Annotated in this window: 34 protein-coding genes (2 of these 34 cut by a window edge); 20 read left to right on the top strand and 14 right to left on the bottom strand. The window is 44.7% G+C overall.

Annotation, left to right across the window (positions count from 1 at the left end):
- Positions 1–231 carry the start of a class I SAM-dependent methyltransferase gene (locus DW033_RS09465; protein WP_036615536.1) on the bottom strand. Its footprint begins 603 nt before the window's first position, so 231 of the gene's 834 nt are visible here — the first part of the coding sequence; the start codon lies at positions 229–231; its stop codon lies off the left edge, out of view.
- A gap of 101 nt (positions 232–332) precedes the next feature.
- Here DW033_RS09465 and DW033_RS09460 point away from each other — a divergent pair, with 101 nt between their 5' ends.
- Positions 333–1,337, top strand: a complete 1,005-nt coding sequence (locus tag DW033_RS09460; RefSeq protein WP_005867345.1) for an AraC family transcriptional regulator — start codon at positions 333–335, stop codon at positions 1,335–1,337.
- Positions 1,338–1,353: 16 nt separating this feature from the next.
- Here the strand turns inward: DW033_RS09460 and DW033_RS09455 are convergent, their stop codons facing one another.
- Positions 1,354–3,642 carry an outer membrane beta-barrel protein gene (locus DW033_RS09455; protein WP_121961590.1) on the bottom strand — a complete coding sequence of 763 codons (2,289 nt, stop codon included), beginning with the start codon at positions 3,640–3,642 and terminating at the stop codon, positions 1,354–1,356.
- A 181-nt stretch (positions 3,643–3,823) separates the two neighbouring features.
- Between DW033_RS09455 and DW033_RS09450 the strand changes: the two genes are divergently transcribed.
- A complete protein-coding gene (locus DW033_RS09450) occupies positions 3,824–5,062 on the top strand; it encodes an MFS transporter (RefSeq protein ID WP_081024123.1) in 1,239 nt (412 codons plus the stop codon).
- A 63-nt stretch (positions 5,063–5,125) separates the two neighbouring features.
- On the opposite strand, the gene DW033_RS09445 is transcribed toward DW033_RS09450, so the two are convergent.
- Complete coding sequence (locus DW033_RS09445) at positions 5,126–6,022, bottom strand: PfkB family carbohydrate kinase (protein ID WP_005867349.1); 897 nt, start codon at positions 6,020–6,022, stop codon at positions 5,126–5,128.
- 672 nt (positions 6,023–6,694) lie between these two features.
- Here DW033_RS09445 and DW033_RS09440 point away from each other — a divergent pair.
- Positions 6,695–9,592 (top strand): DUF6383 domain-containing protein, encoded by a 2,898-nt coding sequence (locus DW033_RS09440; RefSeq protein WP_229040455.1) that lies wholly within the window; start codon positions 6,695–6,697, stop codon positions 9,590–9,592.
- A gap of 278 nt (positions 9,593–9,870) precedes the next feature.
- Positions 9,871–12,057, top strand: coding sequence for a DUF2339 domain-containing protein (locus DW033_RS09435; RefSeq protein ID WP_122382705.1), 2,187 nt, complete (start codon positions 9,871–9,873; stop codon positions 12,055–12,057).
- On the opposite strand, the gene murF is transcribed toward DW033_RS09435, so the two are convergent.
- Positions 12,052–13,335, bottom strand: coding sequence for a UDP-N-acetylmuramoyl-tripeptide--D-alanyl-D-alanine ligase (murF, locus tag DW033_RS09430; RefSeq protein WP_048927086.1), 1,284 nt, complete (start codon positions 13,333–13,335; stop codon positions 12,052–12,054). The two genes, DW033_RS09435 and murF, sit on opposite strands and share 6 nt — an antisense overlap.
- 129 nt (positions 13,336–13,464) lie before the next feature.
- Here murF and folP point away from each other — a divergent pair, with 129 nt between their 5' ends.
- The 11 genes from folP to rsgA all read left to right on the top strand — a co-directional run bounded on the left by folP (position 13,465) and on the right by rsgA (position 26,897).
- Entirely contained in the window at positions 13,465–14,304 is an 840-nt protein-coding gene (folP, locus tag DW033_RS09425) for a dihydropteroate synthase (RefSeq protein ID WP_048927087.1), read from the top strand.
- Positions 14,305–14,338: 34 nt separating this feature from the next.
- Entirely contained in the window at positions 14,339–15,124 is a 786-nt protein-coding gene (cdaA, locus tag DW033_RS09420) for a diadenylate cyclase CdaA (RefSeq protein ID WP_010182378.1), read from the top strand.
- A gap of 127 nt (positions 15,125–15,251) precedes the next feature.
- Complete coding sequence (gene pta / locus DW033_RS09415; RefSeq protein ID WP_048927088.1) at positions 15,252–16,265, top strand: phosphate acetyltransferase; 1,014 nt, start codon at positions 15,252–15,254, stop codon at positions 16,263–16,265.
- A 25-nt stretch (positions 16,266–16,290) separates the two neighbouring features.
- Positions 16,291–17,493, top strand: coding sequence for an acetate/propionate family kinase (locus tag DW033_RS09410; protein ID WP_036614670.1), 1,203 nt, complete (start codon positions 16,291–16,293; stop codon positions 17,491–17,493).
- Positions 17,494–17,650: 157 nt separating this feature from the next.
- Positions 17,651–18,361, top strand: coding sequence for a UMP kinase (gene pyrH / locus DW033_RS09405; protein WP_005867363.1), 711 nt, complete (start codon positions 17,651–17,653; stop codon positions 18,359–18,361).
- A 155-nt stretch (positions 18,362–18,516) separates the two neighbouring features.
- Positions 18,517–21,180, top strand: coding sequence for a substrate-binding domain-containing protein (locus DW033_RS09400; RefSeq protein WP_048927089.1), 2,664 nt, complete (start codon positions 18,517–18,519; stop codon positions 21,178–21,180).
- Between the two features lie 128 nt (positions 21,181–21,308).
- Positions 21,309–23,117 carry a DUF4980 domain-containing protein gene (locus DW033_RS09395; protein WP_057326150.1) on the top strand — a complete coding sequence of 603 codons (1,809 nt, stop codon included), beginning with the start codon at positions 21,309–21,311 and terminating at the stop codon, positions 23,115–23,117.
- Positions 23,118–23,135: 18 nt separating this feature from the next.
- Complete coding sequence (locus DW033_RS09390; RefSeq protein WP_044545429.1) at positions 23,136–24,008, top strand: carbohydrate kinase; 873 nt, start codon at positions 23,136–23,138, stop codon at positions 24,006–24,008.
- 3 nt (positions 24,009–24,011) lie between these two features.
- A complete protein-coding gene (locus tag DW033_RS09385) occupies positions 24,012–25,178 on the top strand; it encodes an MFS transporter (protein ID WP_044545430.1) in 1,167 nt (388 codons plus the stop codon).
- A gap of 127 nt (positions 25,179–25,305) precedes the next feature.
- The gene (gene frr, locus DW033_RS09380; RefSeq protein WP_005859749.1) at positions 25,306–25,869 is read left to right on the top strand and encodes a ribosome recycling factor; all 564 of its coding nucleotides are present in this window, start codon (positions 25,306–25,308) and stop codon (positions 25,867–25,869) included.
- Positions 25,870–25,964: 95 nt separating this feature from the next.
- Positions 25,965–26,897, top strand: coding sequence for a ribosome small subunit-dependent GTPase A (rsgA, locus tag DW033_RS09375; RefSeq protein ID WP_048927091.1), 933 nt, complete (start codon positions 25,965–25,967; stop codon positions 26,895–26,897).
- Between the two features lie 15 nt (positions 26,898–26,912).
- On the opposite strand, the gene dgt is transcribed toward rsgA, so the two are convergent.
- Entirely contained in the window at positions 26,913–28,238 is a 1,326-nt protein-coding gene (dgt, locus tag DW033_RS09370) for a dGTP triphosphohydrolase (RefSeq protein ID WP_048927223.1), read from the bottom strand.
- A 622-nt stretch (positions 28,239–28,860) separates the two neighbouring features.
- Between dgt and DW033_RS09365 the strand changes: the two genes are divergently transcribed.
- The 3 genes from DW033_RS09365 (at position 28,861) to DW033_RS09355 (ending at position 36,314) form a co-directional block, all read left to right on the top strand.
- The gene (locus tag DW033_RS09365) at positions 28,861–31,896 is read left to right on the top strand and encodes a SusC/RagA family TonB-linked outer membrane protein (RefSeq protein ID WP_048927092.1); all 3,036 of its coding nucleotides are present in this window, start codon (positions 28,861–28,863) and stop codon (positions 31,894–31,896) included.
- An 18-nt stretch (positions 31,897–31,914) separates the two neighbouring features.
- Positions 31,915–33,567: a SusD/RagB family nutrient-binding outer membrane lipoprotein gene (locus DW033_RS09360; RefSeq protein WP_009016813.1), complete on the top strand. Its 1,653-nt coding sequence runs from the start codon at positions 31,915–31,917 to the stop codon at positions 33,565–33,567.
- 113 nt (positions 33,568–33,680) lie between these two features.
- Entirely contained in the window at positions 33,681–36,314 is a 2,634-nt protein-coding gene (locus DW033_RS09355) for a glycoside hydrolase family 2 TIM barrel-domain containing protein (protein WP_009016814.1), read from the top strand.
- Here DW033_RS09355 and DW033_RS09350 read toward each other — a convergent pair.
- The 9 genes from DW033_RS09350 to DW033_RS09310 form a co-directional block, all read right to left on the bottom strand.
- The gene (locus tag DW033_RS09350) at positions 36,293–36,895 is read right to left on the bottom strand and encodes an L-threonylcarbamoyladenylate synthase (protein ID WP_005867379.1); all 603 of its coding nucleotides are present in this window, start codon (positions 36,893–36,895) and stop codon (positions 36,293–36,295) included. The two genes, DW033_RS09355 and DW033_RS09350, sit on opposite strands and share 22 nt — an antisense overlap.
- Position 36,896: 1 nt before the next feature.
- Entirely contained in the window at positions 36,897–37,754 is an 858-nt protein-coding gene (locus DW033_RS09345) for an enoyl-ACP reductase (RefSeq protein WP_005859732.1), read from the bottom strand.
- A 135-nt stretch (positions 37,755–37,889) separates the two neighbouring features.
- On the bottom strand, positions 37,890–40,355 hold the full coding sequence (locus DW033_RS09340; protein WP_009016815.1) for a bifunctional UDP-N-acetylmuramoyl-tripeptide:D-alanyl-D-alanine ligase/alanine racemase: 2,466 nt from the start codon (positions 40,353–40,355) through the stop codon (positions 37,890–37,892).
- A gap of 4 nt (positions 40,356–40,359) precedes the next feature.
- The gene (locus tag DW033_RS09335; protein ID WP_008779137.1) at positions 40,360–41,346 is read right to left on the bottom strand and encodes a GSCFA domain-containing protein; all 987 of its coding nucleotides are present in this window, start codon (positions 41,344–41,346) and stop codon (positions 40,360–40,362) included.
- A gap of 238 nt (positions 41,347–41,584) precedes the next feature.
- Positions 41,585–42,382: a basic secretory protein-like protein gene (locus DW033_RS09330; protein WP_009016816.1), complete on the bottom strand. Its 798-nt coding sequence runs from the start codon at positions 42,380–42,382 to the stop codon at positions 41,585–41,587.
- Positions 42,383–42,412: 30 nt separating this feature from the next.
- Positions 42,413–44,749, bottom strand: coding sequence for a GH92 family glycosyl hydrolase (locus DW033_RS09325; protein WP_009016817.1), 2,337 nt, complete (start codon positions 44,747–44,749; stop codon positions 42,413–42,415).
- A 181-nt stretch (positions 44,750–44,930) separates the two neighbouring features.
- Positions 44,931–46,526 (bottom strand): RagB/SusD family nutrient uptake outer membrane protein, encoded by a 1,596-nt coding sequence (locus DW033_RS09320; RefSeq protein ID WP_009016818.1) that lies wholly within the window; start codon positions 46,524–46,526, stop codon positions 44,931–44,933.
- Between the two features lie 29 nt (positions 46,527–46,555).
- On the bottom strand, positions 46,556–49,618 hold the full coding sequence (locus tag DW033_RS09315) for a TonB-dependent receptor (protein WP_009016819.1): 3,063 nt from the start codon (positions 49,616–49,618) through the stop codon (positions 46,556–46,558).
- A 202-nt stretch (positions 49,619–49,820) separates the two neighbouring features.
- Positions 49,821–53,861: a hybrid sensor histidine kinase/response regulator transcription factor gene (locus DW033_RS09310; protein ID WP_039848532.1), complete on the bottom strand. Its 4,041-nt coding sequence runs from the start codon at positions 53,859–53,861 to the stop codon at positions 49,821–49,823.
- 156 nt (positions 53,862–54,017) lie between these two features.
- Between DW033_RS09310 and DW033_RS09305 the strand changes: the two genes are divergently transcribed.
- Together DW033_RS09305 and pflB are read left to right on the top strand one after the other, a co-directional pair.
- Entirely contained in the window at positions 54,018–55,991 is a 1,974-nt protein-coding gene (locus DW033_RS09305; RefSeq protein ID WP_009016821.1) for a PAS domain-containing sensor histidine kinase, read from the top strand.
- Between the two features lie 170 nt (positions 55,992–56,161).
- Positions 56,162–57,671, top strand: the 5' portion of a protein-coding gene (pflB, locus tag DW033_RS09300) for a formate C-acetyltransferase (RefSeq protein WP_008772883.1). The gene runs 731 nt beyond the window's last position; 1,510 of the gene's 2,241 nt are visible here — the first part of the coding sequence; its start codon is at positions 56,162–56,164; its stop codon lies beyond the right edge, outside the window.

The following is a 57,671-nucleotide window of genomic DNA, read 5'->3' as shown; positions in this document are numbered from 1 at the left end:
GAATCGCTGGACCAAACGATCGAAATGACGTAGGCGGATAGCGGTTCCGGTAGTACTCATCGTGATTTTACCAAACTTGGCGAAATCATAATCTATTTTCTCAACAAGCTCACATGCCATCGGGTCTTTTAATATCGCATCTTTCCGGTGACTTTCGTGAGCGCGTGATAGTAAGGGAATAAACAAGGTCTCCGCGATGTTATCCTTTATCTCTGGTTTTATTTTATTCATAATATACCTATTTATAGGGATTGATTATCCGGTACAAAGATGGGATCTTTGCTTTTGGTTTATTTACGCAAGAAGGAAGTGTATTTTAATCAAACGGAAAAATGGTACACATAGAACTCTCATCTCGTGGAAGAGATACGATCGCTTTAGAAATGCCGGATATAAGTTATTTTTCTACCAATCGTTCAGGAGGGCTAGAAGAGAACTGTTGGGAGGCGGAGAACAAATTATTGACCTATCGTATCAGTGATTTCAGATGCAGGGATTTTAATGTGACAAGATACCAGATCTATTGCAAGGAGGATTGTTGCATGCGTTCCCTAAATGTCGGTAACTCGTTTATGGGACTTTCTGTTGTTCGTCAGGGGATCGTCGAATGCTTTTTGTCGGAGACACGGGATAAGCGGATTTGGCGGAAAGGGTATACGAATATGATCGTAAGTTCTGGTATCAAGGAAGAGCGGAATCTGTTCCGTAAAGGAGATACTTTTGGTATGACAAGTATTCTGGTGTCGCCGGATTTCTTCCAACATTTGTCGGAACGTTATACGGAGTACTTCGGGAGTGCTTATTTGCGATTCGGCAGGGGGGAGACTTTCTTTATCGCTCCCAAGAATCTCTCGATTCCAATCGCTTTATCTGTGGCGTTGAATGATCTTGAGGTCTCTCAGATGATGGGAAATGCCTCGCCAATGTATCTCGAAGCAAAAGTAACCGAGTGCTTGTCTTTATTTATGCGGGAGACGGAAGGTAAAGAACCGGTTAACGCAAAGATAGTAGGCTTTTCCGATCGGGATAAAATTTATCAGGCCCGGGATATTATATGTTCCGAATATTTGAACCCGCCTTCATTACATGATTTGGCTTTACGTGTCGGAACTAATGAATGTACTTTGAAAGCGGGGTTTAAAGAAGCGTTCCGGACGACCGTGTTTAACTATCTCTTTGATTATCGTATGAATATAGCGATTCACTATCTTTTGGATACCAATAAATCAATAGGGGAAGTTGCCGGCTTGGTCGGCTATGAACATCAAGCGCATTTTTGTACGGCCTTTAAGCGGAAGTTTAATGTCACCCCATCTGAATATAGGTTGAAAGCGTAGTATAGACCATTGGCTTTTATTTCCCGAATCGGGAACTATCCACCTCTTTATGCTCTTTTGCTTTAAAATCTCCGAATTTATAGATAAAGGATAAGGAGACTCGTCTGGAATCCGGGATCATACGCATATGTAAGTCTTGTGTTTTGTATTGGAGATTAAGATCTTTTGGGACCCATGAATTAAACATGTCATCCACTTTTAAAGAGATCTCCGCTTTGCCGTTGGGGGAGATCCATTTCAAGCCGGCGTCTACATTATACATACTGCTGATCGTCATTGGGCCTTGAATGTTGCGGGTAATATAAGAACCGGATACTTCCGCTTTGATAGTAGGCTTCGATGAGATGTTGAACGTATTATTTAATTCGGCATAGAATGCCAGATTATCTTTATTGAAGCTTATATCATGGTAATTATCACATTTCATCTTGTCATAATAACCATTTAACGTTAATCTGGAATCAAGCACGGAGCCGGCTTTGAATGGTATCATTACATTTAGGCCTAGCTTACTGGAATAGTCGAAATTCAGTGTCTTATAGATAAGAACTAGTCTCTCGGAGGATTGATAGGGGAGCTGGTTGAAATTATTGTCTATATAATTTGCGTATAGCGTGAAAATGTATTTGTTTTTTAGGATGTAGTTCAATTGGGCAGAGTAGAGTCTGGACGGCCTTAAATCCGGGTTACCTTGTATCTCGGTATATCCATTCAGATAAGACACCGTATTCTGCATCTCCCAATAGCTGGGATAGGTCTTGTCTGAAGAAACGGATAATTGCAGGATGTGGCTGGGGTGGGCTCGGTACGTGATTTCCATCATAGGGAATAAGCTCCAATAATCAATCTCCTTATGTTTGTAATACTCTCCGGTCAAAGAGGCGTTTACGGATAGGTTATCAGAGAAGCTTTTGGAAAAGCCGGTATATAAATCATATACATATTCATCCAGTTTACTGTAACTATTAGAGATGGACCAATCGTGTTCGCGCAGTGAATGATATACCTGAGAACTTTTGTCTGAGGCGAAGCTGAATTTTGTCCCATAGTTGAGCATCCAGCCTTTTCCTAATTTATGGTTCTGGTCCGCGTAGACGGAGAGCCTACGGATGTCTTGTTGTGATTTAGCGTTGAAGGCATCTTCTTTCCCTGCTTTCTTCTCTTGGTAATATTGTGTCGTATGATTGATGTAAGCGGTAAAATCAATCCCTACATTAAGGCCGAACCCGGAGGCATAGTCGAGCGCCAGATTATGCATCTGGATCGGTTTGTCGGATTTCTTTCTGTTTTCGGAATCCGAATAGGTTCCTACAGAAGAGGTGAAAGGATGAGTCCATTGCTGGATCTCTGAGGTATAGGCGAAGCTTAGTTTGTTCTTATCGTTCAAGAACCAATCATTGCCTAGGCGTATGGTATGGACTGGGAGCCGGGTATGTCCTCTGTCGAATTGCTCGATCTCGTAGGTCTTACCATCGAATAAATGGTGTGATAAGATATCCTCACCTGTCCGTTCCCTGTGGTAGCCGAAGGAGTACATGAGATCGGTAGAATATTTAGGCGTGTTGTAAACGAGAGTAGCGCCACTTTGGTAATTAGCGTAATGCCCTTGGTTGTATAGAGCATTGACTTGTCCTTGCAGTTTGGGAGTCTCGGAAATACCGTTATTAAGGACCAGATTAATCACGGCCCCGCGTACATGATATTGGGGTGGAGCGCTATACATGATCTCTGCTTCTTGAATACGTTCTTTGGGCATATTCTTAAGCAGATTCTCCAATTGGCTCTCACCCATATTGGTGGTCTTGCCATTGATGATAACCGTGACTCCATTTGTTCCGGCAAGTTGTATTTTCCCGCTTTGTTCCCGCACTCCCGGTAGTTCTAGGATCGCCTCGTAAGCGCTAACGGCCATCTTGTCTTTTAACAAATGCGGCATGCTGTAGGTTATTTTACCATCGACAACCTTGGCTAAGGGACGCTCTCCGGTAACAGATACTTCCGAAAGCGTCTGGCTTTTCTCGTTCAGTTGTATATTGCCTATCGTAAGTGAGTCATAAGTGCTTTGATACGTTTCATACAGCAGATGCTGGACGGTTAAGAGGAAAGGGGATATCTCCGCTTTGACACTAAAAGAGCCCAAAGAGTCCGTATAGGTGGAGTTTACATATACTGAATCGTTCGTTTGTATAATCACGACCGCTAGTTCGATAGGATGGTTATTTAAGTCCGTAACCCTTCCCGTAATAACTTGTGCCTGTGTGAATGTGGTAAATAATAATCCTAAAAAGATAATCCAGCTTCTCATATCATCCTCGATTTAGTCAACATTCCTGTGCATATTTCGCAAATATACTTTTCATTAGGGAATCTACCTAATAAATTCTACTTTTAGGACTTAGGGGATTAGGATATATTTGATAGCTTTGCGGAGGAATGGGGTTCGTGCCTCTTTCTCGAATAGATGATAACAATAAAAGTAAATGATAATGAATGAAAAAATGAATACTCCATTGGGTAGCGCTTTTCCCAAGGAACGGGTTCGTTATGCGATGCTTTCTTTCTTTTTAGCGCAAGGTCTTTGTTTCTCTAGTTGGGCTAGCCGTATTCCGGACGTGAAGGATTTCTTTGAGGTGAATTACGCTTTCTATTGGGGGTTGGTCTTGTTCCTGATCCCGGTAGGTAAGTTTGTGGCGATACCGTTAGCGGGTTATTTGGTGTCGAAGTTGGGAAGCCGTATTATGGCGCAGGCCAGTGTGTTGGGATATGCCTTGGCCTTATTTGCGATCGGTACGGCACATAATATTTATCTGCTGGGTGTCTATTTATTCTGTTTTGGGGTGTTCTGGAATCTTTGCGATATATCCTTGAATACGCAAGGGATTGGTATCGAGCGGCTCTATGGACGTACGATTATGGCCTCATTTCATGGAGGTTGGAGTCTGGCGGCCTGTTTAGGAGCTTTGATCGGGTTTATCATGATCGTATCCGGCGTCACTCCGTTCTGGCATTTTACGTTGATTGCATTATTGATTGGAGTGACTGTTTTGGTAAGCCGGAAGTATTTGCAGGAAGACGTGGCGGTTGAGTCACCGGAGGAAGAGAAGGAAGCGGAGAAGAAAGAAGCTCCGGCATTGTTGAGCTTTATCCGTAAGCCGGAAATACTGTTGATCCAGTTAGGTATCGTCGGACTGTTTGCCTTGGTGGTGGAAAGTGCGATGTTTGATTGGAGTGGACTTTACTTCGAATCGGTACTACAAGTTCCTAAATCCTTGCAGATCGGTTTCTTAGTGTTCATGGTGATGATGACGGTAGGCCGTTTTCTTACGAACTCCGCCTATAGTGTTTTAGGAAAGCAGAAGGTGTTGCAATTAGCGGGTTTCTTTATTTTTGCAGGTTTCTTTATCTCAGCCATGTTGGGTGGAATGTTCGAATCGATGACGGTTAAGGTGATCGTGAATTCCTTAGGCTTTATGTTGGTAGGCTTGGGCATCTCGTGTATGGTGCCTACTATTTATAGCTTAGTGGGCGCTAAATCGAGAACTCCGGTGGGAATTGCCTTGACGATCCTTTCCAGTATCAGCTTTATCGGCTCGTTGATCGCACCTTTGTTGATCGGAGCGATCTCGCAGGCTTTCAATATGAAATACGCTTATATCGTGGTCGGCTTGTTAGGGCTTTGTATCTTGCTAATGACTACATTCTGCAAAGCATTCAAGAATAATTAAAGATAGAGAATTGAGAATTGAAAATTAGGAGAGAGCGAATAATTTTCAATTCTCAATTTTCAACTACTCAGGCATTCGTTGTTCCGCTGTCTCTAAGCATCGCAACACATCTTCCTTAGTGCCGTTGAATGGGCCTATTCCTTCGATTTTCAATGTTGTCATAGCTGCCGCGAAACGTCCGGCTTCTTCTATGCTTGCGCCTTTGGCACGTTTATAGAGATATCCTGTCATATAAGTATCACCCGCTCCGGTAGCGTTTACTACTTCTTTCGGTATGTAAGCGGGGATTTTATGGAAAGTGGAACCGTCGTAAATGATAGATCCCATGCTTCCGAAAGTCAGCAATACCTCTTTCACGCCCCAATCGTAGATAACTTTTCCTGCGTTCACGGCATCGGTATATCCGGTTAACACCTCCATCTCATGTTCGTTAGCCTTGAGGAAGTGCACGTATTTAAGTACTTCTTTTTTCTCTGGCCAATCCACGGCAAATACATCCTTGTCTCTTACTTCCCGTAGATACCCTTGCGAGTCAATCGATACTAAGCCTTTCCCCGCTAAATACTTTACCACTTCCAAAGAGAAATCATCGGCAAGCAAACTACCAAGGTGGAAGATCTTGGAGTCGATGTTCTCCAGATACTCTACGGTGAAAGGATCTGCTTTCGCCAATACACGTTGCGTACGGTTATCTTGGTTCTCTCCATAAATATTCTCGAAATAAACGGTGTGCTTACTTGGCATCACGGCAACGTCGATACCTTCGGCTCGTAGTTCCTCCACCGTTTTCATCTCAGATTCAGCCAAGGCTGTCACTAGAGTATAGTCAATATCATCGAAATGTTTTATCGCATGCGAGAAATAAAAGGAGGTTCCTCCCGGCATATGGACGGTATTCTTAGGTGTCACTACCTTATCCAAGGTGATGTGTCCTACGCAGCAAAGTTCGTGTGTATTCATTTTTTACTCAGTTTATTATAAAGCGACAAATTTATGAAAAAAGAGTTCAAGTACATAGGATAGTCGTTATTTTGACCAATAAAAGCGTAAACGAGGCGCTTCCATGCAAGAGCGAAAGTATTTACATATAGTAGAAACGAAAGTGTTTACCTCTAGAAGTAAAGTCATTTACATATGGAAGTAAACAGCGTTACATCTAGTTGTAAATGTAATATGCTGATAATCCGTATATAATACTGTTGGCGGATAATGCTCGGTGTATCTGCTGGAAATATTCAAATTCACCTTATCCGATAAGCATGCTTATTTGGATTTAGAAAGAAGAATTGATAATCAGTCAACGACATAGATAATATATAATGTACGCTCGTACATTATAATATATGCAATACGCATAGAGGTTATACTACTATATAGGTGATGTATATTTTATGTGCGATGGAATAGAATGTGAGAAACGACTAGTCTAAACGATCGATTTTTCTAGTCATTTGCAAAGGTACGCGTTTCTTCGACACTTACAACCCTTCCGCATTATTTTTTTATCGCTTATCCTCTTTCTTATCAATAGGATAGGTTATCCTTTACGAAACAACGGATTCTTTCAACAAATCTCCTGTTTTGGCACTAAAAAAACGCAAGATTTAGACGATCGTTTAGACTAGTCGTTTTATGCCCAATTTGAAGGGGCAAAATATTGAAGAGCTTTTAATTAACACTAGTATTAATATTAATTTTAGAATTATGAACAAAAAGTTTTCTACTCTTGTAGCTGGACTTGCAATGATTTCGGCTGTTGCTTCAGCCCAAATCACCAAAACAGACGGTTACACCATGTTGAAGTCCAGTTCTTCTGATTATTTAGCTGTTTATGGAGCTAAATCGGACTCTGTAGTGGTAAAAACATTTAGCAATTTGGCAACTGCTCCTAAAGCTTCTATTGACTCTGCTATGTGGAAGGTTACTGAAGCTGGAGTTGATGCTACAGGAAACAAGCTTTACAGCTTCACTAACAAAAAGACTGGTGCTGTATTGTCTTTCGCTGCAAAAAAAGATGCTAAACCTAATTTAGCGGCAGGTGTTGACAAGTGGTCTGTAACTACTGACGGCAAGATTTCTGCTTATTATTCTGCGAACGGATCTTTAGGATTGGTTGTGTCTGGAGGTAAGTTATCCTTGGGCATTGCTAGTGCCGCTACAGCATTCACTTCGGAAGTAAATTCGGCTTTGAAGGCTCGTACTTTGGCTGCCTCTGACTTAGGCGATGGTTTCACTGTATTCTCTTTGAACTTTGGAGAGGCTTATCAAGAGAACATCTTTGAGGGCAAAGAATTAGTAGCTACTCAGTTGACTGGTGCTGATGCTGATTATGTACAGTTGCAGGAAGTTGGCGCTGATAAGATCGGTGAAAAGGATGCTTACTTCGGTTTGGATACAACTAAGTACACGATCGCTGGGCAAAAGGATGTATTTGGCTATAAATTCGCAAAAGACTCAACTTGGTTGGATAATGGTTATCATACAGTATTGAATGGTGATTTTCAAAAGTTCAAATTTATTCAAGACTTATCAAACGATAAAGTCGCTGTTTATGTAAAGAATGCACCTGTTTATAATACAACTACTAAGAAATTTGAAGCTGCGCTTACAGGTACTGCTGCTGATGTTCAAGTAGTATATGCTCAGGTAACCAATTCAAAGGTATTGACAGTCTCTAAACTTTCTGGTACTCCTTCTACAATCGAGCAAGGTGTCGCTCCTTCCGTAAAATTAGGTAAGGGCACTCCGGCTACATTGCCTACTGGTGATGGTGTTTACTTCATCAAGGTTAAATCTGGTGATGAGTTTAAGTATGTTTATGCTACGGCTAGTGGATTGGAATTGAAGAAGGATGCTCCTAATGCATATAACCCTGCTGGTCAGTTCTATGTAGTTGCTAAGGGTGGTAAATACCAATTCGTTGAACGTAACTTCAACCAAGGTCTTACAACTGCTGCCGCTCAGATCTATAAGGTAACAGGTAAAGACGCTTACAGAGTGGATGCTGTAAATAGCGCTGCTTCTGCAAGTTTAGCGGCTGGTACTGAATTCTATTTCGAATATCAGAAAGATATCAAAGCCGGTGGCAAGGAATACAACTATATGGCTACGAAGTATTTGGACAAGGTAGCTGTTGATAACTTCGCTTATACATTGAACTTGATCTCCGGTACGGAGGGTGTTGATGATTTGTATACAATCGTTGACGGCGTATTGAAGGTTAAGAAAACTACAGCCGAAGACGCTGCTAAATTCAAGGTTGAAGTAATTAAAGATAAAACGGGTAAGGTCTGGACTAGCAATGCTGATGAACACAAAGCTGGTGTAGGTGCTATCGCTTTAGGTGATACTTTAGCTACGGCTACTTATAAACTTTACAAGCAATATACAAAAGAGTATGTTGTAGCTAAGGATAATGAATTTAAGTTGGCAAAAGAAGATAATACAGCTACTCCTGCAGTTGCTGGTTCTGAGTTCACATTCAAAACAGCTAAGGGCAATGGTTATTTATTGTCTACAGGTGATAAGATTGTGGTATTGGATGTTAATACTGGTAAGTTGATCTCTGCTGCAGCTTCAGCTGTAAATAACAACTATTTTGACTTGGTAGTAGAGCCATCTCCGGACTACGCTACATTGAATGCTCCTTCTCACATGTTGGTTAAATCTGCCGAGGCTGATGGTAAAGCTCTTTCCATGAATCCTAAGTCTTTGTTTGCGGAGGTTAAGTTGGCAGGTCAAGAAGAATATATCGACAGCTTGTTTGGTTTGTGGATTGATACTGCTTGTGTAAAAGATGTAACTAGACCTACTTATTACATCACAACAGGTAATGGGTTAGACTCTGCTGCTATCGCTGATGGTTACAGATATTTCTTGGTAAATCCTCAAGATTCTGTTTATTCTGCGGTTAAGGGTGATGATGATAAATATACATCTAAGACAAATGAAGGTAGCGCTTATTGGAATGCTACAGAAGGTTTGGTGAAAGCAGCTTTTGTTAAAGCTATCGTTTATGGTGAGGATTCTTTAGCTATTGTTCGTGAAAAAGCAACTGCTGTTGATACCTTGAAGACTATGTCTGTAAATCCGGCTGCAATGGCATTTGTTACAACTGCAAATAATACATTGAAGATCGAGAATAAGACAACAAAGGAGATTGCAAACGAAGATGATGCAACTAAGACTGATCGTGAAGATGTAACTTCTTATTTGAAAGTTATCAACAACGTATTAGTTTGGACGGATAATCGTGACGAGGCTCATGAGTTCGTTGCTGAGGCTACGACATTACACCCGACATCCAACGATAACGTTGAAGAAGGAGCTTCTGCTATCTCTGTTATCGCTAACGATGGTACTGTAACAATCCAAGGTGCCGCTGGCAAGTCTGTTGTTATCTCTAACATCTTAGGTAAGGTGGTTGCTGAGACAGTTCTTTCATCTGATAACGCTACAATCGCTGTACCGGCAGGTATCGTAGCTGTAGCTGTAGAGGGTGAGGCTGCTGTTAAGGTGGTTGTTAAATAATTATTTTATTCGAAATGATACAGTAGAGGCGGGCACGTCCCGTCTCTATCTAAATATATTTAATTAAATAATTTCCACGCAACAAAGTATCCCGTGATGGGGGAACGTGTGGTTAATACTAAAGTAAAAAAGTTCTTCCGATAGTATTTCCGTGAGGAAGGAAACCGGATAAAAAATTGCTCCCGGCGATATTCGTATCGTCGGGACTTTTTTATGGTTCGGAAAGCTTTTACATAAATAAATGCGTATATTGCGGCAAGCTTATAATTTTAGAGTTTATGGAATATACCTTACTGATACTTCTATTACTGATCATGATTTGGATAAACTTGCGTAATAAGATATCCAAATCACAAGAGAAAACGGAGGAATTGTTGAAAGAGATCGCTGCCTTGCGTAAACGTTTGGAGAATAGTCTGGAAGTTGTGGACGAGATAAAGGAACCGGAGCCTGAGATCTTGAAAGAGCCGGAAGTTTTCGTACAACCTGAACCGGTAAGGGCGATTGTCGAACCTGCTAAAAATCCTCAACCCCAGAAGGTGCGGAAGCCTGTCAATTATGAGAAATATATCGGTGAGAACTTATTCGGTAAAATCGGTATCCTGATACTCGTCTTGGGTATGGGGCTTTTCGTGAAGTATGCGATAGATAAGGAATGGATAAACGAGACCTTGCGTACGATCCTTGGCTTTGGGATGGGTGGATTACTTCTATTCGTGGCTTGGCGTTTGAAGGATTCCTATCGTACCTTTAGCTCTTTGCTGGCGGGAGGCGCTTTCGCGATCTTCTATGTAACGGTGGCGATCGCCTATCATTATTACGGGCTGTTTAGCCAAACGGTCGCTTTTATTCTGCTTGTGCTGTTTACCGGATTTATGTCGTCTTTATCTATACTCTATAATCGTAGGGAACTGGCAATTATCGCTTTGGTGGGTGGATTTATCGCTCCATTCTTAGTGGGTAGCGGAGATGGAAGTTATTGGGTGCTGTTTACCTATGTCATGATCTTGGACCTAGGAATGTTCGGGCTATCTATCTATAAGAAGTGGGGGGAATTGCCTGTAATTTGTTTTGCCTTGACTTGGATCGTCTTTGCGGGTTATACGTATGCTGCGGATCTGGATTTGATGGGAAGTGTCCAATTAACGCATTTACTTATTTTCTCTATCGCCTTCTATTTGATCTTCTTATTATCGGTCGCTTCCATCGTGCGAATCAATATCCGGGGGATCAATCAATATTTATTAGGAGTGATCGGATTGAACAATTTCGTATTCCTGTTCTTTGCCCTTTGTCTCCTGCAGAATATGGAGCTTGAGCGGAATTACAAAGGTCTGGTAACCCTTTTTGTTGCGGCTATTAACTTCGCTCTTTTCTTTTGGATCAAACGGAAAGGGGAACCTTTCACTTTCTTGATGCATACGTTATTGGGTATCGCTCTTACGTTCGTATCGGTGACGATCCCGATCCAACTGGAAGGGACCTTTATTACCTTGTTTTGGGCTTCAGAGGTAATGATTATTCTCTGGTTCTATAGTCGTTTCCGTCTGCGGGTTTACGAGATATTCGCTTGGGTACTTCCGGTCTTGACGCTGGGCTCTTACGGAATGGATGTCTTCCACGGATGTATGGAGGCTCGGTACGGAGATTCTTCCCTATTTATAAATGGCTTGTTCGCTACCGGTATTTTTACGGGGCTATCGTATTGGGTAGACGCTTGGTTGGTACGTCCGACAAGGATATCGACGAAAGGGCCTCTCTTGACGGGATGTGTCGTATTATATATAGCCTTTGTTTTCGATTTCTATTCATATGTAGATCCTTCGATCGTGTCCTTTAGCTATATCGAGACATTTACGGTGGCGGTTTTATTTGCTGCGAATGTTTTATTAGGGAAAAGCTATTTGCCTGTGTCAAGAAATGCGGGGGGATACGGACTACTCTTGGGGCTATCTTTATCCCTGTTCGGAGGAATGTCTTTGTGGGTCGGGTATGATGATCTCTTTATTCCCCGGTTCCTGCTATGGGTTTCCTTGCTTTTAATCGGGGGGCATATTTTTGTCTTGGGGCGGTACTATTATAAGTCATTTGACGCAAGAGAAAAGCGTACGCATGGGATGACCTTATATATTTGTTTGCTGTCTACGATATTACTGGCCGTGGGAACGAATAATTTGTTGAATCAGTTGGGCTTGCCGGATGAATTAAGCGCAGGCTTCTCTATCTCGTTGAGTCTTGCCGGCTTTATGCAAATGGCGGTGGGAATGCGATTGCACCTGAAGGTTGTCCGGATGATTAGTTTGGCCACTTTCTCGATCGTATTGCTAAAGTTGGTGTTGGTAGATCTGTGGCTCTTGCCTACGATCGGGAAAGTGGTCGTCTTTATAATCTTGGGAGTTATCTTATTGGTTCTCTCCTTCTTGTATCAAAAGTTGAAAACTGTCTTGTTCGATGATAGCTTATAGGATATCCACTAGTTTCTCCAGCCCCATGCTATGAGAGCCTTTGATCAAGATATGATAGCCCTTTAACGGCTGCCTCCGAAGCTCCTCCGTCATAGCCTCTGTGGTAGCGAAGGGGGAGAACTCTTTGCCTACCTTGGAGAAATGCTCGCCGCAGAGGAACACCTTGTCGAACTGGCCTTTCTTGATCTGTTCGACAACCTCCGCGTGTAATTCGTTGCTAGTTGGTCCAAGCTCGCGCATATCTCCAAGGATGATGGCTTTAGGCTGTACGGGCATGGTGATGAAATTGTCCAGAGCTACTTTCATGCTACTCGGATTCGCGTTGTAAGCATCGATAATCAATTCGTTATTATCGGTTTTCTTGAACTGAGAACGGTTATTGGTAGGCTCGTAAGCGGCGATAGCACGGCTGATACGCTCTGCCGGGATCTTGAAGAAGCGGCCTACGGCGACGGCGGCCAATACATTATCTAGGTTATAACTACCGATCATATGTGTTTCGACGGTATGCAACTTTCCTTGTTGCTTCCAATTGAACACTAAGAAAGGATCGCAACTGACTACCTGTCCGGACGCGAAAGCATCATCCCCGTTTCCATATGTGATTTGTTCGATGCCTTTGGCGATAGACTGAAGGTACTCGTTCTCTTTCTTGATAAATATCTTGCCTTTGGAGCGACGGATATAATCATATAACTCCCCTTTTGTCCGGATCACACCCTCGAAAGAACCGAAGCCTTCCAGATGGGCACGGCCTACGTTCGTGATGATGCCATAGTTAGGATGGACGATATCCACTAATTCCTTGATGTCTCCCGGATGGCTGGCGCCCATCTCGATAACCGCCATCTCATGGTCATGAGTCAATCGGAGCAAGGTCAAGGGAACGCCAATATGATTATTGAAATTTCCTTCGGTATATAGCAAATTGAATTTCGTTGAGAGTACGGCAGCCAATAACTCTTTGGTCGTGGTCTTGCCATTCGTTCCGGTAATTCCGATGATCGGCAACCCCAGTACCTTGCGGTGATGGTGCGCTAATTGTTGCAAGGTCTTCAGCACGTTATCAACAAGGATCGTGCGTTCGCCTATATAATAATCGGGATTGTCTATGACGGCATAGACACAGCCGGATGCCAAGGCTTTCCCGGCATATTGATTTCCATCGAATTTATCGCCTTTTAAGGCGAAGAAGATAGAACCCTTCGGACAGTTCCGGCTATCTGTCGTTATTTGAGGGTTATGTATAAATAAATCATAGAGGTCGATAATACTCATGACTGTATCGCGTTAAATATTTATTCCTGTCTAATTCGGGGCAAATGTAGCAATTAAATAAAGAATGAAGAATCTAGAAGGAGATTTTAAGAGAGAAACCTGTATCTTTGCTGGAAATAAGGAAAGATCATGTTAGATAAAACGCTCAATATTAGAGGGACACTCACTTCTTTAGCGACGCCGTTGGTGATGGGAATCTTGAATATTACCCCTGATTCTTTTTATGCGGGCAGCCGCAAACAGACCGAGACCGCTATCGAGGACCGTATCCGGGAAATCTTATCGGAGGGAGGAGATTGGATAGATATCGGTGGTTATTCATCCCGTCCGGATGCCGCTGAGGTTACGCCGGAGGAAGAGATGCGCCGTTTGGAGTTTGCCTTACATATATTAAATAAGCATTACCCGGATATCCCGGTGTCCGTAGATACGTTTCGTGCGGGGATTGCGCGTCGTTGCGTAGAGGAATATGGAGCAGCTATCATTAACGATATCTCCGGCGGTGAGTTGGATGCGGATATGTTCCAAACGGTAGCGGATTTGAAGGTGCCTTATATCATGATGCATATGCGTGGAACCCCTCAAACTATGCAGAGGCATACTGATTACCCGGATATGATGGAGGAGATCATGCTGTACTTTTCCCGGAAGGTACGCCAGCTTCGGCTTTTAGGGGTGAATGATATCATTCTCGATCCCGGCTTTGGTTTTAGTAAGACGTTGGAGCAGAATTACCAATTGATGAGCCATTTAAAGGAGTTCTCTATTTTTGAGTTGCCTTTATTAGTTGGAGTCTCCCGTAAAAGCATGATTTATAAATTACTGGGTGGAACCCCTGCGGATAGCCTGAACGGAACGACTGTATTGAATACGTACGCTCTCTTGAACGGCGCTAATATCCTTCGTGTACATGACGTGCGGGAAGCAGTGGAAGCCATTCGCGTCATAGGTCAAATGACCAACAAATAATTTTCAATTTTCAACTTTCAATTCTCAATTAACTATGTGGATGCATTTCGGTATAAAAGACTTGATTGACGTATTGCTGGTGGCTTTCTTCCTGTACCAGACCTATAAATTGATGAAAAGCTCAGGCACATTGGCTATATTCAGTGGAGTCGTATCATTCATCGTCGTATGGATCTTGATCTCGCAGGTATTGGAGATGCGGTTGATGGGGGCCATCTTGGATAAGTTTATTAGCGTAGGTTTCGTGGTTTTGGTAATCCTCTTCCAAGACGAGATCCGCCGTTTCCTGTTGGCGTTAGGTTCGCATCGGGGCTGGAAATTCCTAGGGAAACTTTTTTCCAAGCGAGGAGGCGATCCGGAGAAAGAAGGGAAGTTTGTCGCCCCTGTTGTCTTGGCTTGTATGAATATGGCCCGGAAAAAGACGGGTGCCTTGATCGTGATCCAGCAAGATATGGACTTGGCGATCTATGAGCATACGGGCGAAATGTTCAACGCCGATGTAAATGCCCGCTTGATCGAGAACATCTTCTTTAAGAACAGCCCGTTGCATGATGGTGCCATGATCATAGCCGATAACCGGATCAAGGCGGCCGGTTGTATCTTGCCGGTCGCCCAGAACGCTACCCTTCCCAAGGATATGGGATTGCGCCATCGTTCCGGGTTGGGGATGTCATTGGAGACAGATGCGCTGGTTATTATTGTCTCGGAGGAGAGAGGAAAGATCTCCGTGGCCCATAAAGGTAAGTTAAGTGTGAATGTGACAGCGGAAGAACTGCAACAAATACTCTCCGGGGAGCGGGAAGTGACGAATTACTGTTAAAAGATCTGAAACTGGTATCTCTATCTGTAATTCTTTTGCCTATTTTGTAAACTCTATATTGCATTATGCCTAATTTTGTAGCCGGATTACGAGTACAATTATTAAATAATATAAAATATCTTCCGCTATGGATTTAATGCAAGACATTATTGCGCGCGCTAAAGCTGACAAGCAGCGTATTGTTCTTCCCGAAGGTACCGAGGAAAGAACTCTTAAAGCTGCCGACCGATTACTGGCCGACGGTGTAGCAGACATTATCTTAATTGGAAACCCCGCTGAGATCAAGGAGTTGGCGGCAGGTTTCGGACTGAACCACATCGGTGAGGCAACTCTTGTCGATCCGAAAAATCACGAGAAGAAAGCCGCGTATGCAGACTTGCTTTTCCAACTTCGCCAAAAGAAGGGTATGACTCCCGAGAAGGCTGCGGTTTTAGTTGAAGATCCTTTGTTCTTGGCTTGCCTGATGATTAAGTCGGGTGACGCTGACGGTGAGATCGCCGGCGCTGAGAATACGACGGGTAATGTATTGCGTCCTGCTTTGCAAATTATCAAGACGGCTCCGGGCATGAAGTGTGTTTCCGGTGCGTTCCTTATGTTCACGAAGACTCCTCAATATGGGGATGATGGTATTTTGGTATTTGCCGATTGTGCGGTTATGCCGAATCCGAACGCGGAAGAGTTGGCTAGCATCGCTGTCGCTACCGCCGCTACGGCTCGTAATATCGTAGGCGTTGAGCCTCGTGTGGCTATGTTGAGCTTCTCTACGAAGGGTAGCGCTTCTCACGAGATGGTAGACAAGGTAGTGGAGGCTACTCGCTTGGCTAAGGAGATGGCTCCGGACTTGAAGATCGACGGAGAGTTGCAGGCCGACGCGGCTTTGGTTGAGGCTGTAGGTAGCAAGAAAGCTCCGGGTAGCGAGATCGCCGGTAAAGCGAATGTTTTGGTATTCCCGACTTTGGAGGTGGGTAATATCGCTTATAAGCTGGTTCAACGTTTGGGTGGCGCTGAGGCTGTCGGTCCTATCCTTCAAGGTATGGCCGCTCCGGTGAACGACTTGTCTCGCGGTTGTTCCGTAGACGATATTTATAAGATGGTAGCGATCGCTTGTAATCAATCCATCGGTTTGAGATCCGCAAAATAATAGATAATCCTAACGACTTAATAATATGAAGATTCTAGTATTGAACTGCGGTAGTAGTTCTATCAAATATAAGTTATTCGATATGACCTCCGGTGAGGTTATGGCTCAAGGTGGTATCGAGAAAATCGGTTTGCCGGGCGCGTTCCTGAAATTGACGGATAAGGAGGGCAAGAAGGTGGTTATCGAGAGAGAGATTCCCGGCCATCAACAAGGCATCGAGTTTATCTTGAGCGTATTGACCGACGCAACTTATGGTTGTATCAAGGACTATAAGGAGATCGACGCTGTTGGTCATCGTTTGGTACATGGTGGCGAGGAGTTCGCTTCTAGCGTATTGATCAATCAGGATGTAATCAATAAGGTAATCGAGTGCTCTGATCTGGCTCCGCTTCATAACCCGGCTAACTTGAAGGGTGTTCGGGCGATGGAGGCTTTGATCCCGGGTATTCCTCAAGTAGCGGTGTTTGATACGGCTTTCCACCAGACCATGCCGGATTATGCGTATATGTACGGTTTGCCTTACGAGATGTACAAGAAATATGGCGTACGTCGTTATGGCTTCCACGGAACCAGTCATCGATATGTATCCCGTCGTGCTTGTGAGATCTTAGGTGTTCCTTATGAGGATCAGAAGATTATCACGGCTCACGTAGGTAACGGTGGTTCTATTACCGCCATCAAGAATGGTAAGAGCGTGGATACTTCCATGGGCTTGACTCCGGTTGAGGGTCTGTTGATGGGTACTCGTTGCGGCGACGTGGATGCGGGTGCTTTGTCTTTCATCATGGATAAGGAAGGCATGGATGGTGCCGGCCTTTCCGACTTGATCAATAAGAGAAGTGGTGTTGCCGGTCTTTCCGGTATCTCTTCCGATATGCGTGAGATCGAGGCTGCCGTAGCTGCCGGAAATCCGCGTGCGATCATGACCTTGAACGTATATAACTACCGCATCAAGAAATATATCGGCGCTTATGCCGCCGCTATGGGTGGTTGCGATATCTTGGTTTGGACCGGTGGTGTCGGTGAGAACCAATGGGCGACCCGTCGTGCGGTTTGCGAGAACATGGAATACATGGGCATGAAGATCGATGTTGAGAAGAACGAGGGCATGCGTGGCGAGGAGATGGTAATCAGCACTCCGGACAGTAAGGTGACTATCATCGTCGTTCCTACGGATGAGGAATTCATGATCGCTGCCGATACCTTGGAGATCTTAGATAAAAAGTAACCAGTAACGTTTCATATAATTTTAGCTAATCCTCGCAGCTTACAAAACACGGGATTAGTGTTTAGATCGCCCCGACACCGGTTGGGGCGATCTTTTTTATGCGAATATCGGATTATTCGTTACTTTTGCGGAATTACATATTAAATATATACAAAACATGGCTCAATACAAACGTATCTTATTAAAATTAAGCGGTGAGTCGCTGATGGGTGGTAAACAATATGGGATCGATGAGGTTCGCTTGAATGAATATGCGGCACAGATCAAGGAGATCGCCGAGATGGGTGTACAGATCGGTATCGTGATCGGTGGCGGTAATATTTTCCGCGGGTTGAGCGGCGCTTCCAAAGGTTTCGATCGGGTAAAAGGAGACCAGATGGGTATGCTGGCAACGGTGATCAATAGCTTGGCGCTTAGCTCCGCTTTGGTCGCTCAAGGCGTGAAGGCGAAGGTACTGACGGCTATCCGTATGGAACCGATCGGCGAGTTCTATAATAAATGGCGTGCGATCGAGTTGCTGGAACAAGGCAACGTGGTAATCATGTCTGGCGGTACGGGTAATCCGTTCTTTACTACGGATACCGGATCTTCTTTGAGAGGCATCGAGATCGAGGCGGATGTCATGCTGAAAGGTACCCGTGTGGACGGTATTTACACCGCTGATCCGGAGAAAGATCCTACGGCTACCAAGTTCTCCGATATTACGTATGATGAGATCTATACCCGGGGCCTGAAGGTAATGGACTTGACCGCTACCACGATGTGTAAAGAGAACAACCTCCCGATCATCGTATTCGATATGGATACCAACGGCAACTTGAAGAAAGTGATGAGCGGAGAGAATATCGGGACACTGGTGCATAATTAGTGCCATTAACCGATGACACGGCAGTGCCATGCTGATGGCATAGTTGTGCCACAGGTTATGGCACAGCTATGCCATCCGTATGGCACTGTCGTGCCACAGGCATGGCAAGGTTGTGCCAGCCCTGTGGCAAATACGTTAGACCTTTATTCTTGTATATGAAGCATCCCTTTTTACTAGTATGGTTAACCTTGATCGTATTGTGTGGTTGCACGAGCTCGGGGAAACAGAAGAGGCACGTTATCGGCCTCTCCCAATGTATGTTGGACGATGCTTGGCGGGAAGCTATGATTAACGATATGCGTATCGAAGCCTCTAACTATGATGATGTGGAAATTATTATAAAGGACGCGCAAAACAATAACGAGACACAAATACAACAAATACGAGACTTGATCCGCCAAAAGGTGGATGTCTTGATCATCTCCCCCTATCAATCCGAGCCGATCACGGCAGTTGCCGAGGAAGCGTACCGTGCCGGAATCCCGACGATCATTACAGATCGCAAGGTAAATACCGATCAATACACCTCTTTTGTCGGGGCGAACAATTATGAGATCGGACTAGCGGCAGGCAATTACGCCGCCCATTATCTTCCCCCGAACGCTATTATCTTAGAGATATGGGGACTCACGCAAACCTCCCCGGCGCAAGAGCGACATAAAGGTTTTGTCGATGCCTTGCGAGAAAGGGAGGATCTTTCTTTCCGTAAGATAGAAGGACAATGGCTGGTCGATACCGCCCGGATGGAGCTTCGGAAGTTAGAGCATCCCGAGCAGATAGATTTCGTTTACGCCCATAACGACATGATGGCCATAGCCGCCCGGGAATACTTTATGGCATGGGATTCCATCCGAGGACGGGATTTGCGGATTATCGGCGTGGATGCTGTGGCGGGTGCCGGTCTGGAAGCCGTGGAAGATGGACGGATCAACGCCTCTTTCCTCTATCCGACAGGAGGGGAGCAAGTGATTCGCACGGCTATGCGTATCATTCAAGGGGAGCCGGTGGATAAGTTTATCCCTCTTCGTACGGCTCCGGTAGATCATCAGTCTGCCCGCACCTTATTGTTGCAAGCGGACCAACTCCAGAAATATAAGCAACGTATCGAGGCGCAGCGTTCCCGCATCGACGGTTTGTCCGACCGGTTTTATTTCCTGCGAAACTCTTTAGGGGTGATCTCCTTATTGATGATCGGTTTTATCGCCCTTTCCATTTACGCCTTTTACATAAACCGGAAGATGAGGCAGGCGAATCGTAAGCTAATCTCCTTGAACGCGGAGATGAAAGAGGTGACGGCGCAGAAACTCCAATTCTTTACGAATGTCTCCCACGAGGTACGTACGCCCTTGACCTTGATTCTCGCCCCTTTGGATCGCTTGATTGTCTCGTTGCGGGAATCTCCTTACGCCTCGGATCTAGGACTGATCCAGAAGAACGCCAACCGTTTGTTGCGTGTGATCAACCAAATATTGGATTTCCGGAAGGTGGAAGGCAAGCAAGAGAAACTAGCGGTACGGGAAATCGATTTGGTTCCTTTCGTTGGCGAGATCAAATCTTATTTTGACAGTATGGCCTCGGTACGTGCGATCTCCTATACGTTCACTTCTTCGATAAAACAATGTACGCTATGGATCGATCCGGACTTATTGGAGAAGGTATTTTTCAATCTTCTCTCGAACGCTTTTAAGTTTACGCCGGAGGGAGGTAGCGTGCGGATAGAGCTGACGGAAGAGGGAGGCCGGGTCTTTATACGGGTTATCGATACGGGAAGTGGCATCCGTCCCGCTAACCTTCCGCATCTGTTTGACCGTTTCTATACGGAGGATCGGTCGATGGGAACCGGGATCGGATTACATTTGGTAAAGGAGTATATAGATATGCACGGAGGGGAGACCCGTGTGGAGAGCGAGCCGGGACAAAGGACTACCTTTACGGTCTGCCTACGGAAAGGAAAGGCGCATTTCGAGGATAGCGACCTGATGGAAACGCCCGTATCCCATCAAGCCTACGAAGCCTCCCGGTTGGACGACTCGGAAACCAAGGAGATGCTTTCCAAGACCTATCCTTATACGATACTGATCACCGAGGATGACGATGAGGTCCGCGGCTTTTTGGAACGTGAGCTTAGCCTTCATTTCAAGATCCGGACGGTCGCGAACGGGAAAGATGCCTTGCGGGTATTGGAAGAGGAGGAGATATCATTGGTAGTAAGCGATGTGATGATGCCGGAGATGAATGGTTTCGAACTTTGCCGGACGATCAAGTCGCAACTTCCCTTTAGCCATATCTCGGTGATCTTATTGACCGCCTTGACCGATGAGCGTCAACGGATTTTCGGAATAACCGGCGGGGCGGACGATTATATACAGAAGCCTTTCCATACGGATTACGTGAAGATCAAGATTATCCACCTATTGCAAGAACGCCAGAAGTTACGGGAACGTTTGTTGGAGAAGCTGCGGGATAATAAGCTCCTTCTGTCCGAGCCGGAAAAGGTGGAGAGTATCGATGATACCTTCTTGCGTAAGTTCGCGGAACAGATCGAGGCGGTTTATGCGGACCCCGAATATAATGTGGAGAAACTAAGCGAGACCTTGGGATTATCCCGGGGGCACCTTCACCGGAAGATCAAGGAGCTGACCGGAACCGCACCCGTCGAGTTCTTGCGTACCTATCGCTTGAATAAGGCGACCCAGTTGTTGAGGCAGAACGCGTATACGGTGAGTGAGGTCGCTTACCGAACCGGTTTCTCCTCGCCCGCTTACTTCTCTAAATGTTTCAAGGCGGTCTACGGGGTTACGCCTACCGAGTATCAATAACATTTGTACGATCTTTATCACAAATGTCATATCTCCCCATCTTTAGGGGATAAGTGCTTTTCTATCCGGAAGAATCCTATTAATTTTGGCGGAGAATCAAACTGTATTATCCTTTAATCCGTTCGTTTATGAAACAACAAACAAAGAGACTTCTTAAGAGTTTATGTATGGCTGTCGGTGTCGTTTTATTAAGTGCTGTCGATCCGTTGGCCGGATATGCGACAGAACGTACTATAGATATAAAGCATCTGGGCGAAGGACAAAGCATTGTCCGTGTGGATGCGCAAGCCAAGTATTTGTTGCTTCCGGTCGAGGAGTCCTCGCCGGAATCCAAGTTATATATGATTGTCGATAATGACGTGGTACGGACTTTCAATGTTCGTTTGGCGGTGAATAAGGTGGATTATTTCGTTCCGGTAGATCTCTCGGGGTATGCGGATAAGCATATCTCCTTCAACTTCCAGCTTGCCCCGGAATCGGCTCTTTGCTGGAAAGAGATGAAGCTATCCGATCAGTTTGATTCGTCTAACCGGGAGAAATTCCGTCCGGCCTATCATTTCTCGCCGGCTTGGGGATGGATGAATGATCCGAACGGCATGGTATACAAGGATGGTGAGTATCATTTGTTCTATCAATACAATCCGTATGGCTCGATGTGGGGGAATATGCACTGGGGGCATGCGATCAGCAAGGACTTGATTCATTGGGAGCATCAACCGGTGGCGATCGCTCCGGATGCCTTGGGTACGATCTTCAGCGGTAGCTGTGTGGTGGATAAGGATAATACCGCCGGTTTTGGCGCTGGCGCTATCGTGGCTTTCTATACCTCGGCCAGCGACCGGCAAGTGCAGAGTATGGCCTATAGCTTGGACAACGGCCGGACGTTCAAGAAATATGACCGGAATCCGATCCTTACTTCTACGCAACGTGATTTCCGTGACCCGAAAGTTTTCTGGCATAAGGAATCCAATAAATGGATCATGGTACTCGCCGTAGGGCAGGAGATGCAACTCTATTCTTCTCCCAATTTGAAGGACTGGACGTATGAGAGCAGTTTCGGGGAAGGACAAGGAGCGCATGCGGGCGTTTGGGAATGCCCGGACTTGATCGAGCTTCCGGTGAAGGGTACGGAATTGAAGAAGTGGGTCTTGATCTGTAATATCAATCCCGGCGGTCCGTTTGGCGGCTCCGCTACCCAATATTTCGTAGGTACGTTCGATGGGAAACAGTTCGTGAATGAATCTCCGGCCTTGACCAAATGGATGGATTACGGCAAGGATCATTACGCTACGGTAACTTGGAGTAACGCTCCGGAGGACCGGAAGATCGCCTTGGCTTGGATGAGCAATTGGGAGTACGCGAATAACGTGCCGACCTCGCAATACCGGAGCGCGAACTCGGTTCCTCGCGACTTGGTTCTTTATACGAAAAACGGGCAGACGTACTTGAGCAGCACCCCGTCTCCCGAGGTGTTGAAGTTGAGAGGGAAAGCCCAGAAGAAAGGTTCCTTCAAGGTAGACCGTTCCCATGAGGTCAATCCGATACTTTCCGATCATATGGGAACCTATGAGATCGAGATCAAGTTTAAGAATAACGGAGCCGATATCATGAGTTTCCAATTGTTTAACTCGAAAGGTGAGGAAGTGGAGATGCATTATAATCTTCTGGATAATACGTTCACGATGGATCGCCGTAACAGCGGGGCTACGGATTTTAGCAAGACATTCGCCACGGCTACCTCGGCCCCGATCTCCGCCGCTAAGGAATATACCTTACGTTTGTTGGTAGACAATTGTAGCATAGAGGCCTTCGACGGGAATGGAGAGTTTGTCATGACCAACCTAGTCTTCCCGGAAGAGCCGTATAATCGCATTAGTTTCAATGCGAAGGGAGGAGCGTTTACGGTTACGTCATTAACCATTTATCCCTTCAAATAATTAAAAACAAAATATATCATGGAAAAGAGTAAACCTGTAGTAGTAGGCATTGGTGAATTATTGTGGGATGTTTTCCCGGAAGTGAAGAAAGCCGGTGGAGCGCCGATTAATTTTGTGTATCACGCTACCCAATTAGGAGCGGAAGGTTACGCGATCAGTGCCGTGGGCAACGACGTGTTCGGAACCGAGATTATTCAGGAATTGGATAAGAACGGTATCGATAGTAATTATATCAGTACGGTGGAATATCCGACCGGAAGCGTGATGGTAGAGCTAAAGAACGGCATCCCTTCCTATACGATCATCGAAGGTGTGGCATGGGATCATATCCCTCTTACCCAAGCGTCTATCGACCTGATGAAACGTGCGGACGCCGTATGCTTCGGAACATTGGCGCAACGTGCCGCGGAATCTCGTGAGACGCTTCGTACCTTGCTTTCTTATATGCCTAGTCATGCCTTGCGCTTTTTCGATATCAATATCCGTCAGCATTTCTATTCGAAGGAGCTGATCGAATCGTTGCTCGAATTGGCGAACGTATTCAAGATCAATGATGAGGAATTGGAAATGCTTCGCCCGATGTTTGGTCTGGAAGGCACGATAGAGGATATGTGTCGCTGGTTCATGAAGAAATATGGTTTGCGCTATTTGGTACTTACGGCCGGGGCGGAGTATAGTACGATCTTTTCCGAGGAGGAGGTCTCTACGATTCCTACCCCGAAGGTACAGGTGGTAGATACGGTAGGCGCCGGCGATTCTTTCTCCGGGGCGTTTATTTCATCGATCTTAACCGGAAAACCTTTACGTGAGGCACATGAGAAAGCGGTAACAGTAGCCGCTTATGTTTGTACGCAGAGTGGCGCATGGCCTGCTTACCCTAAAGATTTATAAGCCATGAGCGAGAAGACTTCATCCTTGAAATTGATTCCCGTGATGTTGGCGTTCTTCGCCATGGGATTCGTGGACTTAGTGGGAATCGCCTCTAATTACCTGAAAGCGGATTTAGGCTTGAGTGATTCGGAGGCGAATATCTTCCCGTCGCTCGTGTTCTTCTGGTTCTTGATCTTCTCCGTCCCGACGGGAATGTTGATGAACCGTATCGGGCGGAAAAAGACCGTGCTATTGAGCTTGATTGTGACCTTCCTTTCGCTAATGATCCCGATCTTCGACGACGCGTATATGGTCATGTTGATATCCTTCTCCCTGTTGGGTATCGGCAACGCTTTGATGCAGACTTCCTTGAACCCGTTATTATCGAATATCGTAAGCGGGGATAAACTAGCTAGTTCTTTGACATTCGGTCAGTTCGTGAAGGCGATCGCCTCCTTCTTGGCGCCTTATATCGCTATGTGGGGGGCTACCCAAGCGATACCGTCGATGGGACTCGGTTGGCGTGTCTTGTTTCCGGTCTATATGGTGATCGCCGTGATCGCTATCCTGCTATTGGGAGCTACCACTATCCATGAGACCAAAGAGGAGGGGCGGCCCTCCACCTTTGGCGAATGTCTGGCTTTGCTGGGCAAGCCTTTTATCCTGCTTTGCTTTATCGGTATCATGTGCCATGTGGGGATCGATGTAGGGACGAATACGACCGCCCCGAAGATCTTGATGGAACGTCTAGGCATGACATTGGCCGACGCAGGCTTCGCCACGAGCCTGTATTTCATCTTCCGTACGGCGGGATGCTTCTCCGGGGCTTTTATCTTGCGAAAAGTCTCTCCGAAAGGATTCTTTGCCTTTAGTGTTTTCTTGATGTTATTGGCGATGATCGGTCTGCTGTTCTTCCATTCGAAAGAGATCATCTATGCTTGTATCGCCTTGATCGGCTTTGGAAACTCGAACGTCTTCTCCATTATTTTCGCCCAAGCCCTGCTTTCTATGCCGAATAAGCAGAATGAGGTGTCCGGTTTGATGATTATGGGACTGTTTGGCGGCACGATCTTCCCGATCTTTATGGGCGTGGCATCCGATATGTTGGCTTCTCAAGTAGGGGCGGTGCTGGTGTTGTGCGTGGGTGTAGCCTACTTACTATTCTTTACGTCTAAGTTAAGTAAACAGTGAAGGTGATAAGCTTTTATACGGTACTATAAATCTTTTGTTAGGGAGTATTTTAATTATATGTTTGCGAAGTTGGAAATCTTTATTACTTTTGTTAATTAAAAGATTCGCAAACAAAAAACGTATATTTATGATAGATACGAAACAATTGATCAAAGCAGGGGAAGAGAAGATGACGTTCGCCATTGAGTATCTGGACGAGCAATTGTCTCACATTCGGGCTGGTAAGGCTAATCCGAAAATCCTCGATTGTGTGAAGGTAATGTATTATGGGGCGCCTGTTCCTCTTACTAACGTGGCTACGGTGACGGTTCCGGACGCACGGACTATCATGATCACTCCGTGGGAGAAGAAGATCATCCGCGATATTGAGAAAGGTATTCTGGATTCTGAGTTAGGTATCACGCCGGAGAATAACGGTGAGGTGATCCGCTTAGGTATTCCTCCGTTGACTGAGGAGCGTCGCCGTCAATTGGTGAAACAATGTAAGCAGGAGGCGGAGAATGCGAAGATCAGCGTTCGTAACGCTCGTCGTGACGCTATTGAGGCTTTGAAGAAAAGCATCAAGTCTGATGGGGTTCCCGAGGACGTAGAGAAAGACGCCGAGGCAGAGGTTCAGAAAATCCATGATAAGTTTATCAAAAAGATCGATGAGCTTTACGCCGCTAAAGAAAAAGAAGTAATGACCGTTTAAATAATTGAAAGTTGAAACTTGAGAATTGAGAATTAAGGAACCCCATTGAGTCCTTATTCCAATTCTCAATTTTCAATTCTCAATTTTCAATTCTCATGAGGGGACTGGTAATAAAAAACACAGGTAGTTGGTATACGGTCCGTACGGAAGACGGGCGAGATATAGAGAGTAAGATCAAGGGTAACTTTCGTCTGAAAGACATAAAGAGTACCAATCCGGTCGCGGTAGGAGACCGTGTCGTAATCGATATTAATAAAGAAGGAACCGCTTTTATTACAGAGATCGAGGAGCGTAAGAATTATATCATCCGTCGTGCCTCTAACTTATCGAAGCAATCGCATATTATCGCCGCGAATTTGGATCAGGCGATGCTGATCGTTACGGTGAATTATCCTATAACAACAACGATATTTATCGATCGCTTCTTGGCGACCGCCGAGGCTTATCGTGTCCCCGTTAAATTAGTTTTCAATAAGATTGATCGTTATAATAATGAGGATCAAAGGGCGTTGGAGTGTTTAATCGAGTTGTATACCTCGATTGGCTATCCCTGTTCGACGCTATGTGCCCGGACCGAGGAAGGTTTGGATGCCTTGAAAGCGGATCTAAAAGATAAGATTACGCTTTTGTCCGGCCATTCGGGTGTCGGAAAATCCACGATTATCAATAAACTGGTGCCGGGGGTGAATCTCCGTACCGGTGATATCTCCGAATATCATAACAAAGGAATGCATACGACCACCTTTTCCGAGATGATTTCTCTTCCCGGGGGAGGCTATTTGATCGATACTCCGGGTATCAAAGGATTTGGAACGATCGAGATGGCGGACGCTGAGATCTCCCATTATTTCCGGGAGTTGTTTAAATACTCGGAAGAATGCCGTTTCAATAACTGCACGCACCGTCATGAACCGGGCTGCGCCGTCATTCAAGCCGTTAACGATGGGCTAATCAGTGAGTCCCGCTATAAAAGCTATCTAAGTATCTTGGATGATCGCATGGAAAGCAAGTACCGGGAAGAATTCTAACACTTTATTACAACATCAAACGGCCGGCAGGCTCATACCGGTGATTTTCCGGTATAGATCGAGCGCATATACATCGGTCATGCCGGAGATATAATCGAGTACGCATTGTATCTTGCCATATGTAGTAGGAGCTTTCGTGTCGTATTGCTCCGGTATCCGTTGTAAGAGCAGCTTGCTGTAAGCATGCTCTTGGTTCATCACGGCCTCGGTCAAGCTGTCGATCAGATGGCTGAAAATATGATAACCGGCTAATTCAATGTCGAGCACTTCTTTTGCCTTATATATTTTCTTGTATGCTGTAGCCGAGCAATTAGCGTAAGCCTGCTTGGCTTGATCGCATATGTTACTGATTAACGGAGTGCTGTAGGTACCATTGAGGATGCTTTCCTCGTTCTCTAAAAAGACACGGGAACATTCATCTACTAATAGCCCGATAATACAAGAACGCAGATAGGCGATTTGCTCATTGGTATCGTCTACCATATGCATGACCTTGCGGATATGCTCCAACCGCTCTCCTTCGAAAAATCCCAATAATAGTTGTATGGCCTCTTCGGTGGTCAGGATATGTAGTTTGCAAGCATCTTCTATATCCATAATTTGATAGCAGATATCGTCTGCCGCCTCTACTAAGTAAACTAACGGGTAACGAAGAAATTTGTCCGGGGCTTCCGGGCTATGTCCGATCCCTAGCTCTTGGGCGATTTGCAGATAGCTTCCCTCCTCCGATTGGAAAAAGCCGAATTTCCCTTTCTTTCCTGAATAGATGGATGCGTAAGGATATTTGATGATAGAGGCTAATGTGCTATATGTTAAGGCAAATCCCCCTTTTCTGCGTCCAATGAACTGATGGGTCAGCAACCGCATGGCGTTTGCGTTACCTTCAAAATGGACGAAGTCTTCCCAGCGTCCCCGTTCCTTCCGTACTTTCTCTTCTAGTTTTCGCCCATTCCCTTCGGAGAAGTAAGCGGAGATCGCTCTCTCTCCGGAATGCCCGAATGGAGGGTTTCCCATATCATGGGCAAGGCAAGCGGCTGATACGATGGAACCTATCTCCGGGAAGTTGATACTGCCATCCGGATATTTTTGCATAAGTCCTTTCGCTACGTTATTACCCAATGAACGTCCTACGCATGATACTTCCAGACTATGTGTAAGTCGGTTATGTACAAAGATACTTCCCGGAAGGGGGAACACCTGTGTCTTGTTTTGTAGTCTTCGAAAAGGGGATGAGAAAATCAAACGGTCATAGTCACGTTGGAAATCAGTTCTCTCATGTTTCCGCTCGTGATACTCTTCCATCCCGAAACGCTTGCCGGATAATAGCTGGGTCCAGTTCATAGTCAATACATTAATATATATATCGCAAATGTAGAGATAATCTGTGCAAATCATTGAATATTTGTGGAAGAAATTAGAGTTAATGGTTAATTTCCTGACTGAGTTGTTTTCGAAGCTTGTAAATAGAGCTGTAATTTTATTCCAAGATGATAGTCAGATAGCGATTGGATGTTATAGGAGGAAGAAGATAATGAAGGAAAATTATGTTAATTGAAATTTGTTGTTAGTTTCATTAGAACTAAATCAAATTAACATATTTAATTTATTGAGGCATGATGAAAATTTGACTATGTGTTATCGCAAACACCTGAAAAAGTGAGGAACATACTGATTTTTGTTACGTTTTAACTTGTATGTATAGTTATTATATATATATTTGTCTGTCAAAATATGAAAAACGACTTAGTTCTAATGATACTACGTTGTTATTATTATTTAAAATAGAACCGTTTGATTTTAAATAGAAAGAGATTTCCGTATGAGCATAATAATAACTTTAAACAAAAAAGAGTAAATGCCTATGCACTAAAAAAGAAAGAAAAGAGAGCCCGATCTCTCTAAAAAGAGTATGAAAATTAAAAAAGCACAAATGTAGAATCACTTAAATCAAAAACGATTTTTCATGAGAAAGTCATTTATCTTATTATTGGCGTTTTTTCTGTGTGTTACAGGATATGCACAGAAACTAACGATTAGTGGTGTCGTCATTGACAAGGATCTAAATGAGCCACTAACAGGAGTGAACGTGTTAGTAAAAGGTACGACAACCGGTACCATTACTGACTTTGATGGAAAATATACCTTGGAGGCTGACGCAAACTCTATTTTGGTATTCTCTTATTTAAGTATGAAAACGATTGAGGAGCCTGTAAATGGCCGTACGAAAATCGATGTTACGATGGTTTCAGACGCAGAGGCTTTGGATGAGGTTGTCGTAACGGCGATGGGTATCAAACGTGAATCAAAGACTTTGACTTATTCCGCACAAACGGTAGGCGGTAAGGACTTGAACGAGATTAAGAATGTGAATATGATCAACTCTTTACAAGGAAAGAGCGCTGGTTTGCAGATTACCCCGAACTCTACGGGTGCGGGTGGTTCTTCCAAGATCTTGTTCCGTGGTAATAAATCTATTAGTGGTAATAATCAGCCGTTGATCGTTGTGGATGGTGTTCCTATGATGATGAATGTCTCGGATTCACAGATTGATGGATCTTATGGTGGTGGTCGTGACGGTGGTGATGCCATGTCTACTATCAACCCGGACGATATCGCTCAGATTACCTTGTTGAAAGGTGCTTCCGCCGCTGCTTTGTATGGTGCGGTCGCTGCCAACGGTGCCATTATGGTTACGACTAAGTCATCGCAGTCTGGAAAAGTCGCTATAAATGTATCTAGCAATACGACGGTTGAGACTCCGATGGTGTTACCGAAGTTCCAGAATTCTTATGGCGTAAGTAACCAAGGAACGTTTAGCTGGGGCGATAAGCTTGCTTCTGCTTCTCCAAACTATGCGAAGGATTATTATAATCTTGGCTATACGACCAACAACTCTATCTCGTTGGCTGGTGGTAATGATAATATCTCATCTTATTTTTCTTATGCGAATGTATCTTCTAATGGTATTGTTCCGGAGAATACATATATGAGCCATAACTTGCTAGCGAAGGTTGGCTTTAACCTATGGACAAAACTTCATGTAGACGTGTCCGCTCGTTATAATAATCAGCATATCGAGAACCAGCCGACTGCCGGTTATGTGGGTAATCCTACTTTGGGCGCTTACTTGTTTCCAAGAGGAGAGGACTGGGATTATTATAAGAGTAACTATGAGGTGTACGATGGGACAAGAAATATAAATGTACACAATTGGACAAATACCGCTCAAGAGCAGTTCTCCAATCCATACTGGATGTTGAATCGCCAAAAACCGGTTTCTTATCGTAATCGCTATGAGTTTGGCGGTAGTGTCAAGTATGACATAATGGAAGGTCTTTCCGTTACAGGTCGCCTGCGCTATGAACGTGGTGATGAGACATGGAACTTGAATGAATATGCGTCTAGTACGGCAGGCCGTAACTTGCTGGGTACGATGAAAGACACACGCGTGAATAGCGAGCAGACTTATGGTGACTTGTTGGCCCAATATAATAAGACTTGGGAGGATACTTATTCTTTGTCTGTAACTGCAGGTGGAAGCTACCAAAAGACAAAAAGTTCTTCTTTAGAATTGATCGGTTGGGGTGATTCTCAGTTCTCTGTTAACGATGCGGGCGTGATTACAAGTGGTGCTTACTATCCTAATATCTTCTCTCCGGCTAACTATTATAAATTACAGACTACAAAGACTTTGGCCGAGAAACGTTTGAATTCAGTGTTTGCTACTGCCCAATTTGGTTATAAGGAAGGTCTGTTTATCGATGTTAGTGCCCGTAACGACTGGTCCTCAACATTGGCGTTTACAGATGGTGTTTCATTCTTCTATCCGTCTGTTGGAGCAAGTGTTTTGTTGGATAGATTTATTGATTTCGGCAAGAACGTGGATTTATTCAAGTTACGTGCTTCTTATTCTATTGTAGGTAACGATGTGCCTATCGGTGTGACCAACGAGCGTTATACATTAGGAGATCAAGGAGCGTTGAATCCGCCGGAAAAATCATCTTTCCGTACGTTGAAACCAGAAAAGACAAATTCGTTGGAAGTCGGCTTTGATGGTACATTCTTCCAGAATCGTTTCAACGTAAATTTGACCTATTATAAGACAAATACCAAGAATCAATATTTTGACATCTCCGCTCCATGGGAAACTGGTTTGAAGAGCCGTTATATTAATGCTGGTAACGTACAGAATCAAGGTTTCGAGGTTAGTCTAGGTTGGTATAATCAATTTACGGATAATTTCAGCTGGAGCACGAACTTTAACTTCTCTTACAATAATAACAAGATTATAGAGTTGGCCGACGAGCTTTCCGAGTGGAACCTGACAAGTTATTGTACAGGTGCCAAAGTGCTCTTGAAAGAAGGTGGGCATTTCGGAGACCTTTATGTTCGCGACTTACAACGTGATGATAACGGAAAGCCTATTGTCTCTGATACCGGTGCCCCTGTATTAGCTGGATCCGATAATAAAGATCTTGTTTATGCGGGCGATATGAATGCGAAAGTGAACATGGGTTGGACTAATACCTTCCACTATAAAGATTTCACGTTGTCATTCTTAATCGATGCGAAGGTTGGCGGTAAGGTCTTGTCGATGACTGAGGCTACCATGGATGGTTGGGGCGTTTCCGAACGTTCTGGTTTGGCTCGTGACGCAGGTTTTGTAGAGGTCGATGGAGTACAATTTGACCCGCAATTGTATTATTCAACTACCGGTGGTACAAGCTACAACTCTAATATCTTGACTTCCCAGTACGTATATGACGCAACTAATGTTCGTTTGCGTGAGTTATCATTTGGTTATACCTTCCGCAACTTGTTTGGCGCAGGTAAAAACTTGACCGCTTCTATCATTGGACGTAACTTGTTCTTCTTCTATAAGGATGCTCCGATGGATCCGGATGTAGCTGCTGGAACGGGTAATGGCTGGCAGGGTATCGATATGTTTGCGTTGCCGACAACCCGTAGCTTTGGTTTGAACTTAAAACTTAATTTCTAAATCTTACAGGTATTACTTATGAAACTAAATAGAATTCTAAAATATGCGGCTGTATCAGCTTTAGCTTTTAGCACAGGATTAACAACCGTGAGCTGTACAGACGATTTTGAGACATTGAATACCGATCAGTATGAGGTAGACCCGAACACTCTTCCTTTCTCTGCGCAGTTTAAAGAACCGCTGTCTTATGTATATGCTCCGCAACAGAACTTGTTCCAGTACTGCTTTAGTTTGAACGTAGACTTGTTTAGCGGTTATTTCATGACACCACATAATTTCAATGGTTCCGGTAACGTGGATTATGCGTTGAATCGTAGTTTTTGTGGAGGTATGTACGAGAATGTTTATTTGCACATATTCAATAATACACGTCGTTTGATCGCCTCTTGTGACGAACAAGGATTGACAGACTATGCGGGAATGATGCGTGTTGTTCAGGCTTATGCGGTCCAGATGTTGACGGATGTTTACGGCCCGGTAGCTTATACGTCTTGCATCGAAGATCCGACAAATGGTGCTTCGTTCTCTTATGATACACAGCAGAGCATTTATAACTCCATTTTCGAATTGTTAGATAAAGCGCTTCAAGATTTCCAGAGTCCGAAATCCACATTGGAGGAGAGACAGTCATTCGACTATTGGTGTAATGGCGATTTGGATATGTGGATTCAAGTAGCCAATCAATTAAAGCTACGTGCAGCCTTGCGTATCGTGAAGGCCGACCCGACTTTAGCTAAACAAAAAGCTGAAGAGGCTGCCAAGGGCGCTATCTTAAAGCAGGATGTATTGATCAATAAGAGTTTGAGTAATGAGCAAACTCGTATGTTCGAATGGGGAGATAGTGGCATGAACGCTAACTTAACCACGATACTGGAAGGATTCCAAGATCCTCGCTTACCGCTGTATATGACGAAGAACCAAGCTGATGTTGAATGTGAGGATGGGAAGACGATTGCATCCGGTACTCAATATTTAGGTATTCGTGGCGGCTGTGACTTGCCTGCTAAACCGAATCAATGGGGTAACTTCTCGAAGATCGTTTGTTCTTATACAACAGCTTTACCGGTAATGATGGCAGCCGAAGGTTATTTCTTGCGTGCGGAAGGTGCGTTGCGTGGTTGGAGTAACATGGGAGGTACGGCGAAGGAACTGTATGAGCAAGGTATCCGTGTTTCTATTAAGAATCAGTTGGCTTATAAGGGAAGTCTGGCCGGAGTAAGTTCAATTTCAGAAACAGAGATCGATGCCTATATCAGTGGCACGACAACACAAAAGGACTTCGTCGACCCGGTTAATGGTCAAAACAGCATCAAGGCTCAGAATGATATTACGGTTAAGTGGGATGAGAGTGCGACTAATGAGAAGAAATTACAACGTATTATCACACAGAAATGGATTGCGAACTTCCCGTTGTCTTGCGAGGCTTGGGCGGAATTTCGTCGTACAGGTTATCCGAAATTATTCCCGAACCGCGTGAATAAGAGTAATGGGGATATTGATACGAATGAACAGGTTCGTCGTTTATTGTATTCCGATAATGAGGATAATACGAATACCGTGGAATATCAAAAAGGTATCGAGCTGCTGAACCAAGAGAATACGGGTTCGATCTCCGGTGATAAAGGTGGCACTCATGTATGGTGGGATAAGGCTGGTGTAGGTAATTTCTAATCGGCATTAATAGGTTTTATTGTTAAATAATATGTAATGAAAGGGCTTCTTCGAGTTTGCGAAGAGGCCCTTCTGAATTTTGTAGTACTTTAGAAGGATAAATCTAAGATTATATGATGAACAGATGTATTTATTTATTTTGTTGGCTTTGTCTGGCTTGCTGGTTAAAGCCCGTATCAGCAGAGGAGCAAGCCTTGTTGGCGATTCCTGAGCCGGGAGAGAAAACCTTGATTCACTCAGATTGGTATGCCCGGAAAGCGAATGAAGTGAAAATGGATGGGAACCGGTTGAGCGCGGCGCCTTTGGATAAAACAGGATGGTTACCGGCCCGTGTGCCAGGCACGGTATTGACTACACTTTTGGAGAACCATATGTATCCGGCTCCCGAGTTCGGCTTGAATAACAATCTGATACCCGATATACATGAGGTCGGCAATGATTTCTATACTTATTGGTTTACTCGTCAGTTTACTATCAATAATTTACCAGAGGGACGTAATGTCTGGTTAAATTTCCGGGGCATTAATTATAAGGCGGAAATCTTTTTAAATGGTAAGCGGATCAATCGAAATACCCATGAGGGCATGTTCTTGAGGAAGATTTTTAATATAACCCCTTATCTTCGTACGGATGCCCCTAATGTATTAGCGGTATTGGTTTATCCACCTACACATGCCGGAAATCCGAATGGCGGACAAGGTGGCGATGGGCAGATCGCCCGGAATAATACGATGCAATATACGCCGGGTTGGGACTGGATACAACCGGTACGTGACCGGAATACGGGTATTTGGGATGAGGTCTCTATTACGACAACCGGGCCGGTATGCCTCTCTTCTCCTTATGTCGTGACCAAGGTACCCGGCGTACGTGATCCGGAAACGAAAACTCAAAGGGAGGCTTTTGTGAATACCTCTGTCGAGCTAGAGAATACCGGGAGCACTTCCTTAAAAGGACTATTGGTTTGTGAGACGAACGGAACCCGCTTAACCCAGCCAGTTACTTTATCGCCATTCGAGAAGAAAACGGTATCCTTGAATCCTTTAGCGGTAAAGAATCCTCGTTTATGGTGGCCTAGCGGTATCGGTGAGCAGCCTTTATATGATATGAACCTCTCTTTTGAGATTGGGAATCAAGTGAGTGACAGGGAACGGCTGCGTTACGGTATCCGGGAGATTACTTCCGATAAATGCCCGGATAACGGGGGACGCCGTTTCTTCGTGAACGGACAGAAAATATACGTCACGGGTGGTAACTATATTAATTCCGATTGGCTGCTTCGTCTTTCTCCGGAACGTTATCGGGATGAGGTACGTTTCCACGCGGAAATGAATCTGCGTATGATCCGTGTATGGGGAGGTGCGTTGGTGGAACGACCGGAATTCTATAACGCCTGTGATGAGTTCGGTATCTTAGTCTTTCAAGATCTGTGGGGCAGTGGTGATTGCAATGGCGCTTGGGAGGACCCGACCAAAATGGATTCCCGAGAACGTCGTTGGGAATATCCCGATAATCATGATTTATTTATCGCCTCCGTGGAAGATCAAGTGAAAATGATCCGTAACCATCCGAGCCTTTGTTTCTGGTGTGGGGCGAATGAATGGCCTTTAGCGAAAGATATCGATCAATGTTTGAGAAAGGAGGTTTTCCCCCGGTTAGATCCGGAACGTCTTTTCGTGAGTTTCTCTACAGATACGTTGTTTACCCGGAATTATTTGGGGGATAATGGGGATGGTCCTTACGGTATACAAGAGCCGGAATGGTTCTTTAGCTTCCGTTCGCATCCGTTTAATCCGGAAGCCGGATCGGTTGGTTCCCCGGAGGTCGAGAGTATGCGGGAGATGATGACGGAACAGGATTTGGCCGGTTTCCCAAGGAAAGGTTTTACTCGTAATTATACGTGGCGCTATCATAAGGATCTGGGCTATGGCGATCATCTGGAGCGATATGGGGAGGTGAAAGATATCGAGACCTATTGTAAGTATGCCCAAGTCGTGAATTATGACCAATATCGTAGTTTTATGGAAGGCTGGGCCTCTCATATGTGGGATTGGTATACGGGTATCTTGATCTGGAAAACCCAGAATCCATGGACATCCTTGCGGGGGCAAATGTATGATTGGTCTCTCGATGTAAATGCTTCCTTGTACGGAACCCGGAAAGGCTGTGAACCTTTACATGCCTATTATAACCCGGTAACCCGTAAGGCGGGATTGTTGAATACGACCCTGAAAGATTATACGGATTTATCGATTATAGCCCGTATTTATAATCTGGAAGGCAAACTGCTTTGGGAGAAAGAGACGAGAGCGAGCTCCAAGGCGAATACGGTACAGGAATTATTGGATATCCCCGTTCCGGAAGGGATCCAAGGCGCTTATTTCTTACGGCTGGCTTTGAATGCGGACGTTCCCAATATTTATTGGCTGACAACCGAGCCGAAAGACTACACCAGCTTATCTCAACTTCCGAAGTCAAGACCGGATATCAAGACCGAGATCAAGAAGGAAGGCTCGAATTTCGTAGGTACAGTCCGTCTGAGCGCTGATTCGCAGATCTCGTTCTTCAACCGTATCAAGGTCTTTGATAAGGAGACAGGCAAACGAATCTTACCGGTACATTATTCGGATAACTATATTACGCTAATGCCGGGTGACCAACAAGAAATAAGCTTGGAGTTCCCTGCTAATCTGCCGGAGGAGCGAATACAAATCGTGGTGGATAGCTACAATTCTCCTTTGCCTTGACGTACGATCTCGAAATTATCCGTCGTGCAATCTATAACCGTAGAGGCTTCCAATCCTCCGAAACCGCCATCGATTACGATATCCACTTGATGCTCGTATTTCTCGTGTATCAATTCCGGATCTGTCGTATATTCGATCACCTCATCCTCGTCACGGATGGACATGGTTAGGATTGGATTTCCCAAGGATTGTACCAATGTACGGGTAATGTTATTGTCCGGTACACGGATTCCGACTTCTTTCCGGTTCTTGTAAATCTTTGGAAGCTCGCTGCTGGTGGGTAAGATAAAGGTGAAAGGACCGGGCAGATGTTTCTTCATCAGTTTGAAAGCGGCGTTGCTTACCTTGGCGTATTCACTAAGATTAGACAGGTCGTAGCAGATGATAGACAGGTTGCTTTTCTGTGGATTAACTCCTTTCATCTGACATATTTTCTCTACCGCACGCACGTTTAACGCATCGCAACCGATCGCGTAAACCGTGTCGGTAGGATAAACGACAAGGCCGCCGTCCTGCAGGACTTTGACGACCTTGTCTATTTCTTTTTGATTCGGATTCTCCGGATAGATTCTCACTAACATATTAGCCGTAGATAATGTGTCCGTTCTCGTCTGTATATTCCTCTAATCCTTTACTATATTGGTTCATGGCCCGGAGGCTCATACCCATGCTTGAGAAACCACCATCGTGGTATAGGTTCTGCATCGTTACCTTGCGGGTAAAGTCGGAGAACATCATTACGCAATAGTCCGCGCATTCGTCAGCGTTGGCGTTACCCAGTGGACTCATTTTGTTAGAAAAGTCCATCAAGTGTTCCATTCCCTTCACGCCACTACCTGCGGTTGTCATTGTCGGGGATTGGGAGATCGTGTTCACACGTACGCCTTTCTCACGGCCATAGATGTAACCGAAACTACGGGCGATAGATTCCAACAGGCTCTTAGCGTCCGCCATATCGTTGTATCCGAAGAACGTGCGCTGGGCGGCCACATAACTTAATGCCACTACGGAACCATTCTCGGCGATAGCGTCTTGTTTCTTAGCTACCTGTAGCATCTTGTGGAAAGAAATAGCGGAGATATCCAACGTCTTTTCCAGCATTCCATAGTCCAGATCATCGTACGTACGTTTCTTGCGTACGTTCGGACTCATACCGATAGAATGTAAAACGAAATCTATTTTACCACCTAATATTTCCACTGACTTCGCAAATACGGTCTCCAGATCCTCTACGCTGGTTGCGTCCGCCGGGATTACCTGCGCATTCAACTTCTCCGCCAAAGCATCTACCTGACCCATACGAACAGCGATAGGCGTATTGCTTAACGTGATAGTCGCACCTTCCTCTACGGCTCTTTCTGCCACTTTCCAGGCGATAGACATATCGTTCAGAGCACCGAAGATAATGCCTCTCTTGCCTTTCAATAAATTATGACTCATACCTCTTGTTTATTAATTACGGCACAAACATACACAAAATGTGCAACATACGCAAATGAATATCATAGCCTGACATTTGAATATGTGCCTTGATATTAAAACAAGGTAGAGCCATTCTTTGTTGGCGGCTACTTCTTATTCCCGGAAATAAACCCTCTTTACCCGAGGCGAGATAGAGGTTAATATCTCATAAGGGATTGTTTTCAGTTTATCCGAAAGTTCGCTCACCGGTAGTTCGTCGCCGAAAATAATTACGGCGTCGCCTTCTTGCGCATGCGTGTCGGTGACGTCGATCATGCAAGCGTCCATGCAGATGTTGCCGATAATCGGACAGCGTTGTCCATTGATCAAGACTTCCCCACCTCCGTTGCTGAAGTGGCGATCCAGTCCGTCGGCGTATCCGATCGGGATGATAGCGATCCGGGAATCACGTTTCACATAACTCATACGGCTATAACCGATCGAATCCCCTGCGGGTACGTTTTGTATTTGTAAGATCGTTGTCTTCAAGGTGCTGACATTCCGTAAGCCTTTTTGTCCGGATGCGCTTACTCCATATAAACCGATACCTAAACGTACCATATCCATTTGATAAGCGGCGAAACGCTCGATTCCCGCAGAGTTTAGGATATGTTTGATTACCTTATACTCTAACCCGCTTTCTAGTTCCCCTGCGGCTTTGGTGAATTTATCCAATTGTTGATGGGTAAAATCATCGAAGACGTACGAGTCGCTTCCGGCTAAATGAGAGAAGACCGAACGGGCGATAACCCCGGATTGCGCTATCAAGCGTTCACAGATCGCCGGGACATCCTCCGGTTGAAACCCTAGGCGATGCATGCCGGTATCGATCTTGATATGGATAGGGTAAGAGGTGATCCCTCTGCGCTCGGTCTCCCGGATCATGGCATCCAATAGGCGGAAGCTATAGACTTCCGGTTCCAGATGGTTCTCGAACAAGACATTGAAACTGCTGAATTCCGGATTCATGACGATAATGGGGATCGAGATGCCTTCTTTACGCAATTCGGCTCCCTCGTCGGCTACCGCCACGGCCAGATAGTCGCAACGATGTTCTTGAAGGGTCTTCGCCAACTCGTAAGAGCCGGCTCCATAACCAAAAGCTTTTACCATACAAACCATCTTAGTCTCCGGCTTTAGCTTGGAACGATACTGATTGAAGTTGTGTACGATCGCGTCCAGATTTACCTCTAGGATCGTCTCATGCACTTTCTTCTCCAACAACTCGGAGATCTGCTCGAAATGGAAATGGCGGGAACCTTTAATCAAGATCAACTCATCCTTGAATTTCTTGAAGGAAGGAGACTTGATAAATTCCTCGGTGGTTGTGTAAAACTCCTTCTCGATCTCGAAGACGGAAGCATATTCCTTTAAGTCGCGGCCGATACCGATGATACGATCTATCTTCTTACGGCGAACCAAATCGGCGACCTTCTTATATAGAGATTTCGGCAAGGTACCCGATTGAAGGATATCGGAGAGGATTAAAGTGCTCTTTAATTGCTTGCCTACCCGGCGGCTTTGTTGGAAATCGAGCGCGATATCCAAGGAGTTGATATCCGAGTTATAGGTATCATTTATCAACAGGCAATTGTTGATACCTTGCTTTACGTCCAATCGCATAGCCACCGGCTCAAGATGCAAGAATTTTGTTACGTCGTTTACGCTGGTGGGTTTTAGGTAAAGCATAACCGCCATACAATGGATCACGTTCTCGATAGAAGCGTCGTCCGTGAACGGAATGGTAACGACCCGGTTGAAGCCCAGTAAAGTACAGTGAATGATCGTCTCAAACTCTTTCTTATCGATAGACTCGATAAACAAAGGAGCCTCGGAGTCCGTACGGCTCCATGCGATCGCTTTATGGGAAAGGCAAGCCGATTCGATACAATTGGCGATAAATAAATCATCCCCATCATAAATAATGGCTTCGCAATCATTGAAAAGCGTCAGCTTCTCCATACATTTCTGATTGGAGGAGAGGAAATTCTCTTGATGAGCCTCCCCGATATTCGTGATGATACCGATCGTGGGGGCGATAATGGGTTGCAGGCGTTCCATCTCGTCCGGTTGTGAGATACCGGCCTCGAAGATGCCCAGTGTATTTTTCTCGCTCATCTGCCATACCGAGAGAGGAACCCCCAACTGGGAGTTGTAGCTCCGGGGCGAACGTACGATGTTGAACTCGTTATGCAACAGTTGATAGAGGAATTCCTTTACGATCGTCTTTCCGTTGCTACCGGTGATGCCGATCACGGGGATATTGAATTGCTTCCTGTGGTGGGTGGCCAGCTTTTGTAAAGCCCGTAACGTATCTTTTACGATCAGGAAGTTCGCATCCTTCATGCTCTCGAACTCCGGTAGCATATCGCTTACCACGAAGTTGCGAACACGAAGTTTATAGAGTTCCTGTATATATCTATGTCCGTCGTTCGTCTTGGTTTTCAAGGCGAAGAAGAGGCTTTTTTCCGGGAAGGAGAGACGACGGCTATCTGTCAACAGCAAACTGACCGTATCGTCAAGCAATTGGTTTGTTTTAGCACCGATAACTCTTGCTATTTCTTTAATTGCGTATTCCATTCTTTTATTTTAGTTTAGACTTTACTATTTCGATCTCTTTTCTGATATCAAAGGAAGGAATTTTCTCGCTAATTCGTTCCATCTTTAACAAAGTTTGAAGTATAAACCGCTTATAGGCCTCGCTATCCGGTTGAAAGGGCTTATGGTTAATAGCTTTTTGAATATCACCCCATTCTTTAAGGATTGCCGAAGTGTCTGTGGATAAGAAATTTTCGATAAAACGTTGCCAAATATAATCAATGGCCAATGGGGAGGGATGGAGCATATCGTCCGCATAGAAACGATAATCCCGGAGCTCGTCCATAAGGATCTCATAAGCGGGGAAGTAGGCGATTCGGTCGGGATAATCTTTCTGTAAGGCGTCCGTGGCTAGCAATAGGGTAGCTTTGCTGAGTTGGTTCTCGTGCGCCCCGTCTTTCCAGTGGCGGATCGGACTTACGGTAAATAAGATTTTCAAGGCGGGATTTTGTTCCCAAAGGGCTAGTAACAGAGGTTTCCAGTCCTCGACGATCTCTTGCGTGGATAATCGTTGCCGGTCGAACATCTTTTCCGGTAGCTTATGGCAATTCGACACGATTCGCCCGTCGCTCTTGAGGCGGTAGACGAAAGCGGTTCCCAACGTGATTACCAACCGGGTCGCTTTTCGCAGGAAATCGGAGGATTCGGATAAGCGGCTGTTTATATGGCCTAGGCATTCTTCTTCCGAGGGAGCGGAGAAACGGCTATGATGGGTAAAACTATGGTATATGCCCTCATGCTGGAATAAATCGCCGGGAGTGAAACGCTCCGGGCGTAGCAGCATCCTCAATCCTTCCGCTACGGAAGCCGGGTTATACAGAGTACCGAATGGGTTTATATCTACGGAGAACTTATTCTCTTCCAGCTTCCGCCCGATATTCTCGGCGAAGCAGGAGCCCATCATCACGACCCGGTCCTCATACGAGAAAGAGAATCGTGCTTTCGGCAACAGGATTCGGGTATAAAGTTCCATATTTACTTTTTCGCAAAAGTAGATATATGTTTACGGAAATGCAAATAAGGAAGGTGTTTTAGGGGAATAATGTAACAATGCCCATTGTAAGGTTGTTAGGATGGGCAGTATAAGGAGCTTACGATGGGTATTGTTGCGACCTTATAATGCCTATTGGCGGAAGGTCGGGAGTGATACTATAAAAGAACGGCGGTAACTTGTTGAGTGTTACCGCCGTTGGTCGTAGCCTTTGCCGGGGCTACGCTTCATCTCCCATCGTTGCCATATATTCTTTCCATAAGGAGTCTATGTCGTAATCATTGCCGAGCGCGTATTTCACGCCACCATCGAACGACCAAGGAATAACTTCTAATGTGCTTCGGTTGAACTTCCGCAGGAAATCCGGGTTTTTGGTTTGCGTAAGCCATGCGAGGAAGAAGCCTGTCGTGCGGTAACCATCCATATAATGGCCGCCTTTGGGACGATCTTCCAAGGTAAAACCGCCGTTTAGGTATCTTACGGCATCCGCCACACCTTCTATCATGGCCCAGAAAGTCTTATTAGTCCCATAGCTACCTATGCCTTGAGGCTCCAATTGGAAACCATGCGTCAGCTCATGGTATAATACGCCACGGGTCTCGTAATCCACTTTCGCGGTGTCGTTATTGGCAAAACTTTTCTCGATCCATTTCGTGCTGTATACGATACTGATGGAAGGGGGCGCTCCGTCTTTCGCGGATACCCCGTCGTATTCCTTTAATGTATAGTGGATCTCCTCGATGCCCGGGATACTATCTTCCGGAGTGAAATAAAGCGTTTCTACGACCTTGCGGGCGTGCTTGGTAATATAAGCTTCCGGATCAGGGATAACGGCGGCATAGATCGCCGAGCCCTTAGCCTCGGGGGAAAGATTCTCGAAATCAATCTTTCCGATGTAATAATTATCCCAAGGAGTAGGGGGAGCTTCCGCTACGGTAGCCGCCTGTTCCTTTTTGCCGGAGCAAGCGATGCAAGTCCACAGCAGGAAAGCACCGCTGATTAATTGTTTATATCTCATAAGTCTCATCTGTTTTTAGGTGAAAATAGGCTAATCTGTCAGTGAATAAGGACGATCCTCTCCGTTGAACAATCGCTTTTTGTTCGGGCTGGAAGTCATCTCGAAAGTGAGCGTTCCGCCGTTCAAGATGTCATCCTGCGTGATGTATCCTTTGGTATAGGGTTTCCCGTTTAGCTTTACCGCTTTTACATAACGGTTCTTGTCGCTGACTTTATCGGCTTTTACCTCGAAAGTCTTACCATTCTCCAAGCGAACCTTCATATATGGAAGGTAGGGAGCGCCTAATACGTATTGATCCGTACCCGGGCAAACCGGATAGAATCCCATGGCGGAAAGGATATACCAAGCGGACATCTGGCCGCAGTCGTCGTTACCGCAAAGGCCGTCGATATTGTTGCGATACATCTTATTCATGATCTCACGTTGCCAGTATTGGGTTTTCCAAGGCTGGCTGGTCCATGTGTATAAGAATGGGATGTGATGGCTGGGTTCGTTGCCGTGTACATAACCTCCTAGTAATCCTTCTTTGGTTACGTCTTCGGTCTCGGCAAAGAACTCATCAGGAAGATGCATCGTGAATAAGGAATCCATTTTAGTGATGAATGCTTGCTCGCCTCCCATCAACTGAATCATACCATTGACATCTTGAGGGACATAGAAGGAATAATTCAAGGCATTTCCCTCGATAAACCCTTCACCGTGCGTGCTTAACAAACTGAAGTCCTCTTTGAATTTACCATTCGTATAACGGGGACGGGCATATCCGATCGAGGTATCGAATACATTCGCGTAATTGGACGCACGCTTTTTATAGGTATCGGCCACGGATCGGTTTCCCGCTAATAAAGCTGTATTATAGATTGTCCAATCATCATAAGCATACTCCAAAGTCAAGGAGCCTGCGCTACCGTTGCGATCTAAAGGAACATAACCTAATTCCATAAACTCTTTGGTTCCCTCATAATACGGAATCGTAGAACTGCTGATCATCGCTTTTAACGCGGCGTCTTTATCAATCGGTAATCCTTTGGCGATAGCATCCGCCAAGACAGAGACGGAGTGATAACCGATCATGCACCAGTTCTCGTTTGCCATATGGCTCCAGATCGGCAAGGCATGATGAACGCTTTGCTCGCAATGTTTCAACATGGATTTGGCGATATCCGTGTTGACTTGTCGGTTGATGATATTGAACAGGGGATGTAGGGCACGATACGTATCCCATACGGAGAATACGGTATAGTTCGTGAATCCGTCCGCTTGATGGATATTATGGTCGAGTCCGCGGTATTGACCGTCAACGTCTGTGTATACGCAAGGATTGATCATCGTGTGATACAAGGAGGTGTAAAGCATAGCCAATTGGTCATCGCTTCCTTTCGCGTCGATGACGGAGAGCGCCTTATTCCAAGTATCGGAGGCTTTGGCGGCTAATTGGTTGAAGTCCGCACCGGAAGCCTCGGCACGTAGATTTTTTAAGGCTCCCTCGGTGCTGACTCCGGAAAGGGCGACTTTCACTTCCAACTCATCAGACATTTTCGGATCGAAATCAAAATAAGCGACGATCTTACGTCCTCCGATATCCGGGAAGTTCTCTTTCATATTGAACTTGGCATAACCGCCCCGATAATTAACTTTCGCTTTCTCTTCGCATCCGTAATGCGTGATCGGTTTGGAGAAAGACATGGCGAAATAAGTATAGTTGGTACGTGCCCAACCGTTTGTAATACGATAGCCGGTTACCAGCGTATCGTTCTCTACGCGAATATTGGTCCAAAGAACTTTGCCGTCATAGTTATAGATCCCGTGAATCATATCAAGGATAATGCGTTGGTTCTCACTGTTCGTAGGGTATGTGTATTTGTGGATGCCGGCCCGTTGGGTAGTGGTTAGTTGCGCCTTTACGCCATAATCGGCGAGCATCACCTCATAGTATCCGGGACGGGATATCTCGGTGTCATGCGAGAAGCGGGAACGGTAACCGCCATCGGGATTCGTGGCTGTACCGGGATTTAGCTTCAACGTTCCGGTGGTAGGCATAATCAAGATGTCTCCTAGGTCGGAGTGGCCGGTACCGCTGAAGTGGGTGTGGCTGAAACCTACGATGCTGCTATCCTTATGTTGATAGCCGGCGCAATACTCGTAGGAGCGAGGTTGGTATTTACCGTCTACGTTGTGCGGTATGGTATCCGTATCCGGACTGAGTTGCACGAGTCCGAAGGGTACGCAAGCGCCCGGGAATGTATGTCCCATTCCATTTGTCCCGATGATCGGGTTTACAAGATCAACTACATTAGTCTGTGCGATCGCTACTGTTGAGCTGGCTGCCAGAAAAAGGCAACACATCGATTTCTTGAGATTTATCATGTCGTATCAATTAGTTAGAAAAGGATGAAACATAAAAGGCCACCTTTGATAGTTCCAAGGATAACCTTTGATAGTGACAAAGGTAACCTTTTATATTTTCAGATCAATAAGTATAGTAGTCCTCTATCATTGTCAAGTGCTAATTTGTTAATAATGGATTTCTACTATACTTAGTTGATATTTAGAACAATGAGTTAGCCTCGTTCGGAGATAAGTTTGCGTTAGCATCCAATTGTCTTTGCGGAATAGGGAAGATATTACGCTTTGGTTCGTTGGATGCAGTCTTGTCCCACCAAGAAGTGGTTACGAACTTGTTGAAACGAACCAAGTCTGTACGGCGGATTCCTTCGAAAGCAAACTCTCTACCTTTTTCGGCCAAGAACTCATCCATGGTCAGAGTAGCGGTCGTATATTTCGCTTTCTCCCAATCCTCTGCCTTGAAAGAACGTTGACGAACGCTGTTGATCATATCTACCACTTCTTGCGTTGCTTTGCCCCCGTTCTTACGCATCAAGGCCTCCGCTTTGTTATAGATAACCTCGGAATAACGGAACATCACCCAGTCGTTGTTCATATCGCCGGTAGTACCCGGTTGGATCTCATACTTGATAGAGCGAGCACCGCTGTTTTCTTCGCCCTCGGTCATGGACTTAATGTAGTTTACGAATACCAAATCCTGCCCATTGTACTCCTCTGAACCTTTCAAAGGCTCTGCGGTCGTGTCGTAGTAGTAATTACCGTTTTCATCTACTTTGCGAGGATATTGCTTACCGATCAAGAAACCCTCAATTTTTCTCAAGTCGTTGTCAGCGAATGAGTCATAAAAGGTAGGTTGCGTCACCAAGCCGTTCCAAGGACCGGATTGCAAATCCCAGCCAGTTTGGTGTGCGTAATGCAACCAACGTTGATACCAGCCCATTCCTTTGGCATATACTTCATCATACACGATTGACCAGATAATCTCGGTAGATCGCTTGTCGTTATCCGCACGGAAAGTGTCGTTCCACTTCTTATCCAATGCGAAACCTCCCTTAGCTAATTCATCGCAAGCAGCGATACAATCATCCCAGCGTGCTTGTCCAGTATAAATTTCCGCATTCAAATAGAGACGAGCCAGTAATGCGTAAGCCCCCCATTTGGATACACGTCCGTAGGTCTCTGTTTTACTCTCTGACAAAGAAGGAATACTCTCGTTTAACTCTTTTTCGATCCAAGCGAATAACTCTGCGCGAGATTTGGAGGAAGGATTGATTTCACCGATTTTCTCGCAAATTGGAGCCGTACCGAACATATCCATCACATACCAATAACAGTAAGCGCGATATACACGCATCTCCGATTGTGCTTGTGCTTTAGACATTGGAACTTGGAGTGCTTCAAAATCTATATTCTCTGTATCTGTAAGGAAGTTGTTAGCATATCCGATACCTTCAAATAATTTTTTCCAAGCATCCACTACTTGACCATCCGTAGGAATCCATTGATGGCGGTGTAAGCGAATCCAGTCTCCATTGTCATAGCCGTGGCGACCTTTTTGAGGCCATGCGGCACAGTCGGAAGATAACTCGTTACATGACCAAGGCGATTGGGCTACTTGCATGGTTCCACAGAAGTGCCCCCATGGACGCATCATGGCGGCCATTACCTCGCCTGCATTGTTGTAATAATTTTCAGCGATTACCGAGCTATGTATTTCCTCTGTCAGGTCCGTACAAGAGGTAAATGCGGTAGCTCCCAGCAATAATGAAATTGCGCATATATTTTTTAAAGCTTTCATTGTATTGTCTTAAATCTATTGTTACTTAATTAGAATCCAAAATTAACGCCAAACGTGAAGGTACGGGTGGTGGGATAAGATCCGCGCTTCTCTATACCTGCTTGTAGTCCTGTTACGTTTACGTCAGGGGTTAAACCTGAGTATCCTGTAATAGTCGCAAGATTGGTGACATTACCATAAATACGTAAGTTGCGCACATATTTATTATTTTTGAAGTTGAATGTATAACCTAGTGTCACGTTATCGATCTTCAAGAAGTTCCCTTTCTCTAGATAATAAGAAGAGAACAATGGTTGCTCTGTTACCTTGTTCTTCAAGGCATCCTTATATACGTTTGTGCCAGACTGATCGATATTGACAGTCGTTCCGAAATAAATAGCACCCTCGTTCAATACGTCATAATCAAACATACCGCGCAGGAAGAAGCTGAAGTCAAAGTTCTTATAGGTAAACGTGTTCTGCAAACCAGCCTTGAATTTCGGCAAACCGTTACCGATAAAGGTACGGTCAGCGTCAGACAGACCTTCCTTTCCGTCTATGTCGCGAAGATTCCAAGTTCCGTCCGGGTTGATGCCATCGCATACATAACCGAAGAATGATGCGATCGGCTGTCCTTCTTGTAGGCGGTAAGCCTTGCCCGGGTTGCCCGGAGAGGGCAGGTCATATTGATCCTCGTAAGAAGATTTGTACACGTCGTTAGACAAAGATGTCAATTTATTATTCTCGTATGAGAACGTGAAATTAGCCGTGTAAGAGAAATCCTTAGTCTTTACGACCTCTGCGTTTAATGCTAATTCTATACCTCTATTTCTCATCGTGCCTACGTTGGTGGTGATCGTGTTGTAGATCAAAGATGGCTGTTGGGCATTGTAGCTACTGATCAAGTCGCGAGTCGTACGACTATACCAATCGATCGTACCATTTAGGCGTCCACCTAGCAAGCCGAAGTCGAAACCTACGTTCAAGGATTCATTCTTCTCCCATTTCAAATCTGGATTCGGGTTGATATTCGGACCGTAAGTGGCGGTTAGCCATGAACCGGTGTAAGCGTTCCAAGCTCCAGCGCCTGTACCGTAGGTAGCGAGAGACATATACGGATCGGTAGGCAAACTACCCGTGATACCGAAACCGGCACGGAATTTCAATACGTCGAACACTTCTTGGCTCTCCATGAAGTCCTCACGAGAGATCATCCAGCCTGCGCTGACAGAGGGGAACCAAGCCCATTTGTTGTTCGCTCCGAACTTCGTGGAACCTTCACGGCGGATAGAGGCGCTGGCCATGTATTTACCGTCGTAATTATAGTTGGCGCGGGCGAAGAAGGCGATCAGTTTGCTGGTCTCTTTTTTACTCTTCATCTCGGCCTTACCATCTTTTAGGTAACCGCCGGCTTCTAGGTTATTGGTACCGAATACGTCCGTCAAGAAGTTCTTGTTCTCGGCGCTGAATTGCTCGTATTCAAAATCTTGGTAACTGTATCCCAGCAAACCGGTAATATTGTGTACGCCGTTGATGGAAGTATTGTAGTTTGCTGTCCATTCAGTGGTACGGTTGGTATTCTGATAATATTCTTTTTTGGCGCGTCCGTTTGTACCGTCTTTATGTTGGCTATATTCCTCACGCATACTATAATCGTTAGTTAACGCATCGTTCTTCTCCATAGCGAAGAAAGCGGCGGCTGTCAAACCGGGGATAATCTCATATTGAGCCTTGAAGTTCGCCAATAAATTCTTGAATTCCTTTTTCTTGGTACGCTGGTATATGCGGGCTACCGGGTTGAAATCTTCGTAACCGCTGTAAGTTTCCCAGAAGGAGCCGTCTTCCTTATAAATAGGCATCGTCGGGTTGATACGGATAGCCTGGTATAATATGCCGTAATTAGGGATATCTCCTACCTTATCCACATCATCGGAAACTGCGTCCACTTTCACGAAAGAGTTTGCTAGATTGAAAGAAAGCTGTAGTTTATCATCAAACGCACGGTGGTTCACGGCGATAGAGCCATTGATCGTTTCACGGCTGGTGTTACGGATCATACCATCATTCTTTTTGTAATTTAAAGAAGCGCGATAGTTTGTCTTACCATTACCACCTGTAGCGGTCAAGTTGTGTACATGGGTGAAATTACTCTTATTCAATAAAGCGTCGTAATGGTTATCCCGTCCACCAAAGTCGCGGATATTGGCGTTGTTAGTTTCTTTGCCATAAGCGACGAACTCGTCTCCATTTAAGATTTCCGGTCGTTTATAAACCGCCTCGTGCATGATATATCCTGAGTAATCCACTTGAGTAGTTCCGGCTTGCGGACGTCTCGTGGAGACGATGATCACACCGTTATTACCCCGGGTTCCGTAGATAGCGGCTGCGGAACCGTCTTTCAATACGTCGATCGCCTCGATATCCTCGGGTGCGATAGCGTTCAAAGAAGTCATATTACCCGGCATACCGTCAATAATAACGAGAGGCTCATTGCTACCTTTCAGAGATGAGGCACCACGCATCTGTACTTTTACCTCGCCATTAGGGTCGGTGCTACCACGTGATACAGTCAGACCAGCTACACGTCCTTCCACCAATTGCATCGGGTTCACTACCGGTGCCTTGTTAAAGTCGGATGCTTTCACGCTGGTAACGGATGAGGTGATCTCACCTTTCTTTTGGGAACCGTAGCCAACGACTACTACCTCGTCTAGTGTCTCAGAGTCTTCAGCTAAGACTATGTTCAATGTTTTTTGCCCGGTATAACGAACTTCTTGGGGTTTGAAGCCGATGAAGGAAAATACCAATGTGCTGTTATCCGGCACATCCAAGGTGAAATTTCCGTCAAAGTCCGAAGCTGTTCCGTTCGTGGTTCCTTTCACAACAATACTAACGCCAATCAGAGGTTCACCCTTTTGGTCTTTTACTACACCTTTAATGGTTGAACTTTGCTGTGCGATCTGATGAATCTCCATGTTTCCCATTTCAGGAACAGTAGAATCTCCGGCCGCATAAGAGGACTGAAACATTAAAGATAAACAAAGTAACAAAGAGGTTCGTCCACCTAATAAAGTCAGGCATTTCCTCGTCTTACCTTCACTCTTTTTTTCCATAAAAACATTAAATTAAAAGTTAATAATGTGCTTCCCGAAGGAAGAATACACACAAGCGGTTTGCTTTGCTATTCGACAGCAATATTAATAGGTCTTAACGAATTGAAGAGTGCTTTGAAATGCCAAAGAAGTGTCATGAAATGCATATAGCAGATTATGATACTCTTTTGGTAGATTATGACACTATTTAGGAATCAATGATTTATGCCTCTTTTGTGCGGTATTCCTTAGGTGTCATGTTATATTTACGGGCAAATTCCCTATAGAAGTATGATTTGTTAGAAATTCCTACATTATAAATAATTTCCTGAACGCTCATGTTGGTATTCACGAGTAATTGCGCTGCATAGTTTAACCTATAATCCTTTATAAAATCACTCGGCGTCATAGTAGATATTTTCTTGAAACGACGATATAAGATGCGAGTGTTTATATTCAATGCGTCCGCTACCAGCTCGGGACCGAGTCCTTCCTTGCTGACATTTTCTTTGATGATAGAGGTTACGGTGTCAAGGAATTCCTTGTCTTCTTGATGTAATAATTGCCCTTCCGTATATTGATAAGCACTTTCCGGAGAATAGAAATACTCTTTTAATTCTCTTTGGTTAGTCATCAATCGATTCACGACGGATAGGAGAACTGTTGGCGAGAAAGGCTTGGTTAGATAGGCATCCGCTCCGATATTAAGTCCTGCCGCTTGCTCTTGGTCTGATATTTTAGCAGAGATGATAATAAGCGGGATATGGCGGGTATATTTATTTTCTTTGATAAGCGAGATCAATTCTAATCCGTCCATATTAGGCATCATGATATCGGTGATGATAAGGGACGGAGTGTATTGTTTGAGGAATTCCAGAGCCTTTTCCGCATTATAAGCTTCTTGAACCTGATATTCGGAAGAGAGGGTTTCCGTGATTAACCAGACGATGTCTTTATGATCGTCGATAACGAGTATCATCGGTTTATCTTCCGTCTCTTTTTGTGCCGTATGTGAGATTTGCGGCTCTTGTATATCCGTGTTTGGGGAAGGAAGCGATACGGGAATCTCTTCGTCTATCGTGTTGTCTGAGGTCTCCTCTACGATGCCAAAAGGTAAGGTAACTGTAAATTCAGCATATTGGCCGACCTCACTCTCTATGTCGATTTTACCACCTAAGGATTGTACGAGGCTGTGACAGATAAATAAGCCGAGGCCATTCCGTGTCGTATTTTGCCTGTTATCATCGTTATCCATCGTGCCAAGGATACGATATCGGTCGAAAATATTTTGCATGTCTGCCTCCTCGATTCCTTTGCCGGTGTTGTAAACTTTAAGGACGAGGAAGTTCTCCTCCTCATGTAAGGAGATACGAACCGTGCCCCCGTCTTCCGTATACTTAAATGCGTTGGAAATCAGATTTGCTAGGATCTTCTTGAAATAGACGGAATCCGTATTCCAATAAAGCTCTTTGGGAGCATCGATCTTGAATTGGATTTGGTGTTGCTCGGATAGTGGGTAAAACCATTCGAATTGAGTTCGCAAAAGAGAGGATACGGATACTCTCCGGATGTGCGTATGACTGAATCCTGCGTCTTCCGCTTTTCGGAAATCAAGGATTTCTTGGATAAGTCCGTTCAGTTCCTCTACATTTTCCCGGAGGACTGAAGTGTATTTTTCTAATGTCTTGTCTTTTGAGGTGGCGGCATAGGCTTGGATATAATTCTCCACGCCATTGATCAAGGTAAGCGGGGTGCATAGCTCATGCGTAATGTGGGTAAAGAAATTCAGCTTGGACTCGTATAGCTTCTCTTTTTGCTCCTCCTTGATCTTGTCTGCGATCTGCTTCTGTTTCTTTAGTATTTGGTGATGGATACGATAGGTGGCGATGATGAGCAAAACTGTACCGATAAAAAGATACGTGAAAATGGCTAACGAGCTTAGATAAATAGGAGGTAATACCTTGATAGGTAGAGTGTATTCTTTTGCTGACGAATCAATGACATCGTTGCGATAACGGACTTTCAGCAAATATTCCCCGTACGGTAGGTTCATGAAAGTTACCTTGTTTGTCTTTTGCAATTTTTCCCAAGAGGAATTATAGTTGACCAACTGATACGAATACTCGTAATTCTCCCCGTTGATGTAATCCGGAGCGACGAACGCAATCGTTAACGATTGCACATCAGCCGGAACCGTTACACCGTTCCGGCTGATGTCCTTATATAATGGAAGGATTTGTTTATCCATTTGCAACTCGAAGAAACTTAATTCGGGTTGATAGGTATGCTCCGGCTCCGTTTGTTTATTTACCCAGACTAATCCGTTGATGCCTCCAAAGAATAAACGCTCGGAGTATGGGCATTTCCAATAAGCGTCATCAGAGAATTCCGTGACGCTAAAGTAAGGCTGATGATAATTATGGAAAAAGTTGTTCCGGGGATTATATTTGGTGAGACCTTTATTGGTACTAAGCCAGATACAGCTATCGTTCCCCTCATGGATACCATGGATCATGTCGTTTACGATCCCGTCGCTTTTATCGAATTGGCGTAAACGCATCTTTCCCCCTCTGAATTTAATCCGGGTGAGACCGGAGCTGGCGCCTGCATAAAACGTGGAATCTTCGGTCTGGCATACGGAAAGCACATCTCCAATGGCCGGGTTTCTTAAATTGTTGGTTTGCAGGAATTCATATCCTTGATTGAAAATATTGAAACGAATGACTCCGTAACCGCCACGGCTCCCGAGGAACAGGGTAGAGTCGTTGTCATATACCATCGATTGGATTTCTTTACAGATGTTCTTTCCGTTTTTTAACGGGAAGGTTTGTACCTTCCCGATTGTAGGTACGGCTTTATCTATATGTAAGGTAACCTTTTGCAATCCGTTACCCGTTGTCGCTAGCCATAATGTGGAATCATCTACCTCGCAAATAGAGTGGACATAGCGTAGAGGGGTGGTGTCTTCTCGTTGCGGTATCGTTTTTATTCGTTTCTCTTTATACGAATAATAGGTCAGTCCCGGGCCTTCCGTGCCAATCCAGATACATGGATGGTACTCGCTTTTTTGGAAGCAATACACACGGTTGCTGGATAGGCCGTCGGCGGTGGTAAAATGCGTGATAGCGCTTTGTGGGATCATCTTTTTGTTATGGTAAGTGTCATACGCTTGTATCCGGACAATACCGTCTCCTTTTGTCCCGAGCCAAAGGGATTGATCATCGTCTGTATATAAAGAACGTATGGGGTTCTGTATATTAATCGGTAAATCCTTGAGTAAGATAGAGCCGAAAAGATCGGGTTTGTCATAAAACATCCGTATACCTTGCCCGTCTGTTCCCAACCAGAGAATCTCCTGCCTTTTATCGTTCATTAGGCAAAAGATACCGATGCCCATATTTATCGTGTTTTCCGGTTGGCTTAGGTCTAGAATATTGCCGTTACGGAAAACGATATACACATTGGATTGGAAGGTGCATATCTTGATGATGTTACCATATTGTTTTGTCATTTCAGGCAGATCGAACAGGAATTCTTTCCCCTTTCCGTCTACATGCTGTCGATATAATTTATTGTCGGTATCTACTATGAAAATATGATTATTCTCGTAAAATGCGGATAAGATCGGTTTATTATGGAATTGGCGTTCTTCCGATAGCAAATTAAAAGTAGTATCGGAGAAATCCGGAGTCAACTTTTTCAGTATGCCCGAGGCTAATAATAAATAAAAATGTCCGTCCGTCCCGGCGAATAAGGTACGTACGGTTTGAGGGCCTACTCCTTCTCTCGGCAGGTCCCGGAACCCATCGCTAGATGGGGTGTAGCAAGAGATTCTGTTTTCCTTACAAATAGCGAGCGTGATGCCGGATGAATCGGAGGCCAATAGATCGCATTCCATGTATCCGGGGAAAGACTCGGTGACTTTCCGTTCTTTTAGTGAGAATTTATTGATACCTAAAGAGGTTGATATCCATAAAAAGCCGGGTTCTGCGTCGGATATTTTGTGAATGATATTACTACAAAGAGAGTTTTTGTTATTTAATTCGAAACGATATACATACGTATCTTTTCCGTTGTATAAGTTAAGTCCGTCGTAAGTCCCGATCCACAAATAGCCATCCGGATCTTGATGCATGCAAATAATAGCGTTATTTGAGAGATCAACCATAGAAGTTTTATGCAATACGGTTGAGGCAAATAGGTCTGTTTGCGTGATCAATATAAGGAAACTGGTTAACGCTAGAATAAGCCTTGTGAATCTCATGTATTTAAGATTTAGTGTTTGTTTTCAGCGCAAAGATAATATCTTTATGAACGAACAGAAAAGAATTCACTTTTTTGTTTACTTTTGCAAAAAGCAGGGCTTTCGTATAAATTAGAATGTCTGACGTATGATAATACGAAATAAAGTAAGTGACAGATGGAACAATGTGAAGAGAATTCTCAAGAAAATGACGATGTGATAATAGAGAAAGAAATTTCTAAATTAATAGAAGAACAGCGTTTATTTACGGAGAGTATATATGCTTGTCTGCCGGTGGGTATTGAAATTTATGACGCACATGGTGTGCTGCGTAGTATAAACGACCATGCGTTGAGGATGTATGGTGTGGATGACCGGACATCGGTGGTGAATATAGTCAATCTTTACAAAAGTCCATTTGTTGATTCAGAACTTTTAGCTCGGATACAATCGGGTGAAGATATTTCCTTGGAGTTTGAGTATGATTTTGATCGGGTTAATAAGGATGCATATTATTCTTCCCATAATAAAGATACGATGATCTATGGGGTTAAAGTTATCCCGATATGGAGTAGAAAAAAACATCTTATCGGACATATATTACTCGCAAATGATATGACTTCCGTGAAAGAGGTGGAATTCCGTACGGAAGAAAGCAAGAAAAATCTGGAGATGGCCAAGAAAGCGCAGGATCTGATCGCAAAACGTGATCTGGCCATGAAAGTCAGTAATATTGTTCATTGGGATTTTGATGTAAATTCCCAGAAATTCGAATCTTATAATGATCCGATCAACGATTACGTTTCAGATCGGTTATTGACCGTTTCGGAGTATATGGATGTTATATACCCCGAGGACCGGTCTGTTTTTTACGACGCAATGCAATCCCTGATAGCTGGAAAGAATGTCACCATCAATTTTACCTGTCGCATACAAACCAAGTATGATGAGACTTGGCAGTATTGTGATTTTATGGGTGTCCCTTTCGATCAAGATGAAAATGGAGATATAATACGCTATACGGGATTCAGGCAAAACATTCCTAAGATCCAGCAATTGAATCGGGAACTTAAAGAAAGAAATTACAAGATAGAGCTTTCTTTCAAGACGGTTGGTATGTCGTATTGGGGTTTTGATGTAAAAAGCCTGAAATTCAGTGCTTTTAATGATCCTATCAATGATTTTTATTCGGAAAAGACAATCACTCCCGAGGATTATTTGAACGCTACACATCCGGATGATGTGGTTTTTGTGCGGAAATATATGGAGCATATGTTCCGGGGCATAGATAAAGATTTCAACGTTAAATATCGTTCCAAAACCAAATGGGATGACGAGTGGCAGACCTTATTGGTTACTGGAATCCAGGTTGAAAGAGATAAAGAAGGCCATGTGACTCGCTATACCGGTATTACGATCAATAATACGAAGTGGGAGAAGATGATTCAGCAATTGAAGGAATTAAAGGAGAAAGCGGAACTTTCGGATCGTCTCAAGTCTGCGTTTCTCGCTAATATGAGTCACGAGATACGTACCCCGTTAAACGCTATTGTTGGTTTTTCAGAGTTAATGGTAACTTGTGATGATCCGGAAGAAAAAAAAGAATATATAAATATCATCCAATCCAATAATGAGTTGTTATTGCGATTGATCAACGATATCCTTGATCTTTCCAAGATAGAGTCAGGCATAATTGAACGTAGGAAGGAGAATTTCAATCTGGCTAAGGTTTGTAATGAGTTATTTGTTACGATTCAGGCGAAGATGACAAATCCGAATGTCGAGTTACGTTTAGATGGTCCCAACTCGGAGTGCTGGGTACTTCTGGATAGAAACCGGCTTAAGCAAGTATGGATGAATTTCCTCACTAATGCGGTAAAATGCACCAAATCCGGATATATTAAAATGGGATATGGTATTGAAAGGGAAGGTCTTCGTATCTATGTTGAGGATACGGGAATCGGTATACCGGATGATTTGCATGACAAAGTATTTACCCGTTTTGAGAAATTGAATGAGTTCTCGCAGGGTACCGGACTTGGCTTGACGATCTCCAGAGCTATCGTAGAAGCGGCAGGGGGAGAAGTGGGCTTCACTTCAAAACTTGGTGTCGGATCTACTTTTTGGGCATGGTTGCCTCTTCGCCCTTAGGGCTGACTCCCCATTTATTGGTAATGTTCTTTTAAAATAGTGAAGGATGAGAAGCTTTTTTATCGCAATTTATAGGGATTTTAGAACTGGTGTAGCATATGTGACAGAAATATGACGATAATTCTCCTACCTTTGCGGCGGTAAAAATGTGGTATTAGATAAGATTGTTTATGAAATTTGAGAATGAGTGCTGGGATCACTTTAAGGGTGAGACCTGGAAAAGAGAGATCAATGTAAGAGATTTTATCCAGAGTAACTATACGCCTTATGAAGGGGATGATTCCTTTTTAGTCGCTTCTTCCGAGAAGACCCGTAAGGTCTGGAACAAGCTGACCGAGATGTTTAAGGTCGAGAGGGAAAAGGGAGTTTATGACGCCGAGACAAAATTACCTCAAGGGATCGATGTATATGGCCCGGGCTATATTGATAAGGAGAATGAGGTTATCGTTGGGTTACAAACCGATGCTCCGCTGAAACGTGGTATCTTCCCGAAGGGCGGTATCCGTATGGTCGAGAATAGCTTGGAAGCTTATGGTTATCATTTGGACCCGATGACGAAAGAGATCTTCACGAAGTACCGTAAAACTCATAACGAGGGCGTTTTCTCCGCATATACGGAAGAGATGATTGCCGCACGTCGTTCGGCTATTATCACCGGTCTGCCCGACGCGTATGGTAGAGGACGTATTATTGGTGACTATCGTCGTGTCGCTTTATATGGTACGGCAATCTTGATCGAGGAGAAAAAGCGTTTCTTGAATCGTTTGGATATCCAAGAGATCACGGAAGAGATCATCCAGAGCCGTGAGGAGATTTCCGAACAGATCAAGGCTTTGAAAGCGTTCGAGAAAATGTGCGCTAGCTATGGCTTTGATGTGACTCGTCCGGCACAAAACGCTCGTGAGGCGGTTCAGTTTGTGTACTTAGCTTATCTGGCGGCGGTAAAAGACCAAGATGGCGCGGCGATGTCTATCGGACGTACTTCTACGTTTTTGGATATTTATATCGAGAAAGACATCCGTGAGGGTAAGTTGACCGAAGAGGAGGCGCAAGAATTGGTAGACCAGCTGATCATCAAGTTGCGTATCGTTCGTTTCTTACGTACGCCGGAATACAATGATTTGTTCTCCGGTGATCCGGTTTGGGTAACAGAGTCCTTGGGCGGCCAAGGAGTGGATGGCCGTTCTTTGGTAACAAGAACTTCCTATCGTTATCTCCATACATTATATAATCTAGGTCCGGCACCAGAACCCAATTTGACAGTTCTGTGGTTTAAGAACGCTCCCGAGAACTGGAAACGCTTCTGTGCCAAGGTCTCTATCGATACATCGGCTATCCAATATGAGAACGACGATTTGATGCGTCCGGATTATGGAGATGATTATGGTATCGCTTGTTGCGTTTCTCCTATGAAGATCGGTAAGCAGATGCAGTTCTTCGGAGCCCGTGCGAATTTGGCGAAATGTTTATTATATGCGATCAACGGAGGACGGGATGAGCGCAGCGGCGTACAGGTAGCCCCGATGTTCGAGCCGGTTCGCGGCGAGTATCTGGAATACGATGAGGTGATGGCTAAGTATGAGCAAATGATGCGCTGGTTGGCGAAAGTGTATGTGAACGCCTTGAAGATAATCCATTATATGCATGATAAATACGCATATGAGGCATTCGAGATGTCGC

Source organism: Parabacteroides sp. AF39-10AC, from assembly GCF_003635405.1.
Classification (GTDB): Bacteria; Bacteroidota; Bacteroidia; order Bacteroidales; family Tannerellaceae; genus Parabacteroides; species Parabacteroides distasonis.
Note: the sequence above shows the minus strand (reverse complement) of the source record. Positions and strands in the feature narration are given on the sequence as shown.

Coding starts and splice junctions, on each gene's coding strand:
- DW033_RS09460 (WP_005867345.1), top strand. CDS start 333: ATGGTACACATAGAACTCTCATCTCGTGGAAGAGATACGATCGCTTTA.
- DW033_RS09455 (WP_121961590.1), bottom strand. CDS start 3,642: ATGAGAAGCTGGATTATCTTTTTAGGATTATTATTTACCACATTCACA.
- DW033_RS09450 (WP_081024123.1), top strand. CDS start 3,824: ATGAATGAAAAAATGAATACTCCATTGGGTAGCGCTTTTCCCAAGGAA.
- DW033_RS09445 (WP_005867349.1), bottom strand. CDS start 6,022: ATGAATACACACGAACTTTGCTGCGTAGGACACATCACCTTGGATAAG.
- DW033_RS09440 (WP_229040455.1), top strand. CDS start 6,695: ATGCCCAATTTGAAGGGGCAAAATATTGAAGAGCTTTTAATTAACACT.
- DW033_RS09435 (WP_122382705.1), top strand. CDS start 9,871: ATGGAATATACCTTACTGATACTTCTATTACTGATCATGATTTGGATA.
- murF (WP_048927086.1), bottom strand. CDS start 13,335: ATGAGTATTATCGACCTCTATGATTTATTTATACATAACCCTCAAATA.
- folP (WP_048927087.1), top strand. CDS start 13,465: ATGTTAGATAAAACGCTCAATATTAGAGGGACACTCACTTCTTTAGCG.
- cdaA (WP_010182378.1), top strand. CDS start 14,339: ATGTGGATGCATTTCGGTATAAAAGACTTGATTGACGTATTGCTGGTG.
- pta (WP_048927088.1), top strand. CDS start 15,252: ATGGATTTAATGCAAGACATTATTGCGCGCGCTAAAGCTGACAAGCAG.
- DW033_RS09410 (WP_036614670.1), top strand. CDS start 16,291: ATGAAGATTCTAGTATTGAACTGCGGTAGTAGTTCTATCAAATATAAG.
- pyrH (WP_005867363.1), top strand. CDS start 17,651: ATGGCTCAATACAAACGTATCTTATTAAAATTAAGCGGTGAGTCGCTG.
- DW033_RS09400 (WP_048927089.1), top strand. CDS start 18,517: ATGAAGCATCCCTTTTTACTAGTATGGTTAACCTTGATCGTATTGTGT.
- DW033_RS09395 (WP_057326150.1), top strand. CDS start 21,309: ATGAAACAACAAACAAAGAGACTTCTTAAGAGTTTATGTATGGCTGTC.
- DW033_RS09390 (WP_044545429.1), top strand. CDS start 23,136: ATGGAAAAGAGTAAACCTGTAGTAGTAGGCATTGGTGAATTATTGTGG.
- DW033_RS09385 (WP_044545430.1), top strand. CDS start 24,012: ATGAGCGAGAAGACTTCATCCTTGAAATTGATTCCCGTGATGTTGGCG.
- frr (WP_005859749.1), top strand. CDS start 25,306: ATGATAGATACGAAACAATTGATCAAAGCAGGGGAAGAGAAGATGACG.
- rsgA (WP_048927091.1), top strand. CDS start 25,965: ATGAGGGGACTGGTAATAAAAAACACAGGTAGTTGGTATACGGTCCGT.
- dgt (WP_048927223.1), bottom strand. CDS start 28,238: ATGAACTGGACCCAGCTATTATCCGGCAAGCGTTTCGGGATGGAAGAG.
- DW033_RS09365 (WP_048927092.1), top strand. CDS start 28,861: ATGAGAAAGTCATTTATCTTATTATTGGCGTTTTTTCTGTGTGTTACA.
- DW033_RS09360 (WP_009016813.1), top strand. CDS start 31,915: ATGAAACTAAATAGAATTCTAAAATATGCGGCTGTATCAGCTTTAGCT.
- DW033_RS09355 (WP_009016814.1), top strand. CDS start 33,681: ATGATGAACAGATGTATTTATTTATTTTGTTGGCTTTGTCTGGCTTGC.
- DW033_RS09350 (WP_005867379.1), bottom strand. CDS start 36,895: ATGTTAGTGAGAATCTATCCGGAGAATCCGAATCAAAAAGAAATAGAC.
- DW033_RS09345 (WP_005859732.1), bottom strand. CDS start 37,754: ATGAGTCATAATTTATTGAAAGGCAAGAGAGGCATTATCTTCGGTGCT.
- DW033_RS09340 (WP_009016815.1), bottom strand. CDS start 40,355: ATGGAATACGCAATTAAAGAAATAGCAAGAGTTATCGGTGCTAAAACA.
- DW033_RS09335 (WP_008779137.1), bottom strand. CDS start 41,346: ATGGAACTTTATACCCGAATCCTGTTGCCGAAAGCACGATTCTCTTTC.
- DW033_RS09330 (WP_009016816.1), bottom strand. CDS start 42,382: ATGAGATATAAACAATTAATCAGCGGTGCTTTCCTGCTGTGGACTTGC.
- DW033_RS09325 (WP_009016817.1), bottom strand. CDS start 44,749: ATGATAAATCTCAAGAAATCGATGTGTTGCCTTTTTCTGGCAGCCAGC.
- DW033_RS09320 (WP_009016818.1), bottom strand. CDS start 46,526: ATGAAAGCTTTAAAAAATATATGCGCAATTTCATTATTGCTGGGAGCT.
- DW033_RS09315 (WP_009016819.1), bottom strand. CDS start 49,618: ATGGAAAAAAAGAGTGAAGGTAAGACGAGGAAATGCCTGACTTTATTA.
- DW033_RS09310 (WP_039848532.1), bottom strand. CDS start 53,861: ATGAGATTCACAAGGCTTATTCTAGCGTTAACCAGTTTCCTTATATTG.
- DW033_RS09305 (WP_009016821.1), top strand. CDS start 54,018: ATGGAACAATGTGAAGAGAATTCTCAAGAAAATGACGATGTGATAATA.